Annotated in this window: 47 protein-coding genes and 1 pseudogene (1 of these 48 running past the window's edge); 34 read left to right on the forward strand and 14 right to left on the reverse strand. The window is 56.4% G+C overall.

All coding sequences use genetic code 11. The features are described from left to right. A partial coding sequence (locus GIW69_RS06565; RefSeq protein ID WP_236481325.1) for an NERD domain-containing protein/DEAD/DEAH box helicase occupies window positions 1–1381 on the reverse strand: 1381 nt, incomplete at its 3' end. Between the two features lie 339 nt (window positions 1382–1720). Here GIW69_RS06565 and GIW69_RS06570 point away from each other — a divergent pair. After that, a complete protein-coding gene (locus GIW69_RS06570; protein WP_236481326.1) occupies window positions 1721–2023 on the forward strand; it encodes a hypothetical protein in 303 nt (100 codons plus the stop codon). An 81-nt stretch (window positions 2024–2104) separates the two neighbouring features. On the opposite strand, the gene GIW69_RS06575 is transcribed toward GIW69_RS06570, so the two are convergent. From GIW69_RS06575 to dnaA, 10 genes are all read right to left on the reverse strand, one after another. Next, complete coding sequence (locus GIW69_RS06575) at window positions 2105–4945, reverse strand: DUF499 family protein (protein WP_236481327.1); 2841 nt, start codon at window positions 4943–4945, stop codon at window positions 2105–2107. After that, on the reverse strand, window positions 4942–6660 hold the full coding sequence (locus GIW69_RS06580) for a GmrSD restriction endonuclease domain-containing protein (RefSeq protein ID WP_236481328.1): 1719 nt from the start codon (window positions 6658–6660) through the stop codon (window positions 4942–4944). Before GIW69_RS06580 ends, GIW69_RS06575 begins: the two co-directional genes overlap by 4 nt. Window positions 6661–6675: 15 nt before the next feature. Continuing rightward, entirely contained in the window at window positions 6676–9585 is a 2910-nt protein-coding gene (locus GIW69_RS06585; RefSeq protein ID WP_236481329.1) for a DUF8807 domain-containing protein, read from the reverse strand. Between the two features lie 19 nt (window positions 9586–9604). Beyond that, on the reverse strand, window positions 9605–10243 hold the full coding sequence (gene ptuB, locus GIW69_RS06590) for a retron Ec78 anti-phage system effector HNH endonuclease PtuB (RefSeq protein WP_236481330.1): 639 nt from the start codon (window positions 10241–10243) through the stop codon (window positions 9605–9607). A 4-nt stretch (window positions 10244–10247) separates the two neighbouring features. Continuing rightward, on the reverse strand, window positions 10248–11678 hold the full coding sequence (locus GIW69_RS06595; protein ID WP_236481331.1) for an AAA family ATPase: 1431 nt from the start codon (window positions 11676–11678) through the stop codon (window positions 10248–10250). Further along, window positions 11675–15211, reverse strand: coding sequence for a helicase-related protein (locus GIW69_RS06600; protein WP_236481332.1), 3537 nt, complete (start codon window positions 15209–15211; stop codon window positions 11675–11677). The genes GIW69_RS06595 and GIW69_RS06600 overlap by 4 nt, the downstream gene beginning before the upstream one ends. 273 nt (window positions 15212–15484) lie before the next feature. Next, entirely contained in the window at window positions 15485–17902 is a 2418-nt protein-coding gene (gene gyrB, locus GIW69_RS06605) for a DNA topoisomerase (ATP-hydrolyzing) subunit B (RefSeq protein ID WP_236481333.1), read from the reverse strand. Window positions 17903–17907: 5 nt separating this feature from the next. Continuing rightward, a complete protein-coding gene (gene recF / locus GIW69_RS06610; protein WP_236481334.1) occupies window positions 17908–19011 on the reverse strand; it encodes a DNA replication/repair protein RecF in 1104 nt (367 codons plus the stop codon). A 14-nt stretch (window positions 19012–19025) separates the two neighbouring features. Beyond that, the gene (gene dnaN / locus GIW69_RS06615) at window positions 19026–20129 is read right to left on the reverse strand and encodes a DNA polymerase III subunit beta (protein WP_236481335.1); all 1104 of its coding nucleotides are present in this window, start codon (window positions 20127–20129) and stop codon (window positions 19026–19028) included. Between the two features lie 39 nt (window positions 20130–20168). Continuing rightward, window positions 20169–21692, reverse strand: coding sequence for a chromosomal replication initiator protein DnaA (gene dnaA / locus GIW69_RS06620; protein ID WP_236481336.1), 1524 nt, complete (start codon window positions 21690–21692; stop codon window positions 20169–20171). Between the two features lie 568 nt (window positions 21693–22260). On the opposite strand from dnaA, the gene rpmH reads away from it, so the two are divergent. The 21 genes from rpmH (at window position 22261) to glmS (ending at window position 42496) form a co-directional block, all read left to right on the forward strand. After that, window positions 22261–22395: a 50S ribosomal protein L34 gene (gene rpmH / locus GIW69_RS06625; protein ID WP_003213577.1), complete on the forward strand. Its 135-nt coding sequence runs from the start codon at window positions 22261–22263 to the stop codon at window positions 22393–22395. Window positions 22396–22411: 16 nt separating this feature from the next. Continuing rightward, window positions 22412–22813 (forward strand): ribonuclease P protein component, encoded by a 402-nt coding sequence (rnpA, locus tag GIW69_RS06630; RefSeq protein ID WP_236481472.1) that lies wholly within the window; start codon window positions 22412–22414, stop codon window positions 22811–22813. Next, window positions 22806–23051: a membrane protein insertion efficiency factor YidD gene (gene yidD / locus GIW69_RS06635; protein ID WP_010465488.1), complete on the forward strand. Its 246-nt coding sequence runs from the start codon at window positions 22806–22808 to the stop codon at window positions 23049–23051. The genes rnpA and yidD overlap by 8 nt, the downstream gene beginning before the upstream one ends. 2 nt (window positions 23052–23053) lie before the next feature. After that, on the forward strand, window positions 23054–24736 hold the full coding sequence (gene yidC, locus GIW69_RS06640; RefSeq protein WP_236481337.1) for a membrane protein insertase YidC: 1683 nt from the start codon (window positions 23054–23056) through the stop codon (window positions 24734–24736). A gap of 80 nt (window positions 24737–24816) precedes the next feature. Next, window positions 24817–26187, forward strand: coding sequence for a tRNA uridine-5-carboxymethylaminomethyl(34) synthesis GTPase MnmE (gene mnmE, locus GIW69_RS06645; RefSeq protein WP_236481338.1), 1371 nt, complete (start codon window positions 24817–24819; stop codon window positions 26185–26187). 551 nt (window positions 26188–26738) lie between these two features. After that, window positions 26739–28637: a tRNA uridine-5-carboxymethylaminomethyl(34) synthesis enzyme MnmG gene (mnmG, locus tag GIW69_RS06650; RefSeq protein WP_236481339.1), complete on the forward strand. Its 1899-nt coding sequence runs from the start codon at window positions 26739–26741 to the stop codon at window positions 28635–28637. Then, complete coding sequence (gene rsmG / locus GIW69_RS06655) at window positions 28634–29278, forward strand: 16S rRNA (guanine(527)-N(7))-methyltransferase RsmG (RefSeq protein WP_236481340.1); 645 nt, start codon at window positions 28634–28636, stop codon at window positions 29276–29278. Before mnmG ends, rsmG begins: the two co-directional genes overlap by 4 nt. Before the next feature lie 18 nt (window positions 29279–29296). Continuing rightward, the gene (locus tag GIW69_RS06660) at window positions 29297–30094 is read left to right on the forward strand and encodes a ParA family protein (protein WP_236481341.1); all 798 of its coding nucleotides are present in this window, start codon (window positions 29297–29299) and stop codon (window positions 30092–30094) included. Window positions 30095–30103: 9 nt separating this feature from the next. Beyond that, window positions 30104–30976: a ParB/RepB/Spo0J family partition protein gene (locus GIW69_RS06665; RefSeq protein WP_236481342.1), complete on the forward strand. Its 873-nt coding sequence runs from the start codon at window positions 30104–30106 to the stop codon at window positions 30974–30976. Between the two features lie 148 nt (window positions 30977–31124). After that, entirely contained in the window at window positions 31125–31532 is a 408-nt protein-coding gene (locus GIW69_RS06670; protein ID WP_236481343.1) for a F0F1 ATP synthase subunit I, read from the forward strand. A gap of 16 nt (window positions 31533–31548) precedes the next feature. Further along, window positions 31549–32418: a F0F1 ATP synthase subunit A gene (atpB, locus tag GIW69_RS06675; RefSeq protein ID WP_236481344.1), complete on the forward strand. Its 870-nt coding sequence runs from the start codon at window positions 31549–31551 to the stop codon at window positions 32416–32418. 133 nt (window positions 32419–32551) lie between these two features. Next, window positions 32552–32809, forward strand: coding sequence for a F0F1 ATP synthase subunit C (gene atpE / locus GIW69_RS06680; RefSeq protein WP_003097235.1), 258 nt, complete (start codon window positions 32552–32554; stop codon window positions 32807–32809). A 57-nt stretch (window positions 32810–32866) separates the two neighbouring features. Next, a complete protein-coding gene (locus tag GIW69_RS06685) occupies window positions 32867–33337 on the forward strand; it encodes a F0F1 ATP synthase subunit B (protein WP_007954149.1) in 471 nt (156 codons plus the stop codon). Between the two features lie 12 nt (window positions 33338–33349). After that, window positions 33350–33886, forward strand: coding sequence for a F0F1 ATP synthase subunit delta (locus GIW69_RS06690; RefSeq protein WP_236481345.1), 537 nt, complete (start codon window positions 33350–33352; stop codon window positions 33884–33886). A 21-nt stretch (window positions 33887–33907) separates the two neighbouring features. Beyond that, window positions 33908–35452 (forward strand): F0F1 ATP synthase subunit alpha, encoded by a 1545-nt coding sequence (gene atpA, locus GIW69_RS06695; RefSeq protein WP_236481346.1) that lies wholly within the window; start codon window positions 33908–33910, stop codon window positions 35450–35452. Between the two features lie 50 nt (window positions 35453–35502). Then, window positions 35503–36363: a F0F1 ATP synthase subunit gamma gene (gene atpG / locus GIW69_RS06700; protein WP_207260047.1), complete on the forward strand. Its 861-nt coding sequence runs from the start codon at window positions 35503–35505 to the stop codon at window positions 36361–36363. Between the two features lie 27 nt (window positions 36364–36390). Then, entirely contained in the window at window positions 36391–37770 is a 1380-nt protein-coding gene (gene atpD, locus GIW69_RS06705) for a F0F1 ATP synthase subunit beta (RefSeq protein ID WP_236481347.1), read from the forward strand. A 46-nt stretch (window positions 37771–37816) separates the two neighbouring features. After that, on the forward strand, window positions 37817–38242 hold the full coding sequence (locus GIW69_RS06710) for a F0F1 ATP synthase subunit epsilon (protein ID WP_236481348.1): 426 nt from the start codon (window positions 37817–37819) through the stop codon (window positions 38240–38242). A 117-nt stretch (window positions 38243–38359) separates the two neighbouring features. Further along, window positions 38360–39727 (forward strand): bifunctional UDP-N-acetylglucosamine diphosphorylase/glucosamine-1-phosphate N-acetyltransferase GlmU, encoded by a 1368-nt coding sequence (gene glmU / locus GIW69_RS06715; RefSeq protein WP_236481349.1) that lies wholly within the window; start codon window positions 38360–38362, stop codon window positions 39725–39727. Between the two features lie 157 nt (window positions 39728–39884). Continuing rightward, window positions 39885–40661, forward strand: a complete 777-nt coding sequence (locus tag GIW69_RS06720; RefSeq protein WP_236481350.1) for a DeoR family transcriptional regulator — start codon at window positions 39885–39887, stop codon at window positions 40659–40661. Between the two features lie 2 nt (window positions 40662–40663). Then, window positions 40664–42496 carry a glutamine--fructose-6-phosphate transaminase (isomerizing) gene (gene glmS, locus GIW69_RS06725; protein WP_236481351.1) on the forward strand — a complete coding sequence of 611 codons (1833 nt, stop codon included), beginning with the start codon at window positions 40664–40666 and terminating at the stop codon, window positions 42494–42496. Window positions 42497–42559: 63 nt separating this feature from the next. Here the strand turns inward: glmS and GIW69_RS06730 are convergent, their stop codons facing one another. Next, window positions 42560–43462: a LysR substrate-binding domain-containing protein gene (locus GIW69_RS06730; RefSeq protein ID WP_236481352.1), complete on the reverse strand. Its 903-nt coding sequence runs from the start codon at window positions 43460–43462 to the stop codon at window positions 42560–42562. Window positions 43463–43660: 198 nt separating this feature from the next. Between GIW69_RS06730 and GIW69_RS06735 the strand changes: the two genes are divergently transcribed. From GIW69_RS06735 to GIW69_RS06785, 12 genes and pseudogenes are all read left to right on the forward strand, one after another. Continuing rightward, entirely contained in the window at window positions 43661–44506 is an 846-nt protein-coding gene (locus tag GIW69_RS06735; RefSeq protein ID WP_236481353.1) for a transporter substrate-binding domain-containing protein, read from the forward strand. 11 nt (window positions 44507–44517) lie between these two features. After that, the gene (locus tag GIW69_RS06740) at window positions 44518–45180 is read left to right on the forward strand and encodes an amino acid ABC transporter permease (RefSeq protein ID WP_236481354.1); all 663 of its coding nucleotides are present in this window, start codon (window positions 44518–44520) and stop codon (window positions 45178–45180) included. Window positions 45181–45187: 7 nt separating this feature from the next. Next, a complete protein-coding gene (locus GIW69_RS06745; protein ID WP_236481355.1) occupies window positions 45188–45865 on the forward strand; it encodes an amino acid ABC transporter permease in 678 nt (225 codons plus the stop codon). A 12-nt stretch (window positions 45866–45877) separates the two neighbouring features. Further along, the gene (gene argH, locus GIW69_RS06750) at window positions 45878–47380 is read left to right on the forward strand and encodes an argininosuccinate lyase (protein ID WP_236481356.1); all 1503 of its coding nucleotides are present in this window, start codon (window positions 45878–45880) and stop codon (window positions 47378–47380) included. After that, window positions 47377–48117: an amino acid ABC transporter ATP-binding protein gene (locus tag GIW69_RS06755; protein ID WP_496570901.1), complete on the forward strand. Its 741-nt coding sequence runs from the start codon at window positions 47377–47379 to the stop codon at window positions 48115–48117. The genes argH and GIW69_RS06755 overlap by 4 nt, the downstream gene beginning before the upstream one ends. Before the next feature lie 24 nt (window positions 48118–48141). Then, window positions 48142–48906, forward strand: coding sequence for an amino acid ABC transporter ATP-binding protein (locus GIW69_RS06760; protein WP_236481357.1), 765 nt, complete (start codon window positions 48142–48144; stop codon window positions 48904–48906). 121 nt (window positions 48907–49027) lie between these two features. Continuing rightward, on the forward strand, window positions 49028–50374 hold the full coding sequence (locus GIW69_RS06765; RefSeq protein ID WP_236481358.1) for an OprD family porin: 1347 nt from the start codon (window positions 49028–49030) through the stop codon (window positions 50372–50374). Between the two features lie 164 nt (window positions 50375–50538). Next, window positions 50539–51576, forward strand: a pseudogene (locus tag GIW69_RS26355) (HAMP domain-containing protein); the annotation flags it as partial. 90 nt (window positions 51577–51666) lie between these two features. Then, entirely contained in the window at window positions 51667–52431 is a 765-nt protein-coding gene (locus GIW69_RS26360) for a methyl-accepting chemotaxis protein (RefSeq protein ID WP_496570902.1), read from the forward strand. A gap of 101 nt (window positions 52432–52532) precedes the next feature. Further along, window positions 52533–53444, forward strand: coding sequence for a LysR family transcriptional regulator (locus tag GIW69_RS06775; RefSeq protein WP_236481360.1), 912 nt, complete (start codon window positions 52533–52535; stop codon window positions 53442–53444). Between the two features lie 104 nt (window positions 53445–53548). Next, window positions 53549–54175, forward strand: coding sequence for a glutathione S-transferase (locus GIW69_RS06780; RefSeq protein WP_236481361.1), 627 nt, complete (start codon window positions 53549–53551; stop codon window positions 54173–54175). Window positions 54176–54228: 53 nt separating this feature from the next. Then, window positions 54229–56259 (forward strand): pyridoxamine 5'-phosphate oxidase family protein, encoded by a 2031-nt coding sequence (locus tag GIW69_RS06785; protein WP_236481362.1) that lies wholly within the window; start codon window positions 54229–54231, stop codon window positions 56257–56259. A 47-nt stretch (window positions 56260–56306) separates the two neighbouring features. Here GIW69_RS06785 and GIW69_RS06790 read toward each other — a convergent pair whose 3' ends face one another. Both GIW69_RS06790 and GIW69_RS06795 read right to left on the reverse strand, forming a co-directional pair. Then, window positions 56307–57437, reverse strand: coding sequence for a glycosyltransferase family 4 protein (locus tag GIW69_RS06790; RefSeq protein ID WP_236481363.1), 1131 nt, complete (start codon window positions 57435–57437; stop codon window positions 56307–56309). After that, window positions 57438–57671: the 3' portion of a glycosyltransferase family 4 protein gene (locus GIW69_RS06795; protein ID WP_236481364.1), read on the reverse strand. The gene runs 897 nt beyond the window's last position; the window shows 234 of its 1131 coding nt (coding positions 898–1131); its start codon lies beyond the right edge, outside the window; the stop codon is at window positions 57438–57440.

Raw genomic sequence — 57671 nt, forward strand, 5'->3', positions numbered from 1 at the left:
GATCAATGTCATACTTTATTAAAAGATATTGTTCCTGAAATTTTTTTGAAACAAGCGTCAATTTCGAGTCAGCAGAGGATCTAAAAGACCTAGTAAGCCTCTCCCAACGACCAAACCCCTGAACCAGGGCCGGATTTTTACTACTTAAGTCACGACCATATATATTCTGGCTATCATCACCAAATAAAACCATTTCGCCATCTTCATCTAAAAAATACCTCCGAATTATTTTAATCCACTGCTGCTCGTAGTCTTGCACCTCATCGATCAATATAGTTTTGTACTTATAGATCCTCTCATCATGATTTTGAAATAAATCCTCATTTGAAAACAGATCATCGAAGTACTTCGACCACAGCTCTTTTCCCTGTGGCGGCTGTATCAAAAGCCCACACTTATTCATCTCCAAGGCAATCAGAGAATGATAATTGGAGATGTTAAATGCCCCCCATGAGAACCCCTCCCTGACATTACTTATCTTATCGCGAATATAGCTCTTTAATGTCTTGTTGAACGTTAAAATAAGTACATTCTCATCGTGTCTCTTGTGCGCGTTTACTGCTCTTTTCGCCAGTATGGTTGTTTTTCCAGAGCCAGCCACTCCTTTCATCTTTTGAAAGCCTGGCTGGCTGATTGAGAGCCTGGACTGCAGGGAACTGTAAGCTATGTCAATTCCTTGCTCCATAACATGATAGGGCGGTTTGAGGTAGCGCTTCAGTTCATCATAGGCTTCGTCTAAAAACAGCAGATTTTCAGTTTTTATTTCATTAAGTAACTTTGAAAGGCTGTCCCTATTAATGAACATCCCTCTGTCTCGACTGATCTGCCTTGACTTATTTGTCAGATAGTCCATTTTTTTGTCGTACTGCACATCTTGAACCTCATTGTTTTTATATTGGTAGTTCAAGGCTTTCTTTTTTTCGGCCAACTCAACTTCGGCAGAAGCATATATATTTGATATTTCTTTTTTGGTGGCATTGTGAAAGTAAACAAATGTTTTTATTGTACTGTAAAATCTTTTATCGAGTGCGTACCTTTCGGCTAAGCTACTCACATGCAGGTTAAATATATTGTTTTTGTAGCCAAATGCTTGTTGCGCAGGGGATCTGATGAATTGATTACTGCTGTTCACTCTCCACTTATTATCCGCATCTACATGGTACGCAGACAAGTTCCAATCTTTCACCTCGATGATTAAAGCCCCACACTTTTTTCTCATTACGATAATATCAGGCATATCACCGTTCAAAAAAGGCTGGAAGTAAACTTCATATTCAAACCCGAGATTTGCAGACAAATACTCTAGAATATGCAACTCTCCCTCTGTGGGCTTGACCTTTAATCGATGTATATTTTCAAAATCAGGGTAGACCTCGGCCATTTTTGTGTTCGCCATTCCATTTTTTCGGTTAAGAGGCTGAGTTTGCAGCTCATCTTCCTCGGTTTTACATTTAACTAATCTATACAATCCACTGGCGTGAACAGTGTGTGGTACGCAGGGGCTCTTTATGCAGGCGCGACCTCGAGATTACGTCAATTGCAAACAAGGCGTCTGCCTTACCGGGGTCGAAGACCTCTCCCGCACCCTGCGCTATACCAAAACCCTGGGTTCTGGTTGAACGAGCGGGAGGGTTGGGGGGATGCACTGATCCATCCAGCTATAGGCATGGAAAACAAAAATAGGCAAAATCTCCGCCCACCCAATCACTGCAAACCTCCTATGAAACTCCTCAACACCTACGAAGAACGCGATGAAGCCGAAGATGCTGAGCAGAAGCTGACCGGAGATCGCCGCTTGGCTAGCGAGCGCGACGCCACCGTGGTCATCTACAATCTGTTCGGAATCCCTAGCTGGGGTAATTTCCATCGCCTGGGCATGTATAATCTGAGTGAGTTGAAAGCCCTGCTTGATCGCCGCACAGGTTGGCTGCCTGCGGATCAGGCACGTCATGCTGAGATGCTCGCCACACTGCAAACAGTAGCCAAAAATTACTCTATCGCAGTGCCTGCACACTGGCTGTAACCACAAGGCAACAGCACGGGTAGAAAGAAGCCCTGAAGCTTTTAGCAATCAGGGCTTCCATACAGCGAGCTAAATGCTTACCTACTCAAACTCCGCCGACTTGAACTTCAGTACGCTGCAATTCTCTTTGATGGCGCGTTGAAGCCCATCATCGAAGCCGGCCTTGCTAGTGGCTTGGATCTCGATAGAAATCTTCACGTCCACTCCAAGCTTGGCAGTGAACTGCTGAATAACCTCATCCACAAGCACGGCAAACTCCATTTTCGCCTTCACAGGATCTAGGTCAGCTGAGGCATAAAACTGCGTCACCAAGGCCTTCTGAATCTCAGCTATTGGGTCTGCCCGACCGCCACCTGAGCTTTTAGTTTCTTCTGTGACTCCGCCACTCCCACCAGATCCTGAGGTGTCAGGCGTCACATTCACAACTTGCTCACGCTTAGCCCGTTCGGCGTCTTCCTTAGCTCGCAACGCATCGGCGTAAGCGCTGGCAGTTGCAGGTTCAATCAGCAGATGCGAGGCATCCAAGAACACTGACGATGTCCTGCCGAAGACAAAGCCCAAGTAACGCTCACCATCCTTGCCCTGAGCAATGGCAAAGAAATCAAGGCTTTCCACACCCGTGCTGAGCGTGCGGATAAACACAGTGTCATCACGCAAGCGCGGTAGATACAGATAGCAGCAGGTCTTCTGGAAGACATCCAACGCCCCGACGTCCTTGGCATCCTCCTTCCAGAACCAGCTCTTCAGCATGTTCGCGAGATGGTAGGGCGCCCATTCGGTAATCAGCAGCTCGTTGTCCTTGAGCAGTCGCTCGATTTCCGTGGACAGGTTGGCTGCCCCAGCATTAATCGGGAAGTGTTCCCACTGCACATCCGACAAACCCTTACCAGGCAAGGGTGTCTGCATGGGCGCCAGCAACCACTTGTAGGTTTCCCGGATCATCCGCTTCAGGCCATCGCGCGCCTGCTCGGAATTGGCTGTGGCATTCTTCGCCATGAGGTTGTCGAGGGTGATGCGGTTTTCTTTGTAATCGTTGACGATGGATTCCCACGCCAGCAGCGAGCGCACCTGATCCTTCAGGCGACTGACGCTATCGCTATCGGCGGCAAGGAACACCAACCGATTCTGTTTCTGACGGGGCTGCTCGCCACGACTCTTCAGAATTTCAGCGGCCTTGCCAATAGCCTGACTCGGCCCGCTCTTGCTGTAACCGTAATCGGGTGCCAGCACCACTAACCGCAGTTGATAGTCATCTGGCACGTCCACACTGTCAGTGAACACATGGACGCCACCAAACACGCCACTGGCAAAGCTCTCCTGCACACGCTTACGGATAGCAGGAAAAACATCTTCCTTATCCTTGAAGCGTTTTTTGCGATCTTCCATTTCGCGACGCAGATTAGGTCGAGTATCGAACCAGTAACGGTTATTGGCGTTGTTCAGGTAGTGAAGTTTGTCTATCAGGCTGCGTAACGCATCCTTGAACAACCCCACCTGCTGACCAGGCTGCGCTGTGCCAAGCAGAATTCGCTCCAGCTCAATACCCCGCACCATCTGATTGGCAGTGGTCGGTGCGCTACCCAGGAATATCGTGCGCGCAGCGCGACGGCATGCCTGCACTCCGCCAAGTCGAGCATTGTGGTTTTCAATCGTTGTAGTTTCTGCGCGAGGGCCATCGATGTCGCGCTCGACCACTGGATCCCAGCCGGCAGGCAGATAATAGGTGATCTCGTTGCGCGAATCCGTATCGGCCAATGGCAAGCTACCGGGCATGATCAATGGATCATTGTTGCCGTCCTTCCACAGGCTGAAGATTACTTTGGCCATCAACTTCAGCACGCCACGGGTGCGCTGGAAGTTCTCCAATGACGACCAGTCCTCATACAGACGGTCGAAGACCTCGGGGTGGATCGGGTAAGCATGCAGCAAGCGCTCGTAGTAGCGACCTTCTTGGGTTTCCGCCGGGAAATCATTACCATTGGCGATGTAATAATCGGCAAAGCTGCGGCACACAGCCTCAGCCGCCAACTTGTCGCTGATATTACTGAACAAGCGGCGTCTAACGATCTCGAAAGCCTCCTCGGTGCCCACCGGCTTCCACAGGGCCTGTACGCGGCCAAAGTAGTGCGACAGCGCTTCCAGCGCGCGCACGCCACGCTGGCTACCGGCTTCTTTTTCCGACTCAGGTAGCGAGGCTAGCATCACCGCTGTTGGCACGGCCTTCAGCGCCTCGGTCAGCGCTTGGATGAAACTCAAGTTGCTGTCGAAACTACCGCCCGTCAGAGTTTTACCTTCCTCAAACTGGCGAACGTAGGCCACCAATTCGTCGATCAAAATCACGCAAGGGGCATAACGCTCCAGCAAGTTCTCCAGCACCGTTTTGCCCGGCGAAGTGCCCGACAGGTCAGCCTCAGCCACCAGTGCATAACCCTCTTCACCGCCCAACTGCCAGGCCAGATTGCCCCACAACGTGTGAACGCTGATTGAGCCATGCTTAACCGGCTGGTTGGGTGATGCCTGGATACCATCGAGTACAGCAATACGTGCAGGTGCCAGCTCAGTGACCCCGGCGCGATTAAGAATATCGCCAATACCCTGCATCTCACTGGCGGGCACCTTGCCGCTGGCCAAGTGATAGACCGCCAGCATGGTATGAGTCTTACCGCCACCGAAAGCGGTTTGCAGCTGAATGACTGGATCGCCGCCCTTGCCGGAAAGACGCTTGACCACCGAGTCCAGCAACAGCTTCATGCCTTCAGTGATAAAGGTGCGCTCGAAGAACAGCGTTGGGTTCTGATATTCGGCTGTCGCAGTACCGGTATGCACGCGAGTGATGTCGGCGGCAAATTCAGCTTGAATAAAGGTGCCGCTACGCACGTCTTCATGAGGTTCGGCGATCACGCGCCAAGGTTTGAGGCTCATACATGGGCTCCCTGAGCTGTACGCAGCATATAGCTGAACTTGTCCTGAATGAGTTGCTTGCGAGCCTGGATAAAAGCCTCGTAATTGTCGAGTTGCCAGAGAGCTTCATCTGTGGGTATCAAGTGCATATCTAAATACTGCGCATGCTCTTCGTCGCTGTTGAACCGGCCTCGTTCAAACCATTCATGTGGAGGAATTGCACACTTGCCGTTAAAACCGTTTTCATCGGCTGTTAGCAACATACAGTTGGCGATCTGATCCCGCTGCTCTGCGCGGTAATGCAGAATATTGCGATTACCGCTATCTGGATTGATGTCCTTGACTGACTTCAACAAGCTTTGCGGAAAGATATGATCGACTTGAGGGCCATTGGCCCCTAACGCGGGTGTGTAGTTGAAGTCGCGATACCACAGGTTGAAAAACAGGTGCAATGAACGCGACCCGTAATACTGTTTGAAGATAACTTCAGGGGTGATTTCTAAACTGCGGCCATCTGCTCGAATCACACCAAATACTTCACTGGTGATGAAGTCATTCTGCTCTTGGATGTTACGTACCAGCTTATCGATGAGCTGGTCAGGGTTACCGCCAAAGGCACCACTAACAAGCGAACGCAGTAAGTATTCTGCAAGCCCAGACTTAGCCTTGAATTTTTCAGGGTACTGATAGCGGAAATAGATAAGCGGAATTAGTGCTAGATAAGAGGGCAGGGCCTTGTCGCTGCGGATATAGGTCTTGGTAACCACCAGGTCACGAACATCCTTGATCGCATCAGCGATCACCTGCCACTGGACAATTATCTCATCTTTGGTTTTGCCATCGCGGAACTTCTCTACCTCATAGCGTGCGCCCTTGTTCAAAACAGTCAGACAGCACTTGAGTACAAAGTCACGATCAAAATCGAACCCACCTTGATTAAGATCTTCCAGTAGGGACTCGATCTCGCCATCAGCCTCATCCCAACTAGAGGTCAACAGCGAAAACAGCAAATCCGACTTGCCCAGCTTGGTGCCGCCAGAGTTAGCACGAATGAAAATCTCGACGATGTCATCCACCCGATAGGCATCTGGGTTATCGATCCCATCCAGCTCTTGGAAAGTGATGTTGTCATCATTAACGAACTCTTTGCGTACCCGCCCAACATTAAGCTGCAAAGTGATTTGCTCATCCGTCGTCAGCTCGCTAGGAGCTAGTTTGGCCAGTTCCTGCACGATCTGAAGGTCGAGTTTGTTGTTGATAAACACCATTTCCTTAAAGCGTACCCAAGGCCAGATAGCACTGCCTTTTTCCTTAAAGGCAAAACGAAAACGAATATCTTCGGGCGCCGCCATATCACCGCCACTGAGCACGTCGAAATACAGCTCTCGACCACTGTAGCTGCCTTTTAGACCGATGAACAAGCTTTGCAGGCGCTGCTGGCCATCCAGCACCATCAGCTTCGAGCGGGTGTTATCGGGCACCCGATAATCAGTCAATTTGATATCGCGATGATAGTTGTCAATGAACTTGCGGTGCTTGACCTCTTCACGGGTTTTCCACACTAGCAGGGTACTGATGGGGTACTCACGCATGATGGAGTCGAACAGACGGCTGAGCTGCTCCTCACCCCAGACGAAGGGCCGCTGGATATTGGGCAACCAAAATCCCCCGCCCTCGGACTCTGAGTCATTGAGGTAAGAAACGATTTTTCGGATCGACAGCTTCTTGTTTTGCATAATCTAATTCCTTGATCAGATATCCATCTGGCCTTGAGCACCGACGTGGCCGGTTTCATGGGAGGCTTGTTCGATGCCGATCCATGCGCCTTGCAGTTCGTTGTAGGCACGGGCTTCTTCGGCCCAGCCTTGGCGTTCGCACAAAGTGTAAAGACGATAGGTGAGGGCAATAAGACCAGCCGTTTTGTCGGGCATACGTGCCAACAAGGCTCCGGCAGCGGATTCACCGTCCTGATTGAGTGCTCGAATAAGCTGATGCAACGCTTCCCAAACCGGCACACGGTTGTCGTTTTCCGGTGACCATTCACTTGGCATTTCGACCCACTTGAGCAGACGCAGATCGCCACCGCCGCTTTCCACTACACCAGCCCCAACCAGGCCTCCAACGCTAGTACCCTTGGCACGGGCTAGTACATCTCCGTCGCCGTATTTGCCTTCAGCCCAGCCATGCTGTTCAAACCAAGCGAGACAGAACTGAGTATCGTGGTCGAAGTCATCCTCGCCCAAGAAGCGGTTAATTAATTGCAAGGCACTACGCACGCTCATCACCGAACCATCGGCTTCGAGTACTGCACTGTATTTGCTGAATACTTCCATGCCTGGGCCGATGATGGCTTGCGACAAGTCCACAGGGGCTACCGGCGAATTGACGCCACCACGGGTCATATCTAGCAAAGCCTCAGGAAGTTTTGTGTTGAGTTCGCGAATAAACTCGCGGCGAGAAATAGTCGGCGCATCAATTTCACGCTTACGGCAAACTAAGACGATGCTGGAAGCCAAGGCGTTTGAGCCGGAGCCGATCATGCGATTACTTAACTCCGTTCGCATCGGCCAAGTTCCAGTCAGGGCGAAACCTGCCTTAAGTACCGCAGCCAAGAAAGTTTCCCAGCCTGTGCTGTGAGTTCCTGCATCGCCTTTGGTTTCTGCCTGTTTGAAGGCGTAATAAATGGTCACCGGAAAAGCGGGGTGGGCTTGTAAAGCTAGGTTATGCATGGCTGCTGTCATGCCACCGAGAAAAAACGCCTCCGCCTTTTCCTTACTGCCATGGCGATACGTTGTGGCTACCAACTCTTCAGCCTTAGGCACTGCCAAGGTGCTATAGAGATCAGGAAAAATAGACCTGAGCGAGCGTCGTAGCCAGACGTAGAAGAAATCAGATAAATCTGCATAACCTATATTGTCGTAATAGGGTGGATCAGTAGAAATAACCTTGTGTAAGCTTATTTTTTGAGTTTGTGCGTCTGCTTGAGAAGCTACGGGTCGTCCTTGAGCGCCCAGGACGGCAATTCCCTCGATACTTTCTGCTGTCCAACTGACTGCACCACTAAAACTACCAGTACCAGTTAACAGCGTATTCAACTCGGCAAAATCCCAAGTCATTGGAATTGACTGTCGAGCGAATGTATTTCTAGTTGAGTCGCGCTCGGTGAACCATGTGCAAATAGTTGAGCCTCTATCTGCCAATTTATTTAATGCAAACGCCAAATAAACCCCAACGGCCTCGGCATATGCCTTAGCACCACTCCCGCCTTGCCCCAGCTCCAACCCATCATCGGCCATCCCAGCTTTAAGCGCATCTTCGTGAACGCGACCAATAGCTTGTTGCATCAAGTCGGAGAAGGTGGTTAACGCAACTAGCTGCCGTGACGTAAAAAGATCGCCATATACATCTAGTCCATAATTGGAGACATTAACTCGGCACTTGCCATGTAACGGTGTTTCAGGCCTCCAATCAGGCCGTGCTTCGCGAGCGCTAGCTTCCTGATGAGCTGTCGGAGAAAGGTAGATACGCCCACGACTACCTTCCGCAACAATAGCCATCAATTGCTGCCCCATACGACCAGCGGTACCTTCGGTGCGGATATATTTGTAATCTATCGGCACACCAGAAAGTAGGCAGTAGAAGCCCCCGCGCTTGCCAGCCGCCGTGCCACTTTTCGCAGATTCTGGCGGTGTTCCCACCTTGACGCTAAAGCGATAACTATCGCCCTCTATGATCGGAGCGACATACGACTCCTTGCCCGCCTTGCTAGAAACAATAAAAACTGAGGCCAGAGGTACTTCTCGATGGCTAAACGCCGGATTGGGGCTACGTACGGTTCGCGCCCATAGCCAAGCAACCACTGTAAGCTTTTCGCCCAAGTAGGACTTAAGGTCAGGACGCTCGGCGACCATATCAGCCGTCACTTCAATCGGTGGATATAGATGACTAATCCTCTGCTGTGCTTGCTCACGCATCCAAGCACCGTAGCGCCGTACATCCTCAGCCAGCCCCCTTGCCCCCGACCAGTCCTCGAAAGCGTCTTTGGTAGCTTTCTTCTTGCTGCCGTTGTTGGCGGCAATTTCCGGCCCAACCGGTTCACGTCCGGAAAACTTGGGCGGAATCTCGATCATCGCCTTGTTGATCGTTACCGCCACAGGATTTAGATCAGAAGCGTAACTCTCCAAACCGAGGCGTTGCGCCTCCAGCGGTATTGCGCCACCACCAGCAAAGGGATCATGGAAGCCCGGTAGCTGTTCCGGATTGAACAGCTCTGCCGCCTGCGGATGGCTCTTGTTCAGCTCACAGGTTTCACGCCAGCTTTTTCTAATTTCCGCCCGAGCCCGCTCAAGCACCTCTTCGTTGTTTGTATTTTCCCAAATCACCAGATCTTCAATGATTGTGAACAGCCGCTCGCGCTCAGCCGCAGCCTTCTCTTTATTCACGCCACGTCGAAAACCATCACGTTGTTCATAACCTGGATCGTTGACCATCTGCGCAAAAATAACGGCCCGCGCTGCCGCCAAAGGCCGACGCGCCCACCATAAATGCAGGGTGCTAGGGTGGCCATGACGAATCGACTTTTCTCGAGCGCAAGCTGCGTTAATAGCATCAAGCGGCAGAGCGACTTCGATGAGCTTTTTCGGGGATTTGATCGGGTACATGGAAACTTCCTGAGTGCCATTAGCCGACAAGGGCATGGCGAATGGCAGTAGCGAAAGGTAGATGGGCAGTAGCTTGCAGTTCGCGTTCCAACCACTGCTGCCATTGGGTTTCGTTGTGAGGGTCGAGTTCGGCCAACTCACTTATATCTTCAACAGTTTTCAGGTGGCCGAGGACAGCGGCACGACGTCTTTGACGCAAAGCGCCATGCTGGGCTGCGAGGTTTAAAATACGCAGCGTTTCCTCGGCACGCTGTTTGCGCGCAGCATCCAAATCGGCTCGCGGGGTTATGCTGCCGTCGCTGACGAAAATGAAATAGTCATCCGCATCATCCACGTCTGGCTTGAGAAGATTGCCTAGGTTATAGGCTCCACAGCTGTCCTTGTGCTTGCCGCAGGAGTCCTCGCGATTGCAGGAACCAAATAGATTCGACCAGAGAAACGTGACTGCGGCGTCGCGGCCTTTTTGTCGAAAGTGCTCGATGTGCCGGTTGCCATCGCCAATTTCACCTTCGCAATAGGCACAGCGCCCACCTTGCATGACTTCCAGCTCACGCCAAATTCCTAGTTTATCGTCATGAGTCACTGCACTCCAATTATCGCGACCGTGCCGGTAGTGAACCAGACAAACCGGTGCGGCACCGCGTTGCAGTTTATGCACGGAGCTATTCCTTATGCCCAGAGTCGCTGACTGGACGCTGCGGCAGCTTACGCTTGAACGCTTGTAGGCGAATCAACCGCTGGCATTCGAGCATAAGTGGGTGTTGCGCCCCAAAATGCAGGTCGAGCTGCGCTCTAAGCGCTAAACCTTGCTCGCTATCATGCAGGTCTTGCTGGATTAGCGCCTTATACCCACTTAGCTGATGGGCCTGCTCGATATCGGGCACGGGGTCGATGCCCATGACTTCGGCAAGTACATCGGAGCTGGCGACGCCCAGAGTCTGCTGGGTAACCGGCTTGATTGCGATTCGGCTCTGTCCAGTTTCTTCATCCTGCTCCGTGGCCAACACCCGGATACATTCGGCAGGCACACTGGTCAGCACTTGAGGGCTATGAGTGGTGACGATGAACTGTACCCGAGGGAATGCCTCTTGCAACTGCCCTAATATCAGCTGCTGCCAACGGGGGTGCAGGTGCATATCTACTTCATCGATCAGCACGACCCCGGTGGTTTCCTGGGCTGCTTTAAGCCCTAGATGGGGATTAAGCTTGATGCAGCGGTAAGCGATATCGCCAATCATAGCCAGTACGCTGCGGACGCCGTCGCTAAGCAGATCAACCTTCAGGACGCCGTTCTGATCATGATGCAGAATCAGCGACTTCTCTTGGCTAACGCTGTGCTCGAGTGTGTGCCAGCCAGTGGTTGGCTGTAAAAAGCTATCTATGGCTTGTTGCACAACCTGAATGCGCTCATGTGCGACTCCCAAGTCATCCTGTAATACACGGCTTTCAAGTTGCTTTATTTGCTGCTCACGATAGCTCTGAAAGGCCCAGGTAAACCACTCCTTGAAATGTTTGAAGGAAGACGCTGGATCTAGGCAATTAAGGTAGGCAAAGGTTCGTACATAGAAGTCAATAGCCTTTGTGTCATCCTTACCTTTCAGTTGTTTTTGCGACCACAAGCGACCCGTGCCGTAATAGCCAAACACAGGTAAGTCGAGAGTAGGCCTCGCAGGATCTCGAATCTGCTCCTGAATAGCACCGGCGAACTGTTTCATAAAGCTAGTTGCACCGTCGTCCTTGGTCTTAGTGGCTCTAGCTTCGCTTTCCCGAAAACGGATCCATGTTTTCTCTTGGCCAGCGCCAAAGTCTCCGGTCATCGACACGCGAGCGGGCAGCTGGCGCGCCATGTCATCGGCGCTCAGCCTCAGCAGACGTACATCGTTAATGGCAATAGCGTTGCTAGGATCGTTGAAGGCGCTGTGTGCAAGGTCGAAGCGACTGACGTAGGGCCACAATGCAATACGAATTGCATCAAGCAGAGTTGATTTACCTTGACCATTTTCTGCCACCAACACTGTGAGTTTAGGGTGTAGCTCTAACTCCAACTCGGCGAAGCAGCGAAAGTTCTCCAAACGCAACTTGCTCAGTTTCACAGACTCGCCTCCGGTTTGATCGCACGGGCCAGCAGCTCTTGCAGGTCGTAATTGACGCTGGCCACGCCGAACTCAGGTTCGGTTTTGAAGGGGTGCTTGATGTAGTGGGGGCCGTCTACCTGATCACCATCGACAAGAACAATTGCCAAGATGTATTTTTCGCCTTGGTTGAAGCTGGAGAATATTTCGTTCTTGGTAACGGTAACCGTGGTCGAGCCTTTGACCCGACCCTTTACCTCGATATGGCGATCATCTTTGATGCTGCCGTCGCCCAACACTGCGGGGCGAGCAGTAATGTCCCAGCCACACTTATCCGCAGATACATCCTTGATCGTGTGACCCAACGCTTGCTCGGCGGCAATGACTGCATGCATGGCGGCCCATTCAATACGCGAGCGGGCTTCAGCGTCGGCGCAGAACGCGCTGTCGCCTTTACGTTGAGCCAGCAAGCCCGCAGGAATGATTAAAGCGCCACCCAAAACAACCGGGGTGCTGGATACCACGTTTTTCATGGCCTCCAGTTCATGCTTACGCTGGCTGAGGCGAGCGGTGAGTTCATCAACCCGGCGACGGGCATTTTCCGGCTGCATGCGCGGCTGCTTGCCCGCACTGACATCGTCACTCAGTTTGATGAAGCGATCCGACCAGTAGTTGATTTCTTTAACCAGTCGCTCATTAACCGCCGACAGGATCTTGTCCGCCTGACGCTCAAGGCGAAATTTAACCTCTTGATAGTGCTCTGGAACCAGATGCTCTGAAGCATGGTTGAGAGCCATGGCTTCGAGGTTCTGAGTAATCCAGGGAGCATTCAGCACATCACCGACTAGCTGCAAATCTCCTTCATCTATCGGCTGTAGATCGAGGTGCGGAGCCCAACCTGCATGAGTTGCATTACCGTGTTGATCAATTTCGACGAATTGCAGGCGGCGAGATACAACTTTGCTTTGTGCGCCGCCTTGTGGCGGGTTTTCTCGCACGCTGTGATCAACCATGAACAAGACTTTAGGGCTGGTGCTGTCGTCATTCGGATCAACCATCACCGCGCCCTGTTTGAGCTTGGTGCGATGGGCCGAAAGAATCAGATCGGTGCTCGCCATCATCAACGGGTGGCCAGGATGAATCAGGTCGGCCATGGCCTTGCCGTGCAGACGAACATGCTGCTTTTCAAAGCAGATGCGTTCGTACTGTTTGAGCACTGGAGTACGTGTCTCACCAATAACTCTGTCACGCTCGCGCAGGGCCGCTGGCACATGACGAATTTCATAGCGACCGGTTTCCCGTGGGCGCATTTCACCACCCAACGTGGTGAAAGCCTCGGTGAAAAAGGCGCGGATGAAGTAAGGCTGAAGCTTGCGTGCTTCGGCCTTTTCCATCTCTTCTTTGACCGCATAGAGGTCGGTCAGGCTCATGTGCTGCTCGACCAAGGCGTTGCGACTGAGAATTTCTTTTAGATGCTCAGTATCCAGCGCACCCTCAATCACTTGGGTAAGCTTGGCGCGCACTTCAGGCGAATCACCATAGCGAATGGCTTGAATCAGCAGCTCTTTGAGCGAGACGTTATCAAAAGCCTCGCCAAGCACATCAAACACTTTACCGCCGAGGGCTTTCTTTTCGATTTCGAGTTTGTCGAATAGCTTCTGGAAAACTTCGCCTTCACGGGTTTCATTGGCGACGATATTCCATAGATGACAAACCTCGGTCTGACCGATGCGGTGAATACGACCAAAGCGCTGTTCGAGGCGGTTGGGGTTCCACGGCAGGTCATAGTTGACCATAAGGTTAGCGTTCTGCAAGTTAACGCCTTCGCCGGCTGCGTCCGTGGCAATCAACACCTGTACGTTGGGATTATTGCGGAACTCTTCCTGCACTTGGCGCCTAGCATCACGATTAGTGCCGCCGTGAATGGTGACCACCGCCTCGGGCTGGCCAAGCATGGAACCGATGCGCTCGATCAAATAATTCAGTGTGTCGCGATGCTCGGTAAAGATGATCAGCTTGCGCCGCGTACGATTGCTGGTGAACATCTCAGGGGCGTCTTGCAGTAAGCAGGAAAGCTCTTCCCACTTTTTGTCACTGCGCGACTCAACCAGTAACTGCGCCTGACGAGCGAGGTGAGCCAAGATACAAATCTCAGCTTCTAGTTCGGGAATAGTCTCGGCAGCTGTGGCCTGATCGACCAGCTGCTCAGCGTAAATCTCGTACTCTTCAGCGCTAAGCTCATCTTCGAGATCGTCGATGTTGTCAGGGACGTCGATCTGTTTTTTGACCAGGGACTCGCCCATCGGCGAGTTAATACTCTGCCCACGAGCCATAAGCTTGGCTTCGTCTAGACGCGCTTCAAGCCGCTTGCGCCGGCGATGCAGCGACTGGTAAATGGCTGCAGGGCTAGACGCTAGGCGGCGTTGCAATTGAGTAAGTGCGAAGCCAACGTTGTTTTTGTGCTTACCGTCGAGACGATCTGCACGGTTCATTTCGTTGCGAACATAGTCAGTAACGTCGTGATACAGCGCAGCTTCAAGGTCTGATAGTTGGTAGTTTGCGGTATAGGCAAAGCGTTCAGGGAATAGCTTAGTGCCGTCAAACTTGTACAAGTCCTCCTTAACCATGCGGCGCATCATGTCGGAAACATCGACCTTGTGTGCGCCCTCGCGGAACTTGCCGTAAAAACGGTCGCCATCGAGAAGCGACAGCCAGATCTGAAAATCTTCTTCTTTGCCGTTATGCGGCGTGGCCGTCATCAACAAAAAATGACGCGTGATGGAGCCCAGAAGCTCGCCAAGTTCGAAGCGCTTGGTCTTGTTGACTTTGTTGCCGAAGTAATTGGCAGAAAGCTTATGTGCCTCATCGACGATGATTAGATCCCACTCCGTATTCTTGAGCTTCTGCTGATAGTCCTCATTGCGAGACAGTTGGTCGAGGCGGGCAATTAGTAAATTACTTTCTTCGAAGTAATTACCAGAGGCGCATTGTTCCTGCTTCTCACGGCTGAACACCTCAAACTTAACGCCGAACTTCTCTAGCAGTTCATCCTGCCATTGTTCAGTTAGCGAGCCAGGCGAAACCACAAGAATACGTCGAGCATCCGCACGCATCAGTAGCTCGCGAATCAACAGACCAGCCATGATGGTCTTACCAGCACCAGGATCATCTGCCAGAACGAAACGTAGCGGTTGGCGAGGGAGCATGGACTCGTAAACAGCAGATATCTGGTGCGGTAGCGGATCGACGTTAGAAGTATGAACCGCCATCATCGGATCGAATAAATACGCCAACTGGATGCGCCAGGCTTCGAGAGCGAGTTTGAAGTCAGCACCCGGTGCATCAAACGCCCAAGGTTTGCCTGCCTGCGCAAGCTCAAGACGCAGCTCATCCGAACGAAACAACATCTGCTCGCCTAGGCGGCCCTGACTATCCTTGAAATAGACGGTGATGGCGTTGTCGCCAACAGGCTCAATGGTGACGATACGCACGATTTCGTTGGTCTGAATACCACTTACTTGTGCGTCTTTTTTGATGTCTTCGAGCTTTAGCATCGGCAATCCTTTCAACGTCCATGCATTCAGGGCCAGGCTGTTCGTCCCCGCAAGTTCTGGAATTTTAACAGTTGTCCGCTAACCGTATGTTTTTTCTCATCGGGGAGTATTTCTAAACAGGTTATTTGCCAAGCATCGGCTCATAAAAAGCAAAACCCCCGGCAGATCCGCGTCTGCCGGGGGTTTTGCTTTTAACCTAGGTGTCGATTAACTTTGGCCGAACCGCTTAACTTTGACCGAAGTGGCGATTTACTTTGCCCACCTACACCGGGATCAGAAATCCAGGTTAGACACCGCCAGTGCATTGCTCTCAATAAAGTCACGACGTGGTTCAACCGCATCACCCATCAGGGTGTTGAAGATCTGATCCGCGCCAATGGCGTCTTCGATGGTTACTTTCAGCATGCGGCGCTGAGCCGGATCCATCGTGGTCTCCCACAGTTGATCCGGGTTCATTTCGCCCAGACCTTTGTATCGCTGGATCGTGTGACGCTTGGTGCTTTCAGCCATCAGCCATTCAAGGGCTTCCTTGAACTCGGTGACCGCTTTCTTGCGTTCGCCACGCTGGATGTACGCGCCGTCGTCGAGCAGGGTGCTCAGTTGCGCGCCCAGTGAAACAACGGTTTTGTAATCGTTGCTGCCGAAGAAGTCACGGTTGAAGGTGATGTAATTCGACAGGCCGTGGGAGATCAGTTCGACCTCCGGCAGCCATACGCCACGTTCACGGTCTTCGCGCAGGCTGGCCTTGTAGACCAGGCCGGATTTCTCGACGGTGCGCAGACGGGTTTCGTACTTGGCCAGCCAGTCTTGCATTGCGGCGTGGTCGCCGAGCATTTCCAGGCTCACGGCCGGCAGGTAGATGAAGTGCTCGGTCAATTCCTGCGGATACAGGCGGGACAGTCGTTTGAGGGTCTTCATGACCATGCGGAAGTCATTCACCAGACGTTCCAGCGCTTCACCTGAAATGCCCGGGGCTTCTTCGTTCAAGTGCAGGCTCGCGTCTTCCAGGGCCGACTGCGTCATGTACTCTTCCATGGCGTCGTCGTCTTTGATGTATTGCTCTTGCTTGCCTTTCTTGACCTTGTACAGCGGCGGTTGGGCGATGTAGATGTAACCGCGCTCGATCAGCTCCGGCAACTGACGGAAGAAGAACGTCAGCAGCAGGGTGCGGATGTGCGAACCGTCGACGTCAGCGTCGGTCATGATGATGATGTTGTGATAACGCAGCTTGTCGATGTTGTACTCGTCACGGCCGATGCCGCAGCCGAGCGCAGTGATCAAGGTGCCCACTTCCTGGGAAGAGATCATCTTGTCGAACCGCGCCTTCTCGACGTTCAGAATCTTGCCTTTGAGCGGCAGGATGGCCTGGGTGCGGCGGTTACGACCCTGCTTGGCGGAGCCGCCAGCGGAGTCACCTTCCACGAGGTACAGTTCAGACAGTGCCGGGTCTTTTTCCTGGCAGTCGGCGAGTTTGCCCGGCAGGCCTGCGATGTCCAGCGCGCCTTTGCGGCGGGTCATCTCTCGGGCCTTGCGCGCGGCTTCACGGGCGCGGGCAGCGTCGATCATCTTGCCGACGACCAGTTTGGCTTCGTTCGGGTTTTCCAGCAGGAAGTCGGAGAAGAACTTGCCCATTTCCTGTTCGACTGCGGTCTTCACTTCGGAAGAGACCAGCTTGTCTTTAGTCTGGGAGCTGAACTTCGGATCCGGCACTTTCACCGAAATGATCGCGGTCAGGCCTTCACGGGCATCGTCACCGGTAGTGGCGACTTTGTGCTTCTTCGCCAGACCTTCCTGCTCGATGTAGTTGTTCAGGTTACGCGTCAGCGCGGAACGGAAGCCCACCAGGTGAGTGCCGCCGTCGCGCTGCGGAATGTTGTTGGTGAAGCACAACAGGTTCTCGTTGAAGCTGTCGTTCCACTGCAGGGCGATTTCCACGCCGATGCCATCTTCACGCTGGATGTTGAAGTGGAATACCTGGTTGACCGGAGTCTTGTTGGTGTTCAGGTATTCAACGAACGCACGCAAGCCACCTTCGTACTTGAACAGCTCCTCCTTGCCGCTGCGCTCATCCTTCAGGACGATGCCGACACCGGAGTTGAGGAAGGACAGTTCACGAATGCGCTTGGCCAGGATATCCCAGCTGAAGTGAATATTCTTGAAGGTCTCGCTGGACGCCTTGAAGTGAATCTGGGTACCGGTGGTTTCGCTGTCGCCAACGATTGCCATTGGCGCCTGAGGTACACCGTGGACGTAGGTCTGTTCCCAGATCTTGCCGCTGCGGCGCACAGTCAGGATCAATTCCTCGGACAGCGCGTTCACTACCGAAACACCTACGCCGTGCAGACCGCCGGATACCTTGTAGGAGTTGTCGTCGAACTTACCGCCTGCGTGGAGGACGGTCATGATGACCTCGGCGGCGGAAACGCCTTCCTCTTTGTGCACGTCTACCGGAATGCCACGGCCGTTGTCTTTAACGGTGATGGATTCATCCGGGTGAATGATGATGCTGATGTCGTCGCAGTGACCAGCCAGGGCTTCGTCGATCGAGTTGTCGACCACTTCGAACACCATGTGGTGCAGACCGCTGCCATCGTCAGTGTCACCAATGTACATACCGGGACGTTTGCGTACGGCATCCAGGCCTTTCAGCACTTTAATGCTCGTTGAGTCGTACGTATTTTCTTCGCTCAATGCCTTCACTCCCGATGGTCGTGGGTCTGGGTGATACGGCCCTGTTCCACGTGGAACAGAGCGACTGGCGTTTCCGTCTGCCAGCCTTCCCTCAATAATTCGTGATCTACACAGGTGATAAAGACCTGGCAGCGTAAGTCTTCCAGCAAGCGGCATAGCGCGCGACGGTGGTGCTCGTCCAGCTCGGACGGCAAGTCATCCACCAGATAAATACATTGCCCGCGTCGGGCCTGGCTCACCAGATGCCCCTGGGCAATCCGCAATGCACAGACCACCAGCTTCTGCTGACCCCGGGACAAAATGTCCGCAGCGTTATGTGCGCCCAATCGGAGACGCAAGTCAGCGCGTTGCGGTCCGGCCTGGGTGTGGCCCATCTGCTGATCCCGTTGCACAGATCCAGCCAATACGGCACTCAACTCCCGGTCTTTGTCCCAGCCTCGGTAATAGCTGAGCGTCAAACCTTCAAGCTCAACCAGTTCGCTCAAGGTTTGTTCAAAGACTGGTTTCAAGGCTTTGATGTAGGCGCGGCGGTATTCATCGATTTCGGCGCTGGCCTGACACAGTTCCCTGTCCCAAACCGCTTGCGAAACGGCGTCAAGTGTACCATGCCGCAGCCAAGAGTTTCTCTGGCGCAAGGCCTTCTGCAAGCGCTGCCAGGTCGCCATGAAACGCGGTTCGACGTGGAACACACCCCAATCAAGAAACTGCCGGCGAATCTTCGGCGCACCCTCCAACAGACGGAAGCTGTCGGGGTTGATCAACTGCAAGGGCAACAACTCGGCAAGTTGCGCCGCGCTGCGGGCATTCTGGCCATCGATGCGAATCTGGAATTCGCCTTTGCGATCCCGAGAGATGCCCAGCGCGCTCTGACCACCCTCGGCCAGTTCGGCCTGACCGAACACGGTGCAGGCCTCCTGCTCGTACTGGATGACCGGCAACAGACGCGCACTACGAAACGAACGGGCAAGCCCCAGCAGGTGGATGGCTTCCAGAACGCTGGTTTTGCCGCTGCCGTTGGCGCCGTAAAGAATGTTGATGCGGGGGGAGGGGGAGAAGGTCACCGGGTGCAGATTGCGCACCGCGGTGACCGAAACACGACTTAAGGACATCGAGCGTCAGCTGATTACAGACGCATCGGCATGACAACGTAAGCCGAATCGTCGTTGTCGGACTCTTGCACCAGCGCACTGCTGTTGGAGTCGGACAAAATCAGGCGGACCTGCTCGGTGGTCATCACGCCCAGCACATCGAGCAGATAGCTCACGTTGAAGCCGATCTCCAGATTGCCGCCGTTGTATTCGACGCCGACTTCTTCTTCCGCTTCTTCCTGTTCCGGGTTGTTAGCCTGGATTTTCAGTTGACCGTTGGCCAGTTGCAGACGGATGCCACGGTACTTCTCGTTGGACAGAATCGCGGTACGGCTGAACGCTTCGCGCAGGGCCTGGCGATCACCGAGTACCAGTTTGTCACCGCCCTTTGGCAGAACGCGCTCGTAGTCAGGGAATTTGCCGTCGACCAGTTTCGAGGTGAAGGTGAACTCGCCGGTGGTCGCACGGATGTGGTGCTGGCCCAATACGATGCTGACGTTGCCGTCCGGCTCGGTGAGCAGACGCGCCAGTTCGAGGATACCTTTGCGCGGCACGATCACCTGATGGCGATCCGGCTGACCGATATCGGCCTGCATCGAGCACATGGCCAGACGGTGTCCGTCAGTGGCCACGGCGCGGATCACGCCGGCGGACACTTCCAGCAGCATGCCGTTGAGGTAGTAACGCACATCCTGCTGGGCCATGGCGAAGCTGGTGCGTTCGATCAAACGACGCAGCTTGCTTTGCTCCAGGCTGCAGGTCAGCGAACCCGGGCCTTCTTCCACGGTGGGGAAGTCATTGGCCGGCAAGGTCGACAGAGTGAAACGGCTACGGCCAGCCTTCACCACGAGCTTCTGCTCATCGACCTTGATGTCGATCAGCGCGTCGTTCGGCAGGCTTTTGCAGATGTCCATGAGCTTGCGCGCAGGCACGGTGATGGAGCCGGTTTCGGCGGGCTCTTCCAGCTGGACGCGACCAACCAGCTCGACTTCAAGGTCGGTACCGGTCAGCGACAACTGCTGGCCTTCGACGACCAACAGCACATTGGAGAGTACCGGCAAGGTCTGTCGGCGCTCGACGACGCCTGCGACCAGTTGCAGGGGTTTCAACAGGGCTTCGCGTTGAATGGTGAAATGCATGGTCTAGTCCCTTGCCTTAATAAGCTGCGCTGGTGTTCATCAAGTAGTCAGTGTGCGCAGCAGGTTCTTGTAGTCCTCGCGGATGTCCGCGTCGGATTCCTTAAGTTCGTTGATCTTGCGGCAGGCGTGCAAAACGGTCGTGTGATCGCGGCCGCCAAACACATCGCCGATTTCCGGCAGGCTGTGGTTGGTCAGTTCTTTGGACAACGCCATCGCCACCTGACGCGGACGTGCCACCGAGCGCGAACGGCGCTTGGACAGCAAGTCGGAAATCTTGATCTTGTAGTACTCAGCGACCGTGCGCTGAATGTTATCCACAGAGACCAGTTTGTCCTGCAACGCCAGCAAGTCCTTCAGGGATTCGCGAATCAACTCGATGGTGATATCGCGCCCCATAAAGTGGGAGTGGGCGATCACGCGTTTCAGCGCACCTTCCAGCTCACGGACGTTGGAACGAATTCGTTGGGCAATGAAGAACGCCGCGTCGTGTGGCAACTCGACTTTGGCCTGGTCGGCCTTCTTCATCAAGATCGCGACGCGGGTCTCCAGTTCCGGAGGCTCGACGGCAACCGTCAGGCCCCAGCCGAAGCGGGATTTCAGGCGCTCTTCAAGGCCTTCGATTTCTTTCGGGTAGCGGTCACTGGTGAGAATGACCTGCTGGCCACCTTCAAGCAGGGCGTTGAAGGTATGGAAAAACTCTTCCTGAGAACGCTCTTTGCGGGCGAAGAACTGGATGTCGTCGATCAGCAAGGCGTCCACCGAACGATAAAAACGCTTGAACTCGTTGATCGCGTTCAGCTGCAGCGCCTTGACCATGTCGGCCACGAAACGCTCGGAATGCAGGTACACGACCTTGGCATTCGGGTTCTTCTTTAATAGATGGTTACCCACCGCATGCATCAAGTGGGTTTTACCCAGGCCGACGCCGCCATAAAGGAACAAGGGGTTGTAGCCATGCTTGGGGTTATCCGCCACCTGCCAGGCTGCCGCGCGGGCGAGCTGGTTGGATTTACCTTCGACAAAGTTTTCAAAGGTAAAAGTGCGGTTCAGGTAACTGGTGTGCTTGAGCGCACCTTCGACCTGCACCGTGCGTTGTTCAGCGCGAACGGGTGCCTGTTGCGATGCAGCGCCGGCCATCGGATCGAAGCTGTCGCGAGACGGCTCTTCGTTCACTTCGGCATTTTTTTGCGTGGCGCGCTTGGCCGGTGTCGCGACTGGCGCAGGCGCTGGAGCGCTGACCTGCGCCGACGTCGCCTGCATCTGCGAAGCGGCAGCCGCGGCCAACGGTGCATTCGGTGCGGCACGTGGGGCGGAACTGCGTTTGCTGCCTATTAATAAGGAAAGCGCCGGCGCCATGCCATTGCCATGCTCATCCAGCAGCTCGAGGACGCGTCCCAGGTACTTTTCGTTGACCCAGTCCAGAACAAAACGGTTCGGTGCGTAAACGCGCAACTCGTCGCCTTCGGCTTCGACCTGTAGCGGACGGATCCAAGTGTTGAATTGCTGGGCAGGCAGCTCTTCGCGCAAAAGCTCCACGCACTGCTGCCAAAGTTCCACTGACACGGATATCCCCTAAGTTTGAAAGCCGGTGAGGCAAAAACAAGCGGACATTGTAGCGGCGAGCCGCTCACTTATCCACATGCAGGTTGTCCCCTGCACATGATTTATCAATGCCTTGAATGGAAAAAAGGCGACCGACGGCGTGTGAATAAGCTCTGTGGATAACCCCACATGAGGGCACTGGACAACTAGGGGTTGAACTCGGTGGATAACTCGCCTGTGGATAACGTGCCATTTCACACACAGGTTTTCCGAGGGTATGACACAGGCTGAACACGGCTTTCCACGGCAGTTGTCATTCTCTGTACATCACGTCAAATAAGGGCTAATGGTACTTATCCACAGCGGGTGCCGTGCTTAGCTTTTATAAGCTTTACAGAAAAGCTTTAAATAATTCCCCTCTTTATTTTTATATCTATCGAACACGTTTCAACGCCAAGAGGCTCGCCAGATCTATTTATAAGGAAACGCTGGTTGGAAATTGACCTGAACGCTTGCTTTCTCTAGAATCCCCGGTCTCTTAAAACGGGGGCCATTCCGGCCCGTTGTGGACGAACCAGGTAACACGACAATGAAACGTACTTTCCAACCAAGCACCATCAAACGCGCCCGTACTCACGGTTTCCGTGCTCGCATGGCTACCAAGAACGGCCGTGCAGTCCTGTCGCGTCGTCGCGCCAAAGGTCGTGCGCGTCTGGCAGTTTGATAATCCGGTACTGGAGGTGAGTCAGGACTTCAGTCGGGAAAAGCGTCTGCTTACCCCCCGGCATTTCAAGGCAGTCTTTGACTCCCCTACCGGCAAGGTTCCGGGGAAAAATCTCCTGCTCCTTGCGCGCAACAACGATCTCGATCACCCCCGGCTCGGGCTGGTTATCGGGAAAAAGAGCGTGAAGCTCTCCGTCGAGCGCAATCGCCTCAAACGTGTGATGCGCGAATCGTTTCGCCTGCACCAGGATTCACTGGTCGGCTGGGACATCGTCATCGTCGCGCGCAAAGGTTTGGGCGACGTAGAAAACCCCGAATTGATTCAGCATTTCGGCAAACTCTGGAAGCGTCTGGCACGCAACAAGCCAGTACCAGCAGTCAAAACCGAAACTGTAGGGGTAGACAGTAGCGATGCGTAAACTGGCGCTCGTTCCGATCCAGTTTTATCGCTATGCCATTAGTCCCCTGATGGCCAGTCACTGTCGTTTCTACCCCAGTTGTTCCTGCTACGCGTATGAAGCCATCGAAAATCATGGCCTTCTGCGCGGTGGCTGGCTGACCTTTCGTCGTTTAGGTCGCTGTCATCCGTGGAATCCCGGTGGTTATGACCCGGTTCCACCTATCCCTACCTCCCGTTCTTCTTCGATGGCCGAGTAATCATGGATATCAAACGCACGATCCTGATCGTCGCCCTGGCAATCGTCGCCTATGTGATGGTTCTTAAATGGAACCAGGACTATGGCCAGGCTGCCTTGCCGACTCAGAATGTTGCTTCCAGTACGACCACTCCCGGTCTGCCGGACTCCGTTCCTGGCAATAACACTGTCGCCAGTGACGATATTCCGCGCGCCGCAAGCGATACCAGCGCACCTGCCGAAACGCCCGTGGCTGTCAGCAAGGATCTGATCCATATCAAAACCGACGTGCTCGATCTTGCGGTCGATCCACAAGGTGGTGATGTTGCTCAACTGACCTTGCCTTTGTATCCACGTCGTCAGGATCGTCCAGACGTTCCGTTCCAGCTGTTCGATAACGGTGGCGAGCGCATCTATCTGGCCCAAAGCGGTCTGATCGGCACCAACGGCCCGGATGCAAATCCTGCCGGTCGTCCGGTTTACGCCTCGGAGAAGAAGGTTTATCAACTGGCTGACGGTCAAGACCAACTGGTTGTCGACCTGAAGTTCAGCAAGGATGGCGTCAATTACATCAAACGTTTCACTCTGAAACGTGGCCTGTATGACGTAACCGTGTCTTACCTTGTGGATAACCAGAGCGCTCAGCCGTGGAACGGGGCGATGTTCGCTCAGTTGAAGCGTGACGCCAGCGCGGATCCATCGTCCACAACGGCGACCGGCACTGCGACTTATCTGGGCGCTGCCCTGTGGACAAGTTCCGAGCCGTACAAGAAAGTGTCCATGAAGGACATGGACAAGGGCCAAGTCAAAGAAACCGTTACTGGTGGTTGGGTAGCCTGGCTACAACACTACTTTGTGACCGCATGGATTCCGGCGAAGGGCGAAAACAACGTCGTCCAGACCCGTAAAGACAGCAAAGGCAACTACATCATCGGTTACACCGGTCCGACACTGACCGCTGCACCGGGTGCCAAAGTTGAAACCAGCGCTGTTCTGTACGCGGGTCCAAAAAGCCAGGCTGTACTGAAAGAGCTGTCCCCAGGTCTGGAACTGACCGTCGACTACGGCATACTGTGGTTTATCGCTCAACCGATCTTCTGGTTGCTGCAGCATATCCACGCCATTGTCGGTAACTGGGGCTGGTCGATCATCTTCCTGACCATGCTGATCAAAGGGATTTTCTTCCCGCTGTCGGCAGCCAGCTACAAATCCATGGCCCGCATGCGTGCCGTGGCACCGAAACTGGCTGCACTGAAAGAGCAACATGGCGATGACCGGCAGAAAATGTCGCAAGCCATGATGGAGCTGTACAAGAAAGAGAAGATCAATCCACTGGGCGGCTGCTTGCCGATCCTCGTGCAAATGCCGGTTTTCCTTTCGTTGTACTGGGTGCTGCTGGAAAGCGTGGAAATGCGCCAGGCGCCTTTCATGCTGTGGATCACCGACCTGTCGATCAAGGATCCGTTCTTCATCCTGCCGATCATCATGGGCGCGACCATGTTCATTCAGCAGCAGCTCAACCCGACTCCGCCGGATCCGATGCAGGCGAAGGTCATGAAAATGATGCCAATCATTTTCACCTTCTTCTTCCTGTGGTTCCCTGCTGGTCTGGTGCTGTACTGGGTTGTGAACAACTGCCTGTCGATTGCACAGCAGTGGTACATCACGCGTAAGATCGAAGCGGCGACGAAAAAAGCCGAGGCGTAACTTACTCTGTGGATAACACCACTCAAAACGCCCCCTAGTGGGGCGTTTTGCTATCTGCCATTTTGTCTGGATACCGGTTTATGAGCGTACCTCGTGAAACCATTGCTGCCGTCGCAACCGCACAGGGCCGTGGCGGCGTCGGCATCGTGCGCATTTCCGGGCCATTGGCCGGTGTTGCCGCCAAGGCCATCAGCGGTCGAGAACTGAAACCGCGATATGCCCATTACGGTCCATTCTTCAGTGACGAACAGCAGGTGCTTGATGAAGGCCTGGCGCTGTATTTTCCCGGCCCAAACTCTTTCACCGGTGAAGACGTGCTGGAACTGCAAGGCCACGGCGGCCCGATCGTTCTCGATATGTTGCTCAAACGCTGCCTGGAACTTGGTTGCCGTTTGGCCCGGCCGGGAGAGTTCAGCGAGCGCGCGTTCCTCAACGACAAACTCGACCTGGCCCAGGCCGAAGCCATCGCCGACCTGATCGAAGCGAGTTCTGCACAGGCCGCACGCAATGCCCTACGTTCATTGCAGGGTGCGTTTTCCCAACGTGTGCATAACCTCACGGAACAGTTGATTGGCCTGCGCATCTACGTCGAAGCCGCCATTGACTTTCCCGAGGAAGAAATCGACTTCCTCGCCGATGGTCACGTGCTGAGCATGCTGGATAAGGTTCGCGACGAGTTATCCACTGTTCTGCGCGAAGCCGGGCAGGGTGCATTGCTGCGTGATGGGATGACCGTAGTCATTGCGGGTCGTCCGAATGCCGGAAAATCCAGCTTGTTGAATGCATTGGCGGGTCGTGAAGCCGCGATCGTTACCGAAATTGCCGGCACCACCCGGGACATTCTTCGTGAACATATCCACATCGACGGAATGCCCCTCCATGTGGTGGACACCGCGGGCCTACGCGATACCGACGACCAAGTTGAAAAAATCGGCGTTGAGCGGGCTTTGAGAGCCATCAGCGAAGCGGATCGTGTGCTGTTGGTGGTTGATGCGACGGCTCCGGAAGCGGCTGATCCTTTTGCGCTATGGCCGGAATTCCTCGAAACCCGGCCCGATCCAGCCAAGGTCACGCTGATTCGCAATAAAGCCGATCTCACCGGTGAAGCCATGGAAATGGAGGTCAGCGACGATGGCCACGTCACCATCAGTCTCAGTGCAAAGTCCGCCGGTGAAGGCCTGGAGCTGTTGCGCGATCACCTCAAGGCCTGCATGGGCTATGAGCAGACGTCGGAAAGCAGCTTCAGTGCGCGCCGCCGGCATTTGGAAGCGCTGCGTCACGCCAGCTCGGCGCTTGAGCACGGTCGCGCGCAATTGACCCTGGCGGGTGCCGGCGAACTGTTGGCCGAAGATTTACGTCAGGCACAGCATTCACTGGGTGAGATTACCGGTGCATTCAGTTCCGATGATCTGCTGGGACGAATTTTTTCCAGCTTCTGTATCGGAAAGTGACCTGACCGCTGTACTCAAACGGGCCCATTCGTGGCCCGTTTTTGTTTCCCATATTTGAAAATCCCTTTTCATTTGCTCGACTGAGGCATCAGTACGAGCGGTTTTGGCTGCCCGAAAATTCTGGAACCAACCATTTTCTATGGATTAAGCCCTGTGAATAACTGGCTCTGAGATCAGTTGATAACCGGGCCTTAAAACTGGATATAACTGGCTCTGTGGATAACCACCCCTTTCATCCACAGGCTTAGACTGGTTATCCAAAGGCCTCAGCGGTACATGGCCACAGGGTTTTGAATCTCTGTACACATTGAAAAACAAGGCTTACAGCGTTCTATCCACAGATCGTTGCCTCTGTAAAAATAAACATAAAAACAAAGATTTTATAAATTTCTTTCTTTTTTATTTTTTTAACCGCAAGTTCTCCACAGCTGGTTAAATTTTGTGCAAAGGGTTCTTTAGGAAGGGCGAAGTCCCTATACTTGCCGACCAGGTTCAGAACCTGATCTCAAATTTTCCTGAATTGACCTACTTAAGCAGGCACGAGGTGCGTGGTGGATTTCCCTTCCCGTTTTGAAGTGATCGTCATCGGCGGCGGTCATGCCGGTACCGAGGCAGCACTGGCCTCAGCACGCATGGGTGCAAAAACCCTGTTGCTGACGCATAACGTGGAAACCCTCGGTGCCATGAGTTGCAACCCGGCTATCGGTGGCATCGGCAAAAGCCATCTGGTCAAGGAAATCGATGCCCTCGGCGGCGCGATGGCAACGGCTACCGATATGGGCGGCATTCAGTTTCGCGTATTGAACAGCCGTAAAGGCCCGGCGGTGCGGGCGACTCGTGCGCAAGCTGACCGTATTCTCTACAAGGCCGCCGTCCGCGAAATCCTCGAAAATCAGCCGAACCTGTGGATATTTCAACAGGCTGCGGATGATTTGATCGTCGAGCAGGAACAAGTACGCGGTGTTGTCACGCAAATGGGTCTGCGGTTCTTCGCCGATTCCGTGGTATTGACCACCGGTACGTTCCTCGGTGGACTTATCCACATCGGTTTGCAGAATTTTTCCGGCGGCCGCGCCGGTGACCCACCATCGATTGCCCTTGCACACCGTCTTCGTGAGTTGCCATTGCGTGTGGGTCGCCTGAAAACCGGTACGCCGCCGCGTATTGATGGCCGCTCGGTGGATTTCTCGGTGATGTCCGAGCAACCGGGTGATACGCCGATCCCGGTGATGTCGTTCATGGGCAACAAGGAACAGCATCCACGGCAAGTCAGTTGCTGGATTACCCACACGAACGCGCGCACCCACGAAATCATTGCCGCGAACCTCGACCGTTCGCCGATGTATTCGGCTGCCGGCGAGATCGAGGGCATCGGTCCGCGCTATTGCCCGTCGATTGAAGACAAAATCCACCGCTTTGCCGACAAGGAAAGCCATCAGGTCTTCATCGAACCGGAAGGTTTGACCACTCACGAGCTGTACCCGAACGGGATATCCACAAGCTTGCCGTTCGACGTGCAATTGCAGATCGTGCAATCGATCCGAGGCATGGAAAACGCGCACATCGTGCGTCCGGGTTATGCGATCGAGTACGACTACTTCGATCCGCGCGACCTGAAGTACAGCCTCGAAACCAAAGTCATCGGCGGTCTGTTCTTTGCCGGGCAAATCAACGGCACCACCGGTTACGAAGAAGCCGGCGCTCAAGGTTTGCTCGCCGGCGCTAACGCTGCATTACGCGCCAAAGGCAAAGAAGCCTGGTGCCCGCGTCGCGATGAGGCGTACATCGGGGTGTTGGTTGACGATCTGATCACCCTTGGTACCCAAGAGCCTTACCGGATGTTCACGTCTCGCGCCGAGTACCGCCTGATTCTGCGAGAGGACAACGCCGATCTGCGTCTGACCGAAAAAGGTCGTGAGCTCGGTCTGGTCGATGACGCGCGTTGGGCGGCCTTCTGCAAGAAACGCGAGAGCATCGAGCTGGAAGAACAGCGCCTGAAAAGCACCTGGGTTCGTCCGAATACGCAACAGGGCAATGCCATTGCCGAGAAATTCGGCACGCCGCTGACCCACGAGTACAACTTGCTCAACCTCTTGAGCCGTCCGGAAATCGACTACGCTGGCCTGGTCGAGGTGACTGGCAATGGCGCAGAAGATCCACAGGTCGCCGAGCAGGTCGAGATCAAAACCAAATATGCCGGTTACATCGACCGTCAACAGGACGAAATCGCCCGTCTGCGCGCCAGTGAAGACACGAAGCTGCCTGTGGATATCGATTACTCCAATATTTCCGGTCTCTCCAAGGAGATCCAGAGCAAGCTCGGCTCAACTCGTCCGGAGACGCTCGGTCAGGCTTCGCGGATTCCAGGCGTGACCCCGGCAGCGATTTCACTTTTGATGATTCATTTGAAAAAACGCGGCGCGGGCCGTCAGTTGGAGCAAAGCGCTTGAGTGCTAAGGTCACTTCGCAACACGCCGAAGAGTTATCCACAGGAGCCGGCGCGCTCGGTATAAACCTCAGCGAAACCCAGCATGCATTGCTGTTGGGTTATCTGGCCCTGTTGATCAAGTGGAATCAGGCCTACAACCTGACGGCCGTGCGCGATCCAGACGAAATGGTCTCGCGGCATTTGCTCGACAGTCTGAGCGTGATGTCGTTTATCGAGAACGGTCGCTGGCTCGACGTTGGCAGCGGCGGCGGCATGCCGGGGATTCCATTGGCGATCCTGTTTCCGGACTCGCGCGTGACCTGCCTGGACAGCAACGGCAAGAAGACCCGCTTCCTCACGCAGGTAAAACTCGAACTCAAGCTCGATAACCTGCAAGTTATCCACAGTCGCGTCGAAGCTTTTCAGCCTGCTCAACCATTCAACGGGATTATTTCCCGGGCGTTCAGCAGCATGGAGAACTTTTCGAACTGGACTCGCCACCTCGGCGATGCCGATACGCGCTGGTTGGCAATGAAGGGCGTTCATCCGACCGATGAGCTGGTAGCATTGCCGGCAGACTTCCACCTCGATAGCGAACATGCCTTGGCCGTACCCGGTTGCCAAGGCCAACGCCATCTGCTGATACTGCGCCGCACGGCATGATTGGGAACACAAGCAAGAATGGCTAAGGTATTCGCGATAGCGAACCAAAAGGGCGGTGTGGGCAAGACCACCACCTGCATCAACCTCGCAGCATCCCTGGTCGCGACCAAGCGTAGGGTGCTGTTGATCGATCTCGATCCACAGGGCAACGCCACCATGGGTAGCGGTGTGGATAAACATGGCCTGGAAAACTCGGTTTACGATCTGCTGATCGGTGAATGCGATTTGATGCAGGCCATGCAGTATTCCGAGCACGGCGGCTATCAATTGCTGCCGGCCAACCGTGACCTGACGGCGGCCGAAGTCGTTCTGCTGGAAATGCAGATGAAAGAGAGCCGCTTGCGCAGCGCGCTGGCGCCGGTTCGGGAGAACTACGATTACATCCTGATCGACTGCCCACCGTCGCTGTCGATGCTCACGCTGAACGCCTTGGTCGCCGCCGATGGGGTGATTATCCCCATGCAATGCGAGTACTTTGCGCTCGAAGGCCTGAGCGACCTTGTGGATAACATCAAGCGCATCGCTGAATTGCTAAACCCGAACCTCAAGGTTGAAGGTCTGCTGCGCACCATGTACGACCCGCGCTTGAGCCTGATGAACGATGTCTCGGCCCAGCTCAAGGAACATTTCGGCGATCAGCTGTATGACACGGTGATTCCGCGCAACATCCGCTTGGCCGAAGCACCGAGTTACGGCATGCCGGCGCTGGCTTACGACAAGCAGTCGCGTGGTGCGCTGGCTTATCTGGCCCTGGCCGGCGAAATGGTTCGCCGTCAGCGCAAAAATTCACGCGTCGCCGCCGCTCTGCCAACTTAAGGAATCCCCATGGCCGTCAAGAAACGAGGTCTCGGACGAGGACTGGATGCACTGCTGAGCGGTCCGACCGTCAGTTCGCTGGAAGAGCAGGCGGTGCAGGCTGATCAACGCGAGTTGCAGCACCTGCCTCTGGATCTGATCCAGCGCGGCAAATACCAGCCGCGCCGGGACATGGATCCGCAGGCGCTGGAAGAACTGGCGAATTCAATCAAGGCGCAAGGGATCATGCAGCCGATTGTGGTGCGCCCGATCGGCAATGGCCGCTTTGAAATCATCGCCGGTGAACGGCGCTGGCGCGCGAGCCAGCAGGCTGGCCAGGAAACCATCCCGGCGATGGTGCGCGATGTGCCCGATGAAACCGCGATCGCCATGGCGCTGATCGAGAACATTCAGCGTGAAGACCTCAACCCGATCGAAGAAGCGATCGCATTGCAGCGTCTCCAGCAGGAATTTCAGCTGACTCAGCAGCAGGTTGCCGAGGCTGTGGGTAAATCCCGGGTCACTGTGGCTAACCTGTTGCGGCTTATTGCACTACCCGAAGTTATCAAAACCATGCTGTCCCACGGCGACCTGGAAATGGGTCACGCTCGTGCCTTGCTTGGTTTGCCGGAAAATCAACAGGTTGAAGGGGCGCGACATGTTGTCGCACGCGGGCTGACCGTGCGCCAAACTGAGGCACTGGTTCGTCAGTGGTTGAGCGGCAAACCGGAGCCTGTTGAACCGGCCAAGACCGATCCGGACATCGCCCGCCTCGAACAGCGCCTGGCCGAGCGCCTAGGCTCTGCGGTGCAGATCCGCCACGGGAAGAAGGGCAAGGGGCAATTGGTGATCGGTTACAACTCCCTCGATGAGCTTCAGGGTGTGCTCGCGCACATCCGCTGAAACATTTCCTCATGTAGCGCGCAGTCGGAAATCACTACCTGACAGTTGAATAGGGGCAGAACCGCCCCTATACTCTGCGCGCATTTTGTCGGCACAAATTATGCCAAGTTATTGAATTTCGGCAGCCGACCATTGGAGAGCAACAGTGATGGAAACCCGCACGCCAAACCGCTTGCCCTTCCATCGCATGGCAGTTTTTCCGGTGTTGATGGCTCAATTTGTCGTTTTGCTCATTGCTGCCTTGGCGCTTTGGCAATGGCATGGAGTCGTCGCCGGATACTCGGGACTTTGCGGAGGCCTGATAGCCTTGCTGCCCAATGTGTATTTCGCTCACAAGGCATTTCGGTTTTCCGGCGCCCGAGCAGCCCAGTCCATCGTCCGGTCTTTTTATGCCGGCGAGGCAGGCAAACTGATTTTGACAGCAGTGCTTTTTGCGCTGGTGTTCGCAGGTGTGAAGCCATTGGCGCCGATCGCAGTATTCGGCGTCTTCGTGCTGACTCAGTCAGTCAGCTGGTTCGCTCCCCTGCTGATGAGAACAAGACTTTCGAGACCTTAGGGCGTTTGAGGCAACCATGGCAGAGACAACCGCTTCGGGCTATATCCAGCACCACTTGCAGAACCTGACCTTCGGTCAGCTACCCAACGGCGGCTGGGGCTTTGCCCACACCGCAGCAGAAGCCAAAGAAATGGGTTTCTGGGCTTTCCACGTCGATACCCTCGGCTGGTCGGTCGCATTGGGTCTGATCTTCGTTTTTCTTTTCCGCATGGCGGCAAAGAAGGCGACTTCCGGTCAGCCAGGTGCTTTGCAGAACTTCGTTGAAGTATTGGTCGAATTCGTCGATGGCAGCGTGAAAGACAGCTTCCATGGCCGTAGCCCGGTGATTGCGCCGCTGGCACTGACCATCTTCGTCTGGGTGTTCCTGATGAACGCCGTTGACCTGATTCCGGTCGACTGGATTCCTCAGTTGGCCATCCTGATCTCCGGCGATCAACACATCCCGTTCCGTGCCGTGTCGACCACCGACCCGAACGCGACGCTGGGCATGGCGCTCTCGGTTTTCGCGCTGATCATTTTCTACAGCATCAAGGTCAAGGGCATCGGCGGCTTCATCGGCGAATTGACCCTGCACCCGTTCGGCAGCAAGAACATCTTCGTTCAGGCTCTGCTGATCCCGGTGAACTTCCTGCTGGAATTCGTGACCCTGATCGCCAAGCCGATTTCTCTGGCTCTGCGTCTGTTCGGCAACATGTATGCCGGTGAGCTGGTGTTCATTCTGATCGCCGTGATGTTCGGCAGCGGTCTGCTCTGGCTCAGTGGCCTGGGCGTTGTTCTGCAGTGGGCGTGGGCTGTGTTCCACATCCTGATCATCACGCTGCAGGCGTTCATCTTCATGATGTTGACCATCGTCTATCTGTCGATGGCGCACGAAGAAAACCATTAAGACCGGTTTCGACTAGTCTGATGTGCCTCCCGGTCAAACGGGAGGCGGGCTCTTCGGGGCCTCTGAAACGATTTGTTTTACCGCTTTAAATTAAAAAAACCTAAACCATACGACGTAAAAGTCGGGAGGAAAGATGGAAACTGTAGTTGGTCTAACCGCTATCGCTGTTGCACTGTTGATCGGCCTGGGCGCACTGGGTACCGCAATTGGTTTCGGCCTGCTGGGCGGCAAGTTCCTGGAAGGCGCAGCGCGTCAGCCAGAAATGGTTCCAATGCTGCAAGTTAAAATGTTCATCGTTGCCGGTCTGCTCGACGCCGTAACCATGATCGGTGTTGGTATCGCTCTGTTCTTCACCTTTGCGAACCCGTTCGTTGGTCAGATCGCTGGCTGATCATTCGGATTTCCGAGTGATTTGGTGTGATGGACAACGTAACTGCGAGGTGTTGGCGTGAACATTAATGCGACCCTGATTGGCCAGTCCGTTGCGTTCCTGATTTTTGTACTGTTCTGCATGAAGTTCGTATGGCCTCCGGTCATCGCGGCTCTGCACGAACGTCAAAAGAAGATCGCTGATGGTCTGGACGCTGCCAGCCGTGCAGCTCGCGACCTGGAGTTGGCCCAAGAGAAAGCGGGTCAGCAACTGCGCGAAGCGAAAGCTCAGGCAGCTGAAATCATCGAGCAAGCCAAGAAACGCGGTAACCAGATTGTCGAAGAGGCTGTTGAAAAAGCCCGTGTCGACGCTGACCGTGTGAAGGTTCAGGCTCAAGCCGAGATCGAACAGGAACTGAACAGTGTCAAAGACAAGCTGCGTGCCCAAGTGGGCTTGCTGGCTGTCGGCGGCGCCGAGAAGATCCTGGGTGCCACAATCGATCAAAACGCGCACGCAGAGCTGGTTAACCAACTGGCTGCTGAAATCTAAGCGAGGGCGATCATGGCAGAACTGACCACGTTGGCCCGACCTTACGCTAAGGCGGCCTTCGAGCACGCTCAGGCCCACCAGCAACTGGCCAATTGGTCAGCCATGCTCGGCCTGGCTGCAGCGGTGTCACAAGATGACACCTTGCAGCGCGTGCTCAAGGCCCCGCGACTGACGAGCGCAGAAAAGGCCGCCACGTTCATTGACGTGTGCGGCGACAAGTTTGATGCCAAGGCTCAGAACTTCATTAACGTCGTTGCCGAAAACGACCGTCTCCTGCTTCTGCCGGAGATTGCCGCTCTGTTTGACCTGTACAAGGCCGAACAAGAGAAATCGGTAGACGTTGAAGTGACCAGTGCTTTTGCATTGAACCAAGAACAGCAAGACAAACTCGCCAAGGTTCTCAGTGCACGACTCAACCGGGAAGTGCGCCTGCAAGTTGCGGAGGATGCTGCCCTTATAGGTGGTGTCGTAATCCGCGCCGGCGACCTGGTTATCGATGGCTCGATTCGCGGCAAAATCGCGAAACTTGCCGAAGCATTGAAATCTTGAGTTTGAAGGGGCAGCAGAGCAATGCAGCAACTCAATCCTTCCGAAATAAGTGAAATTATCAAGGGCCGCATCGACAAACTCGATGTGACCTCCCAAGCCCGTAACGAAGGCACTGTCGTCAGCGTATCTGACGGCATCGTGCGGATTCACGGTCTGGCCGACGTCATGTACGGCGAGATGATCGATTTTCCGGGCGGCGTCTACGGTATGGCCCTCAACCTGGAGCAAGACTCCGTAGGTGCCGTTGTATTGGGCGCTTACCAGTCACTGGCTGAAGGCATGAGCGCCAAGTGCACCGGCCGCATCCTCGAAGTTCCTGTTGGTAAGGAACTGCTGGGTCGCGTAGTCGACGCACTGGGTAATCCTGTTGACGGCAAAGGTCCACTGGGCAACACCGAGACCGACGCGGTCGAGAAAGTTGCACCGGGCGTGATCTGGCGTAAGTCGGTAGACCAGCCTGTACAGACTGGCTACAAGGCTGTCGATGCCATGATCCCTGTCGGCCGTGGCCAGCGTGAGCTGATCATCGGTGACCGTCAGATCGGTAAAACCGCTCTGGCGATCGACGCGATCATCAACCAGAAGAACAGCGGCATTTTCTGCGTCTACGTGGCAATCGGTCAGAAGCAATCGACCATCGCCAACGTGGTTCGCAAGCTGGAAGAGAACGGCGCCCTGGCCAACACGATCATCGTGGCTGCCAGTGCTTCGGAATCTCCTGCGCTGCAATTCCTGGCACCGTACTCCGGCTGCACCATGGGTGAATTCTTCCGCGACCGCGGTGAAGACGCGCTGATCGTTTATGACGATCTGTCCAAGCAAGCAGTGGCTTACCGCCAGATTTCCCTGCTGCTGCGCCGTCCACCAGGCCGTGAAGCTTACCCAGGTGACGTGTTCTATCTCCACTCCCGTCTGCTGGAGCGCGCATCCCGCGTTTCGGAAGAATACGTAGAGAAGTTCACCAACGGCGCAGTGACCGGCAAAACCGGTTCCCTGACCGCACTGCCGATCATCGAAACCCAGGCTGGCGACGTTTCCGCGTTCGTTCCGACCAACGTGATTTCCATCACCGACGGTCAGATCTTCCTGGAATCGGCCATGTTCAACTCGGGCATCCGCCCTGCAGTGAACGCCGGTGTTTCGGTATCCCGTGTGGGTGGTGCCGCTCAGACCAAGATCATCAAGAAGCTTTCCGGTGGTATCCGTACCGCTCTGGCTCAGTACCGTGAACTGGCGGCATTCGCCCAGTTCGCTTCTGATCTGGACGAAGCGACCCGTAAGCAACTTGAGCATGGTCAGCGCGTTACCGAGCTGATGAAGCAGAAGCAATATGCCCCAATGTCGATCGCTGACATGGCGCTGTCGCTGTATGCCGCTGAGCGTGGGTTCCTGACTGACGTTGAAATCACCAAGGTTGGCAGCTTCGAACAAGCGCTGATCGCTTTCTTCAACCGCGATCACGCCGATTTGATGGCCAAGATCAACGTGAAAGGTGACTTCAATGACGAAATCGACGCTGGCATGAAAGCCGGTATCGAGAAGTTCAAGGCCACCCAAACCTGGTAAGCCGCAGCGGGAGCCGCGAGGCTCCCGCTTGCTAACCTGATAGGTGTTACATGGCAGGCGCAAAAGAGATTCGCAGTAAGATTGCGAGCATCAAAAGCACGCAAAAGATTACCAGCGCCATGGAAAAAGTGGCGGTCAGCAAAATGCGCAAGGCACAAATGCGCATGGCTGCTAGCCGTCCTTATGCGGAGCGTATCCGCCAGGTTATTGGGCATCTGGCCAACGCCAACCCGGAATACCGCCACCCGTTCATGATCGACCGTGAAGTAAAGCGTGTCGGTTATGTCGTCGTGAGCAGTGACCGTGGTTTGTGCGGCGGCTTGAATACCAACCTGTTCAAGGCCCTGGTCAAGGACATGGCGGTAAACCGCGAAAACGGCGTCGAGATTGATCTGTGTGTGATTGGTAGCAAGGGTGCGGCTTTCTTCCGCAACTTCGGCGGCAACGTCGTAGCAGCTATCAGCCACCTGGGTGAAGAGCCGTCGATCAATGATCTGATCGGTAGCGTCAAAGTGATGCTGGATGCTTACCTGGACGGCCGTATTGACCGCTTGTCCGTGGTGTCCAACAAGTTCATCAACACCATGACGCAACAGCCTACCGTGGAGCAATTGGTTCCGCTGGTGGCAACCCCGGATCAAGAACTCAAGCACCACTGGGACTATCTCTACGAACCGGATGCCAAGGAGCTGCTGGACGGCTTGATGGTCCGTTACGTGGAGTCGCAGGTCTACCAGGCGGTGGTCGAGAACAACGCGGCCGAACAAGCTGCGCGGATGATCGCGATGAAGAACGCTACCGACAACGCCGGTGATTTGATCAGCGATTTGCAGCTGGTCTACAACAAGGCGCGTCAGGCTGCGATCACCCAAGAGATCTCGGAAATCGTCGGCGGCGCTGCCGCGGTTTAACGGTTCAAATATTCAGAGGATCCAGCTATGAGTAGCGGACGTATCGTTCAAATCATCGGCGCCGTTATCGACGTGGAATTTCCACGCGACAGCGTACCGAGCATCTACAACGCTTTGAAAGTCAAAAGCGATGCCGGCACCACTCTGGAAGTTCAGCAGCAGCTGGGCGACGGCGTGGTTCGTACCATTGCGATGGGTTCCACCGAAGGCTTGAAGCGCGGTCTGGAAGTTTCCGACTCCGGCGCTGCCATTTCCGTACCGGTCGGTAAAGCGACCCTGGGCCGGATCATGGACGTCCTCGGCAACCCGATCGACGAAGCAGGTCCAATCGACACCGAAGAGCGTTGGGGCATTCACCGTCCAGCGCCTTCGTTCGCTGAACAGGCAGGCGGCAACGACCTGCTGGAAACCGGCATCAAGGTTATCGACCTGGTTTGCCCGTTTGCCAAGGGCGGTAAAGTCGGTCTGTTCGGTGGTGCCGGTGTAGGCAAAACCGTAAACATGATGGAACTGATCCGTAACATCGCCATCGAGCACAGCGGTTATTCCGTGTTCGCTGGTGTGGGTGAGCGTACTCGTGAGGGTAACGACTTCTACCACGAGATGAAGGACTCCAACGTTCTGGACAAAGTGGCACTGGTTTACGGTCAGATGAACGAGCCGCCGGGTAACCGTCTGCGCGTAGCACTGACCGGCCTGACCATGGCCGAGAAGTTCCGTGACGAAGGTAACGACGTTCTGCTGTTCGTCGACAACATCTACCGTTACACCCTGGCCGGTACTGAAGTATCCGCGCTGCTGGGCCGTATGCCTTCGGCAGTAGGTTACCAGCCGACCCTGGCTGAAGAGATGGGCGTTCTGCAAGAACGTATCACTTCGACCAAGGAAGGTTCGATCACTTCGATCCAGGCGGTATACGTACCGGCGGATGACTTGACCGACCCGTCGCCAGCAACCACCTTCGCCCACTTGGACGCCACCGTCGTTCTGTCCCGTGACATCGCTTCCCTGGGTATCTACCCGGCGGTAGATCCACTGGACTCGACTTCGCGCCAGCTGGATCCGAACGTGATCGGCCAGGAACACTACGACACCGCTCGCGGCGTTCAGTATGTTCTGCAGCGTTACAAAGAACTGAAGGACATCATCGCGATCCTGGGTATGGACGAGCTGTCGGAAGCCGACAAGCAGTTGGTAAACCGTGCTCGTAAGATCCAGCGTTTCTTGTCGCAGCCGTTCTTCGTGGCTGAAGTCTTCACCGGTGCTTCGGGTAAATACGTTTCCCTGAAAGACACCATTGCTGGCTTCAAAGGCATCCTCAACGGTGACTACGACCACCTGCCAGAACAAGCGTTCTACATGGTTGGCGGCATCGAAGAAGCGATCGAGAAAGCCAAGAAACTGTAATCCCGGCGCCCGGAAACGGGCGCTAATTTTAGTTTGAGGCAATCAGATGGCTATGACAGTCCATTGCGATATCGTCAGCGCGGAAGGGGAAATCTTTTCCGGCCTGGTCGAGATGGTGATTGCGCACGGTGCACTGGGTGATCTTGGTATCGCTCTGGGTCACGCGCCGCTGATCACTAATCTGAAGCCAGGTCCGATCCGCCTGATCAAGCAAGGCGGGGAAGCCGAGGTGTTTTACATCTCCGGTGGTTTTCTCGAGGTTCAGCCGAACATGGTCAAGGTGCTTGCCGATACTGTGCAACGTGCTGCCGACCTGGATGAAGCTCAGGCTCAAGCAGCTCTCAAGGCTGCCGAAAATGCCCTGCACGAAAAAGGCGCGGATTTCGATTACGGCGCCGCTGCCGCACGTCTGGCCGAGGCCGCAGCTCAGCTGCGCACCGTTCAGCAGATCCGCAAGAAGTTTGGCGGTTAATCCGTCAGCCGCTTGTTGTGCGATTGATTAAAAAGGGTAGCCTCGGCTACCCTTTTTTCTTTTCCGACTTTCACAACCCGGTCGCAGTCGCTGACCACCCAGGATTGGTAGCCAGTCATGTCTCTTGAAATCGTTATCCTCGCGGCCGGTCAAGGCACTCGCATGCGTTCAGCGCTGCCCAAGGTGCTTCACCCGATTGCCGGCAATTCCATGCTTGGCCATGTTATCCACAGCGCTCGGCAGCTTGAGCCGCAACGCATTCATGTCGTCATCGGTCACGGTGCCGATGCGGTGCGCGAGCGACTGGCGGCTGACGATCTGAACTTCGTCTTGCAGGACAAACAACTCGGAACGGGCCACGCCGTCGCGCAAGCCGTGCCGTTTATCGAGTCCGACACGGTGCTGATTCTCTACGGCGACGTCCCGTTGATCGAAGTCGACACCTTGCAACGCCTGCTCAAACGAGTTGGCCCGGAGCAGTTGGGTCTGCTGACAGTAAAACTTGACGACCCGACGGGTTATGGCCGCATCGTGCGTGACGCCGACGGCAAGGTCACCGCCATCGTCGAACAAAAAGACGCCAACGAAGCCCAGCGCGCGATCACCGAAGGCAACACCGGTATCCTCGCGATGCCATTCCAGCGCATGAGCGACTGGATGAGCCGTCTGTCCAACAACAACGCACAAGGCGAGTATTACCTGACCGACGTGATCGCCATGGCAGTCAATGACGGACTCGTGGTGGCCACCGAGCAACCCGAAGACGCCATGGAAGTGCAGGGCGCCAACGACCGCAAGCAACTTTCCGAGCTGGAGCGTCATTACCAATTGCGCGCGGCCCGTCGTTTGATGGCCCAGGGCGTGACCCTGCGTGACCCGGCGCGCTTCGATGTCCGCGGCGATGTGACCGTCGGTCGCGATGTGCTGATTGATATCAACGTCATTCTGGAAGGCAAGGTCGTCATCGAAGATGACGTGGAAATCGGCCCTAACTGTGTGATCAAGGACAGCACCCTGCGCAAAGGCGTGGTCATCAAAGCCAATAGCCATATCGAAGGCGCGGTGATGGGCGAGGGCAGCGATGCCGGCCCGTTCGCCCGTTTGCGTCCGGGCACGGTGCTCGAAGCTCGCGCCCATGTGGGTAACTTCGTTGAACTGAAAAACGCGCACATGGGCGAAGGCGCCAAGGCTGGGCACCTGACTTACTTGGGTGACGCCGAAGTCGGCGCCCGCACTAACATCGGCGCGGGCACCATCACCTGCAACTATGACGGTGCCAACAAGTGGAAAACCGTGCTGGGTGAAGACGTGTTCATCGGCTCCAACAACTCGTTGGTAGCGCCTGTGGATATCTCGTCCGGTGCGACCACGGCGGCGGGTTCGACCATTACGCAGAATGTTGATATCGCGCAATTGGCTGTTGGCCGGGCGCGGCAGAAGAACATTGATGGCTGGAAGCGGCCGGAGAAGATCAAGAAAACCTGAGTTATCCACAGTCTTTTTCAAGATCAAACGATCGCAGCCTTCGGCAGCTCCTACACGGGGCTGCAGGTTGCGATTTTTTTTGCATGACGTATTGACGATTGGGGGCCGATAGGTTTTGATTGCTTCCGTTATCTTTCGAATCGAAACTTAAGCTGCCATGTCGAAACGCAATACTCCACAGCGTCGCCACAATATCCTTGCCTTGCTGAATGAGCAGGGCGAAGTGAGCGTGGATGAATTGGCCAAGCGCTTCGAAACCTCGGAAGTTACGATCCGCAAGGATCTCGCGGCGCTAGAAAGCCATGGTTTGCTGCTTCGTCGATACGGCGGCGCCATCACCATGCCCCAGGAATTGGTAGCGGAACCCGGCCAGAGCGTCTCGAAATACAAACAGGCCATTGCGCGCGCAGCCGTCAAGCGCATCCGCGAGCACGCCCGCATCATCATCGACAGCGGCAGCACCACCGCCGCGATGATTCCCGAACTGGGCCACCAACCCGGTCTGGTGGTGATGACCAACTCCCTGCACGTTGCCAGTGCTCTCAGCGAGCTCGAACACGAGCCTGTGCTGCTGATGACCGGCGGCACCTGGGATCCGCATTCGGAATCCTTTCAGGGGCAGGTCGCCGAGCAGGTACTACGCTCTTACGACTTTGACCAGCTGTTCATCGGCGCCGATGGCATCGACCTGGTGCGTGGCACCACGACATTCAACGAGTTGCTCGGCCTCAGCCGGGTGATGGCTGACGTGGCGCGAGAAGTGACCGTGATGGTCGAGGCCGACAAGATCGGCCGCAAGATTCCTAACCTGGAGCTGCCCTGGAGCAGCGTCCATACCCTCATTACCGATGATCGCCTGCCTCAGCAGGCCCGCGATCAGATTCAGGCCCGCGGCATCAACTTGATCTGCGCGGCAGTCAATCAGGAGACATAAGCATGTGTGGAATTGTCGGCGCAGTCGCAGAACGTAACATCACCGCTATCTTGCTCGAAGGCCTCAAGCGTCTCGAATACCGCGGCTATGACAGCGCCGGTGTGGCGGTGTATACCAACGAGGAAACGCTCGAGCGCATGCGCCGTCCTGGCAAGGTCAGCGAGCTGGAAGCGGCGCTTGCTGAACACCCACTGGTCGGTCGTCTGGGCATCGCCCACACTCGCTGGGCAACTCACGGCGCGCCTTGCGAACGTAACGCTCACCCGATGTTTTCCGATGATCTGGCCATCGTGCACAACGGCATCATCGAGAACCACGAACCGCTGCGTGAGCAACTGAAAGGCTTGGGCTACGTGTTCACGTCTGACACCGACACCGAAGTCATTGCGCACCTGTTGAGCCACAAGCTCAAAGAGCTTCCCGATTTGACTGCGGCACTCAAAGCCACCGTCCAGGAACTGCACGGCGCTTACGGTCTGGCCGTGATCAGCGCCAAGCAACCGGATCGTCTGGTCGCCGCCCGCAGTGGCAGCCCATTGGTGATTGGTCTGGGTCTGGGCGAGAACTTCCTCGCCTCCGACCAGTTGGCGCTGCGCCAGGTCACCGACCGTTTCATGTACCTGGAAGAGGGCGATATCGCCGAAATCCAGCGTGAGAAGGTACAGATCTGGGATCTGAACGGCGAGGCCGTCGAACGTCAGACCGTTCAGTACACGGATGGCGCCGAAGCCGCCGACAAAGGCGAGTTCCGTCACTACATGCTCAAGGAAATCCACGAACAACCGTCTGTCGTGCAACGCACGCTGGAAGGTCGGCTCAGCCCGAACCAAGTGCTGGTGCAAGCCTTTGGCCCGCAAGCCGCCGAGCTGTTCGCCAAAGTGCGCAACGTGCAGATCGTCGCGTGTGGCACCAGTTATCACGCCGGCATGGTTGCCCGTTACTGGCTCGAAGAACTGGCCGGCATTCCGTGCCAGGTCGAAGTGGCGAGCGAGTTTCGCTACCGCAAAGTCGTGGTGCAGCCAGATACCTTGTTCGTGACCATTTCCCAGTCCGGCGAAACCGCCGACACCCTAGCCGCGCTGCGTAACGCCAAAGAACTCGGCTTCCTCGCGAGCCTGGCGATCTGCAACGTCGGTATCAGTTCGCTGGTGCGCGAATCCGACCTGACCCTGCTGACCCAGGCCGGTCGCGAAATCGGCGTGGCCTCGACCAAAGCGTTCACCACGCAACTGGTCGGCCTGTTGCTGCTGACGCTGTCGCTCGGTCAGGTACGCGGCACATTGGCCGAGGGCATCGAAGCCACCCTCGTCGAAGAACTGCGCCGCCTGCCAACGCGTTTGGGTGAAGCCCTGGCGATGGACAGCACCGTCGAAAAAGTTGCCGAACTGTTCGCGGAAAAGAACCACACTCTATTCCTTGGCCGTGGCGCGCAATTCCCGGTGGCGATGGAAGGTGCCCTCAAGCTCAAAGAGATTTCCTACATCCACGCCGAAGCCTATCCGGCCGGTGAACTGAAACACGGCCCGCTGGCGCTTGTGGATAACGACATGCCGGTAGTGACTGTGGCGCCGAACAATGAATTGCTGGAAAAGCTCAAGTCGAACCTCCAGGAAGTCCGCGCACGTGGCGGCGAATTGGTGGTGTTTGCCGATGAGAAAGCAGGCATGACCAATGGCGAAGGCACTCATGTTGTACAGATGCCGCACATCCACGACATCCTCTCGCCGATTCTCTACACGATTCCGCTGCAGCTGCTGTCGTACTACGTCGCCGTGCTCAAAGGCACAGACGTCGATCAGCCGCGCAATTTGGCGAAGTCGGTGACGGTGGAATAAGTTATCCACAGTACAAAAGGGGAATCAGCCACCGCTGATTCCCCTTTTTTACATCGTCAACCGTCACTGCCAATCCTTCGCCGCCTCGGTGAGCATTTCATGGATCAGGTCACCAAAACGCCTTGTCAGCATGCTTTGCGGCCGATCCGCCGGCAGCAGCAAGTAAGTCGAAAACCGGATCTGTGGATAAAACGGCCGCGTCTCGATACCCGTGTGCAAATACTCCTGCGCAACAATCGGGCTGACGATGCTCACCCCCAACCCCAGCGCCACCAGTGAACAGACCGTAGCTGCGTAAGGCGTTTCCAGATTCAACTTTCGATGGTTGCGATCCTCGGGAAACGCCCGGTCGACACGGGCGCGTGAGCCGTCGCTTTGTGACAGCGAAATAAACTCCTCGCCTTTTAAATCGTCCGGCCCCACCGAGGCTAATGTGCTGAGTCGATGTCCTTTGGGGAACACACAAACCCCCTGCACGTCGCAAATGTCGCGGATGTTCACCCCGGGCATGTCTTCGCCAACGTATGACACCAGCCCAAGGTCGCAGAACTGCGACGCCGCCCAATGGGCGACCATTGGCGAATCGCTGGTGTGCAGCGAAATCGCCACGTCCGGATTTTCCTCGCGGAAGCGTTTGACCACCCGAGGCAATACCGACAATGACAGTGAAGGCACGGCACCGATGCGCAATTGTCCCGTGCCCACTCGACGAATGTTCTCCGCCGAGCGCTGCAAACTCTGCAGGCCGATGAACGCCCGCTCGACGTCAGCGAACAGCGCCGCACCTTCATCTGTGGGTAACAGGCGTCCGCCCATCCGTTCGAACAGCTTGAATCCGCTGCTGCGTTCCAGCTGCGCAATCAACCGACTGATGTTCGGTTGAGAGGTGTGCAGGGATTCGGCAGCTGCCGTCATCGAGCCGCTCAAGATCACGGCGCGGAAGGCTTCGACTTGTTTGAAGTTCATTTAGGGCATATCAATTTGGTATGAAGGCCTAGTGTATTGTCATTGGTTGATATGAGACAGAAGCTTTATAACTGCTTGCGACATCGACGTCATTGCCTGATGTATTCGATGCGAAAGTGAGCACACGACACCTTTTCATTAAGACTCATTGCGTCGCTTAGCGCCTGAGGCCGAGTTGGCGTAGTACCAGGAGGCACCATGTCGTTTTCCCTGAAAATCCTTCGCAGTGCATTGGCAATTTCCGGTTTTTCCCTCATCGGTGTGATGCAAGCACACGCCGCCGAACTTCCCGCCGTACCCGATCAAATCAAAGAAGCCGGCCAGTTGCGAGCAGGCGTTCGTTGCGACCAGCCACCCTACGGTTTTCAGGACGGCAATGGCGAATTCGCCGGGGTCGAAGTGGAAATGTCCCGGCAGATCGCGCTGTGGGCACTGGGCTCGAAAGACAAAGTGACCTTCACTTGCGTGACCGCTGAAAACCGCGTGCCGCAATTGCTCGGCCGCAAAGTCGACTTCCTGATCGCCACATTGGGCGTTACACCCGAGCGGCTGCGCGTGATCGATTTCACTCAGCCCTATCGCTGGGGCGCCAGTGACGTGGTGGTGAAGAAAGACAGCACGATCAACAAAATCGTCGACCTGAAGGGCAAGACCCTCGCCACCCTCAAGGGCTCGGTGCAGGCCAAATGGTTTGAAGACCACATGCCGGACGTGAAGACGCTGCGCATGAACAGCGCCGCCGATGCCTTGCAGACTTTCCGCCAGGGCCGCGCCGACGCCTACACCCACGACGCCGCGACATTGGTGGTGGTGGCCGACAACGACAAGAACGCGCGCCTGCTCAATGAGCCTTTCCTGATCTCCGACGCCGCCATCGGTGTGCGCAAGCACGATGAAAAATGGCGCGACTACCTCAGCGCGGCTGTGGCGCGGATGCACGAAGAGAAGCTGTTTCGCGGTTGGGTGCAGCAGAACGTTCCGCAGAATATCCAGAGCTACTACCTGAGTGTCTTCGAGCAGGCCAAACCTGCTGAAGCGCTCTGACGGTCGGCGTTATGGATTTCGATCTCAATTATCTGCTGGCGCAATGGCCGGCGCTGCTCGACGGCGTGTTGATGACCCTGCGGGTGTCGCTGCTGGCGATCCTGTTTTCGCTGTTGATCGGCATTTCGGGCGGTGCAGCGCGGGTGATGAAAGTGCCCGTGCTGGCGCAGGTTGTCGTGCTTTACGTCGAGCTGATACGCAATACGCCGATTCTGGTGCAGCTGTTTTTCATCTTCTACGGCTTGCCGGCGATTGGCTTCGAGCTGTCGCTGTTCTGGTCCGGCGTGCTGTGCCTGTCGTTGTGGGCCGGGGCGTATCAAGTGGAAAACGTGCGCGGTGGTCTGGCGACGGTCGAGCACGGCATGCGTGAAGCGGCCGCCGCACTCAGCCTCAAGCCTGCACATTACTTCTGCCTGGTGGCGCTGCCGATTGCCTTTCGCACCAGTTTGCCAGCGGCACTGAACACGGCCATTTCGCTGCTGAAAAACTCGTCGTACTTGCAGGCCATCGGTCTGGCCGAGCTGACGTTTGTGGCGGTGGACCGGATTGCCACGGATTTTCGCGCCGTCGAGATGTTCAGTGCGATCTGCGTGATCTACCTGTCACTGGTGGCCATTCTGGCGCTGTTGACCGGACGCTTGTCGGCCTATCTGCAACGACCTTTCCGGCAGTGAGGCCTCGATGAATTTTTTAGTTGAAAACTGGGGCTTCGTTTCCAAAGGCCTGTGGATGACTTTGCGCCTGGCGCTGGTGATCCTGCTGTTCACGACGTTGATTTCGGTGTTTTTCGGCGTGTTGGCGACGATAAAAAACCGGCTGCTGGGCTGGGTCATTCATGGCTACGTGGAGCTGTTTCGCTCGATCCCGTTGATCGTCAACGTGTACCTGATTTTCTTCGGGGTGCCGATGCTGGGCATCGATCTGAGCCCCTTCGCAGCGGTGACCATCGGCTTGACCCTTTGGGGCAGCGCCAATGGCATCGAAATCGTGCGCGGCGGCCTCGAATCGGTGGCGCGCCATCAATGGAAAAGTGCCTGGGCCCTGGGCCTGCGCCCCTGGCAGACCTATCTCCATGTCATCGTGCCGCAGTCGATGAAAGCGATTCTTCCGGCCTACACCGGGCTGTTGACCATGCTGGTACAAGCCACGTCCCTTGGGGCTTTGGTGGGTGTCAGCGAATTTCTCAAGGTCGGTCAGATCATCATCGAACGCGCCACGGTCATGACCGGCGTGAGTCCCGCGTTTGCTGTCTACGGCACGGTGCTGCTGGTGTATTTCGTCCTGTGTTCATTGCTGAGCTGGCTCAGCCGTTATCTCGAACGTCGCTTGGGTCGCCCGGTGACGCGTGGCAATCATTAAGGAGTTTTCGTGATGCAAGAATCCAAAGTCAGTCGGCGCCTCAAGGAAACTACCGCACCGGAAGTCAACGAGTTCATTTACCGCCCGCGTCTGGAAGGCTTTGCCGAGGGTTTCGACAACCTTGGCAACGTCAACAAGGCGCATATCGTGATGCTCGCCGAACAGGGGCTGATTCGCGGTGAACACGCCACGGCGCTGGCCAAAGGCGTGCTCGACATGGAAGCGGCCGGGCCTGGCGTGGTCACGCTCGATCCGTCCCGCGAGGACGCTTACTTCAATTACGAGGCGCATTTGATCGAGCAGATCGGCACCGATGTCGGCGGACGCCTGCATACCGGCCGCAGCCGCAACGACATCCTCGCGACCCTTGATCGCCTGCGTTGCCGCGAGACGCTGATGGATCTGATCGACGCGCTGATCCAGGTGCGCCAGACCGCCATCAACAACGCCGAGGTATACGCCGAAGTGGTGATGCCGGGTTATACCCATCTGCAGCCGGCGCAACCGATTACTTACGGTTATTACCTGTCGGCGGTGGAACAGGCGCTGGAGCGTGACTGCAAACGCCTGACCCAAGTGCTCGACTCAATGAACCAGAGCCCGCTGGGCGCTGCGGCTTTTGCCGGTACGCCGTTCGACATCGACCGGGCGCGCACAGCGGAACTGCTGGGTTTCGACGGTTATCTGGACAATGCCCTGGACGCCGTCGGCTCGCGGGATTTCATTCTGGAAAGCCTGTCGCACCTGAGCCTGCTGTCGGTGTTCTGGAGTCGTGTGGCCCAGGATTATTTCGTCTGGAGCACCCATGAGTTCAGCCTGATCGACTTCCCGGACAGCGTGGCCGCGACGTCGAGCATCATGCCGCAAAAGAAAAACCCGACCGTGCTGGAATACCTCAAGGGTCGCAGCGGCCACATCGTCGGTTTGCTGATGGGCGCGAGCATCACCATCAAAGGCAGTAACTTTTCCCACACCGGCGACGGTAATCGCGAGGGCACCCGTGGGTTTTGGGAAGCCGCCGAGGAATCCCTGCGCTGCCTGAAACTGCTCGATCTGGTGCTGCGCACGGCGACGCCGAATGTCGAACTGGCGGTGAAACGTGCCGGTGAGGACTTCTCCACCGCGACCGGTCTGGCGGACTTGATCGTCAAAGAAGCCGATCTGTCGTTCCGCGAAGCCCATCACGTGGTCGGCGGCGTGGTGCGCATGGCGATGGACGCAGGTTTGCCGGCGCATCGCATCGACACGGCGATGGTCGACGTCTGCGCCCAGGAGCAATTGGGTCACGCGCTGAATATTGCTGCGGAGAAAGTCCGCGACTGCCTCGATCCGACTGCCAACGTGCAGGCGCGTTCTTCGGCTGGCGGCCCATCGATGGCCTCGCTGATACCGAGCCTGCAACGCGCCAACGCGCGTCTCGCCACCGAACGCCAGGCCATTGCGGCCCGTCGCGATCGTCTGGCGGCCGCCCATGATCGTCTGCAAGCGGCGACGCGGGCGCAGGCCGGCCTATGAGCACGATGCTGACAGTCCGTGGGCTGCACAAGCGCTTTGGCGATCACGAAGTGGTCAAGGGTGTGGATCTGGACGTCACCGAAGGCGAAGTGGTGGTGATCATCGGCCCCAGCGGTTCGGGGAAATCCACCTTCATTCGCTGCCTGAACAGCCTGGAGGCACCGTCGGCCGGCAGCGTGGTGATCGGCGACGGCCAGTCGGCCAAGGCTGGGGATCGCAAGGCGTTGGCCCGGTTGCGCGAAGAAGTCGGCATGGTGTTTCAGGATTACACCCTGTTTCCGCACATGTCGGTGATGGCGAACATGACGCTGGCCCCGGTCAAGCTCAAACGCGCTTCCAAGGCTCAAGCGCAAAGCACGGCGCTGACGCTGCTTGATCGCGTCGGACTGCGGCACAAGGCCGAGGGCTATCCGTCGGAGCTGTCGGGGGGGCAGCAACAGCGGGTGGCGATTGTCCGGGCGCTGGCGATGAAACCCAAATTGCTGCTGTTCGACGAGCCGACCTCGGCACTCGACCCGGAAACCGTCGGCGACGTGCTGAACGTGATGAAGGATCTGGCCGCTGAAGGCATGACCATGATCGTCGTGACCCATGAAATGGGCTTCGCCCGGGAAGTGGCGGATCGCGTGGTGTTCTTCGACGGCGGAAAGATTGTCGAGATGGGCCCGCCGTCGCAGATTTTTTCCGCGCCGAAAGAGCTGCGCACTCAGCAGTTCTTGCAGGCGGTCCTTCACTAACACCCCGCGTCGAAGAGGTTGTTCATGACTCAAGTCAGCCGTAAACCGTTGGGCGTTGAAGGCATGGTCCAGATGTCCGGCGTTCACAAATGGTATGGGCAATTCCACGTCCTCAAGGACATCCATCTGAACGTGCGCCAAGGCGAGCGAATTGTGCTGTGCGGCCCGTCGGGGTCGGGCAAGTCGACCACCATTCGTTGCCTCAATCGCCTGGAAGAACACCAGAAGGGCAGCATCATTGTCGATGGCGTGGAGCTGACCGACGACCTTAAGCAGATCGAGAGCATTCGCCGCGAAGTCGGCATGGTCTTCCAGCATTTCAACCTGTTCCCGCACCTGACCATTTTGCAGAACTGCACCCTCGCACCGATGTGGGTGCGCAAGATGCCGCGCAGGCAGGCCGAGGAAATTGCCATGCATTATCTGGAGCGCGTGCGCATTCCGGAGCAGGCGCACAAATACCCGGGCCAGCTCTCGGGCGGTCAACAACAGCGTGTGGCCATTGCCCGCGCCCTGTGCATGAAACCGAAAATCATGCTGTTCGACGAGCCCACTTCAGCGCTCGATCCAGAAATGGTCAAGGAAGTGCTCGACACCATGATCAGCCTGGCCGAAGACCAAATGACCATGCTTTGCGTCACCCATGAAATGGGCTTTGCCCGAACCGTGGCCAACCGCGTGATCTTCATGGATCAGGGCGAAATCGTTGAACAGGCGCCGCCGGACGTGTTCTTCGACAACCCGCAAAACGAGCGCACCCAGCGCTTCCTCAGCCAGATCCTGCATTGATCTGTTGAGACAAAAGTAGACCCGAAACTGCAAGACACCGTGGGGAGTTTCCGACTCAGCCGCTGGGGCGGCTGTTGCTCGGAAACTGACGTTTTCATAAAAAAAGCCAGGAGCACAACACATGTACAAGCAAACGATGACGGCGGTGCTCGCGCTGGCCGGTTTGTCCTCAATCGGCGTTCACGCCGCCGATGCCGCACCGCAAGGTTTCATCGAGGGCAGCAAGGCCAGCGTCAGTTCTCGCACGATGTATTTCAACAACGACAATCGGGTCGGCGGCGCCGATCAGAAAGAGACGGCCGAAGGTCTTTTGTTCAATTACCTGTCCGGCTACACCCAAGGCACAATCGGCTTCGGTGTCGATGCTCAGGCCCTGGTGGGGATTCATCTGGATGGCGGCAAGGGGCATCACCCGGACAGCAATACTTTTTTCCCCAGCGACTCCGACGGTTCGGCTGAAAAGTCATGGAGCCGTGGTGGTGCCAACGTCAAGGCGAAGCTGTCGAAAACCGAGTTGAAGATCGGTAGCGCGCTGCAACCGAGCCTGCCGATTCTGGTCGCCAACGATGGTCGTCTGCTGCCGCAAACCTTCCAGGGCGGCATGCTCTCTTCGAAAGAATTCGATGGCGTGACGGTCAACGCCGGCAAGATCACCCAAGCCGCCGGGCGTGCCTCCAGCAACTGGGCCGGGCTGTCGATTGCCGGGGCGACGCAGGAGTCGAACAACTTCCAGTACGGTGGTGTGGACTGGAAGATCACCAAAGACTTGACCGTCCAGGCCTACCATTCGCAACTGGAGGACTTCTACAAACAGACGTTCCTCGGCCTGGTGCATGTCTATCCGATCAGTGAAGGGCAAACGTTCAAGACTGACCTGCGCTACTTCGACAGCCGTTCCGATGGCAAGAACGGTCAGGCTGGATACGCCTTCAATAACAACAACGGCTACGCCAAGAATGCCAACGAGGTCGATAACAAGACCTGGAGCGCGATGTTCACCTATGCCTTGGGTGGTCACGCGTTGACACTCGGCCATCAGCGTGTGAACGACGATGGCGGCTTCGTGTACATGAGCAACGGCAACATCACCGACAGCCGTGGGCGCAATGAAGGCGAGGGTGGTTCGAGTTTCTATCTGTTCACCGACAGCATGATCAACCAGTTCGTCCGCGCCGGTGAAAACACCACGTTCGGCCAGTACACCTATGACTTCACTGGCCTCGGTGTGCCGGGTCTGAAGGCCGGCATCGCTTATCTGCACGGCGATAACATCAAGGACATCGGTAACGGTGGCGATCACTCCGAGTGGGAGCGCGACATGCGCATCGACTACGTCGTGCAGACCGGCCCGCTGAAGAACTTCGGCGCGACCCTGCGTCATGGTGTCTATCGCGGCGACGATTCGGGCTCGGTGCGTGATACCGATCAAACCCGTTTGATCTTCAACTACACCTACAACTTTCTGTAAGTCAGCTGCGCCAAGCCCTGCCCCTTTTCGGGATAACTCTGCATCGAGTTTCTCGAAGGCTTAACGCTGAGTTGAACAATCAAACGTAATTTGCAAGTGGTCGATAAGGGTCAATAAGAACTTGTGAGTCGGCCACGCTCTTTGTGCCAGGACGAGCCGACACGATGACGATCTCTTTGAACTTCAGCCAGAAAATCCTTTTGGCTGCGGGCCTGGTGGTGGCCCTGACTTTTTCCGGTTTTACCGTCTTCAATGATTACCAACAGCGCGAAGGGATTCGCACCCAGACCGCCGCGACGCTCGACGACGTCGGCGCGCTGATCGCCAGCAATTTGCAGACGTGGCTCAACAGCCGCATGCAGCTGGTTGAATCAATGTCCCAGCAAATCGCGCGTAGCGGGGCCGACGCCGAATCGCTCACCGGCACCTTCAGTCTGCCGGTCTACACCGGCAACTTTCAGTCCAGTTACTTCGGCAGTCTGGAAGGCAAGATGTTCTCCGTACCGGCCCGCGAACGCCCGAAGGATTTCGATCCGCGCAGCCGTGCCTGGTACAAGTCCGCCGCCTCGGCAAACAGCACGGTCGTCACCGAACCCTATGTCGCCGTCTCCTCCGGCAAAACCGTGATCACGGTGGCCTCGCCGGTACGGCGCAACGGCACGATGTTGGGTGTGATGGGCGCCGACTATGATCTGGCGCAGGTCAGCGGGATCATCAACGCACTGGATTTCAATGGCCATGGCCGCGCTTTTCTGGTGAGTGGCGAGGGCAAGATCCTGATTCACCCGGATGCGAAGCGGGTACTCAAGAGCCTTGGCGATGTTTATCCTCTAGGCGCTCCTGCGCTTCGCGAAGGCCTTCAGCAAGTCCATGACGACGGCAAGGCGCAGTTTCTTCTGTTCACGCATCTGGACGGTGTGCCGTCCGCCAACTGGTATGTGGCCGTGGTTCTTGATGAGGACGCCGCGTTTGCCATGCTCAATGAAACCCGCTCTTCGGCGCTGGTGGCGATGGTCATTGCGGTGGTGGTGATCATTGCCTTGCTGGGATTGTTGATCCGCGTCCTGATGATCCCGTTGCACACCATGGGCCGCGCCATGCAGGACATCGCCGACGGTGAAGGCGACCTGACCCTGCGCCTCGCCGTACATGGTCGGGACGAATTCGGCGCCCTCGCGGCGTCATTCAACAAATTCGTCGAACGCATCCACGAGTCGATCCGCGAAGTGTCGTCTGCCACGGCCCATGTCAGCGAAGTCACGCTGAGCGTCGTCGATGCTTCGAATGCCTCGATGCGCAACACCGATCAACAGGCCAGCCGCACCAGCAGCGTGGCGGCCGCGATCAACGAACTGGGCGCGGCAGCCCAGGAAATCGCACAAAATGCAGCGCTTGCCTCGCAACATTCGAGCGCCGCACGGGGCCTTGCCGTCGAAGGCCAGCAAGTGGTCGAAGAGACGATTGGCAGCCTGCAACGTCTCACGGCGAAGATCAGCGATTCCAGCACCAACATTGAGGCGCTGAACGTCAACACGGTGAACATCGGGCAGATCCTCGAGGTAATCACCAGCATTTCCCAGCAAACCAACCTGCTGGCGCTCAACGCCGCCATCGAAGCCGCACGCGCCGGTGAAGCAGGGCGCGGCTTCGCGGTGGTTGCTGACGAAGTACGCAACCTGGCCCACCGCACCCAGGAATCGGCGCAGCAAGTGCAGACACTTATCGAAGAACTGCAACACGGCGCACGCCAGGCCGTTTCGATGATGCACGAGAGCCAGAGCCAGAGCGAAACCAGCGCTGGCATCGCCGACCAGGCCGGCAGTCGGCTCGGCAGCGTGACCCAGCGCATCGGTGAAATCGACGGCATGAACCAGTCGGTGGCAACGGCCACGGAAGAACAGACCGCGGTCGTCGAATCGATCAATCAAGACATCACCGACATCAACACCCTGAATCAGCAAGGCGTGGAAAACCTGCAAACCACGTTGCAGGCCTGCACGGATCTGGAGCGGCAGGTGGGTCGGCTAAAGCATTTGGTGGGGAGTTTTCGGATTTGAGTGCTCAATATCAGCTGCTGCGTTGCAGGTTGGCGAAGGAGGCTGTAATAAACAGCCTTTGTCCCACTCGCCAATGACCATTGCCCCACAGGAGTTGATGGATGGACCGCTTCCAGGAAATGCAGGTCTTCACCACCGTCGCCCAGGAGCAGGGCTTTTCGGCGGCGGCGCGGCGCTTGGGGTTGTCAGCGGCCAGCGTCACCCGGGCGGTGGCGGCGCTCGAGTTGCGGATCGGCACGCAGTTGCTGATTCGCACCACGCGCAGCGTGCATGTCAGCGAGGCCGGTCAGCGTTATCTGGAGGATTGTCGCAGGATCCTCGCCGAGGTGCAGGAAGCCGAGGATTCGGCGGCGGGCAGTCACGCCCAGCCTCGTGGGCAACTGACGGTGACGGCGCCGGTGCTGTTCGGCGAAATGTTTGTCACGCCGATAATGGCCAGTTTCTTGACCCAGTATCCCGACGTGACGATCAACGCGCTGTTGCTTGACCGGATCGTGAACATGGTCGATGAAGGCATCGATGTGGCGGTGCGTATTGGCGACCTGCCAGACAGTAACCAGCACGCTGTTCGGGTCGGTGAAGTACGACGGGTGGTCTGCGGTTCGCCGGATTGTTTTGCCCGCCACGGTCGGCCGACCCATCCGCAGGATCTGGCGCGGATGCCGATGGTGGCGACGTCGGCCATCGGGCAGATGCGCAACTGGCCATTTATTGAAAACGGTGAAGTCATCAGTGTCCGCCCAGAGCCGAGACTGGTGGTGACCGCCAATCAAGCGGCCATCAACGCCGCCAGCCTGGGCCTTGGGCTGACTCGAATCCTTTCTTACCAAGTGGCGAGCAAAGTCGCGAGCGGTGAACTGGAAATTGTCCTCGCCGACTTCGAGCTGCCGCCGCTGCCGATTCATGTGGTGTACCAGGGGGGACGCAAGGCGCCAACGCGAGTACGCAGCTTTGTCGACTTCACGGCGAAAGCCCTGCGTGAACACATGGCATTATTTCCTGCGCTGAAATAATCGATTGCGTTTGCTGGTAATTCTCTTGATTCGTCGCTGGGTAGATGATCGCTGCCATCGGTGCCGTCACTCCTGAACGGCCCCCACACCCAGCGGAGCCGACCATGCAAGCGATCAAACTGTACAACTTTCCACGTTCCGGCCACGCCCATCGCGTGGAGTTGATGCTGTCGTTACTGCAATTGCCGACCGAGCTGATTTTTGTCGACCTGGCCAAGGGCGAACACAAGCAGCCCGCCTACCTCGCGATCAATGCTTTCGGCCAAGTGCCGGCCATCGATGACGGTGGTGTGGTGCTGGCTGACTCCAACGCGATCCTGGTGTATCTGGCGCAAAAGTATGGCAATGGCCGTTGGCTGCCGGCCGATCCGGTTGGCGCAGCGCGTGTGCAGCGCTGGTTGTCGGCAGCGGCGGGGCCGATTGCCTTTGGTCCGGCGGCGGCGCGATTGATCACTGTGTTCGGCGCCAAGCTCAACGCTGAAGAAGTCATCGCCCGTGCGCACACCCTGCTCAACGTGATGGAACAGGAACTGGCAAAAACCCCTTATCTGGCCGGCGACGAGCCAACCATCGCCGACGTTTCGGCCTACAGTTACATCGCTCACGCACCGGAAGGCAACGTGTCGCTGGACGATTACGCCAACGTCCGCGCCTGGCTGGCGCGAGTAGAAGCCTTGCCCGGTTTTGTCGGCATGCCGCGCACGGTAGTCGGTCTGCAAACCACTGCCTGAAAAACCTCCGCCCGGCGTGTCCGGGCGTTTCACTTTGGCTGGGGAGAACCGTTATGGAACGTTCACCATGGCATGCCGGCGAACAGCAGTTGCAGACCCGCGTCGGCGTTGCCGAACGCATGGAGAGTTTCGGGCGCAAGGTCATTCGCACCTGGATGCCGGATCAGCACCGTGAGTTTTATCGGCAACTGCCGTTCATGCTGTACGGCGCCGTGGATGCCGACGGTTTTCCCTGGGCCAGCGTGCTCGAAGGCGCGCCCGGTTTTGCCCATTCATCAGACCCGCAACACATGCAGTTCAACAGCCTTCCGGCCACTGACGACCCGGCGCAGATCCGGGCCGACGCGGCAATCGGTCTGCTTGGCATCGAATTGCACAGCCGGCGGCGCAATCGACTGAATGGCCATGTCGGCAACCTGAATGCACAGGGTTTCGACTTGAAGGTTGACCAAGCCTTCGGCAATTGCCCGCAGTACATTCAGCTTCGCCAGTTCGAGCGCGTCCCGTTGAGCGACCCGGCAACACGCCCGGCCCGGCACCTGGATGCACTGGACGACCAAGCACGCCAGATGATTGCCGACGCCGACACGTTTTTTGTCGCCAGTTATGTAGATGTCGACGGCGAGCGTTCGGTGGACGTGTCCCATCGCGGTGGCCAGATCGGTTTTGTCCGGGTGCAGGGCAATCGCCTGACCATCCCGGATTTCGCCGGCAACCTGCATTTCAACACCCTCGGCAATCTGCTGCTCAACCCTCGGGCAGGCTTGCTGTTCATCGACTTTTCCACAGGCGATGTGCTGCAACTGAGCGGCCGTACCGAGATTATTCTCGACGGCCCGGAAATTGAAGCTTTCCAGGGCGCCGAACGGTTGTGGACATTCGAAGTGGAGAAACTGGTGCGGCGCCCGGCGGCACTGGCGTTGCGCTGGCGCTTTGACGGAATGTCGCCGACCAGTCTGCTGACCGGCACCTGGCCTCAGGCCGAAGCGCGTTTGCAGGCCAAGGCATTGGGCGACAGGTGGCGGCCATTGCGGGTGACGCGCATCGAAGCGGAAAGCCGCAGCATTCGTTCGATTTATCTGGAGCCTGCCGATGAGGCGGGCGCGCCGATGTTCCAGGCCGGTCAGCATCTACCGCTGCGCTTCACGATCAATGGCGAGGTACACATCCGCACCTACAGTTTGTCGAGCGCACCGTCGGATGAGTTTTTGCGCATCAGCGTAAAACGCGAAGGCGTGGTGTCGACGCACTTGCATGAAAACCTGCAAGTCGGCGATGTCCTGGAGGCGCGGGCGCCGCAAGGGCATTTCACGGTGCAAGCCCTTGAGCGGCGGCCGCTGGTGCTGTTGGCAGCCGGGGTCGGCATCACGCCGTTGCTGTCGATGCTGCGCGAGGTGGTTTATCAAGGGCTGCGCACCCGAAGCATACGTCCCACCTGGCTGTTGCAAGGATCACGAACCCTGGCCGACCAGCCATTTCGCGCCGAGCTGGATCGTCTGCTGGAAACTGCCGGTGATGCGGTGCGCGTGCTGCGGGTGCTCAGCCAGCCTGAGCCCGATGTGCTGGAAGGCGAAGATTTCGATTTCATGGGCCGCGTGGATGCGGCGTTGCTGCAAAACCTGCTGAACGTCGAAGACTACGATCAGGTGGATTTCGTCGTGTGCGGGCCGGGTGCCTTTACCCAGGGACTGTACGACGGCCTGCGCGAACTCAACGTCGCCGATGCTCGGATTCACGCGGAAACGTTTGGTCCTTCGACCTTGCGGCGTCAGGCGGATCCGGATGCGATCGTCATCGAGCAACCGCCCGCCGCCACCGTTTCAGTCCCCGTCATGTTCGAGCGCTCAGCGAAAGAAGCGCGCTGGCAACCAGACGGCGGCAGTTTGCTTGAACTGGCGGAAAGCCGTGGTTTACGTCCGGAATACAGCTGCCGGGGCGGATCGTGCGGCACCTGCCGGACGCGACTGGTCAGCGGCGCGGTGAATTATCCACAGCCTCCGGCCGAAATCCCGGAAGAAGGACACGTGCTGATCTGCTGCGCGATCCCGGCACAAAGCGAACAGCCGCTGATCCTGGATCTCTAACAACGCCGAACCCCCTGTAGGAGCAGCCTGCGGCAGCTCCTACAAGGTTATGCGTAAGACAGGGATTTTTCTTCCAGCAGTTCCTGATACAACTCAGTCCATTTGCGGCCCATTTCGTCCGCTGTGAATAACTGATGGTAACGGGCTTGTGCCTTCGTCCCCATTTCTGCTGCACGCGTCGGGTTTTCCCACAACTCACGCATCGCTTCGCGAAAAGCCTGTGGATTACTCGGTGGGACGACCAAGCCGGTTTCATTGTGGATATTGATGTAACTGGTGCCGGTGCCGATTTCACTGGAGATCATCGGCTTGCCGTACATCGCGCCCTCCAGCAGTGAAATGCCGAAGGCCTCGGAGCGCAAATGCGACGGGAAGACGATGGCGTAGCTCAGTTGCAGCAGCGCAACTTTGTCTTCATCGTCCAGGCGCCCAAGAAAATGCAGGTTGCGCAAGCCGAGTCTGGCAGCCTGGGCGTGCAGCTCCTTTTCCAAAGGTCCCGCGCCGACGATGACCACCGGGTAATTCACGTCTTTCAAGGCGTCGAGAAGAATGTGCAGACCCTTGTAATAACGCATGACGCCGACGAACAGAAAAAACTTATCCCCAAGCTTCCGGCGCCAGCGATCGGTGCGTTCCGGTTCAGGTTGTGGATAACCTGCCTTGTCTAACCCGTAGGTGATGACGCGGGTCTTGTTCTGAAACTTTTGCAGCACGTCACTGGTGTGCAGGTAGTTGGGCGAGGCAGCGACGATCCGGTCGGCACTTGCGAGGAAACGGTTCATCAAGGGCCGATAGAGCCTGAGCAGGTTCTTCTGGCGAATGATGTCCGAGTGATAGGTCACCACGCTCGGCTTATTGGTGAAGCTGGCAAAGTGCACCAGATCCATAAACGGCCACGGGAAGTGGTAGTTGACCACATCAGCCTCGGCGGCCAGTTCGCGAAACTTTTTGAAGACCTGCAAGGAGAAACCGGTCGAGGCGAACTGGATATCGAGTTTTGCACGATGCACTTCGTGCTGGCCGATCTGCATGACGGCGGGGACAGGCTCGGTACTGAGGCTCAGCACCTGGCCGTCAACCCCATGCCTTGCACCGCTTTCGCACAACTGGAAAATGACCTGTTCAATGCCGCCCATCGAGTCCGGCAGATAGGTTTTGTAGAAATGAAGTACTCGCATTCAACCTCCCATGGCCTGGCGGTAGGCACCGGCCGTGGCCTGTGCACAACGCTCCCAGGAAAAAAGCCGCGCTTGTTGCAATCCGGCTTCCCGGCATGCCTGCCAATGCGCTTGATCGTCAATCAGGCGGCTCATCGCGTCGCGCAAGCCGTGCGCATCGTCAGGTTCGATGTAATTGCCGGCGTCACCCGCGACCTCCGGCATTGCCGAAGAGCGTGTGAGAATCACCGGCGT

It is taken from the genome of Pseudomonas syringae (assembly GCF_021605415.1).
GTDB lineage: Bacteria > Pseudomonadota > Gammaproteobacteria > Pseudomonadales > Pseudomonadaceae > Aquipseudomonas > Aquipseudomonas syringae_S.

Bases quoted from the DNA above. Each gene is read 5' to 3' on its own strand.
- GIW69_RS06745 (WP_236481355.1), top strand. From the start codon at position 45,188: ATGAATTTTTTAGTTGAAAACTGGGGCTTCGTTTCCAAAGGCCTGTGG.
- GIW69_RS06735 (WP_236481353.1), top strand. From the start codon at position 43,661: ATGTCGTTTTCCCTGAAAATCCTTCGCAGTGCATTGGCAATTTCCGGT.
- GIW69_RS06585 (WP_236481329.1), bottom strand. From the start codon at position 9,585: ATGTACCCGATCAAATCCCCGAAAAAGCTCATCGAAGTCGCTCTGCCG.
- GIW69_RS06765 (WP_236481358.1), top strand. From the start codon at position 49,028: ATGTACAAGCAAACGATGACGGCGGTGCTCGCGCTGGCCGGTTTGTCC.
- GIW69_RS06755 (WP_496570901.1), top strand. From the start codon at position 47,377: ATGAGCACGATGCTGACAGTCCGTGGGCTGCACAAGCGCTTTGGCGAT.
- GIW69_RS06580 (WP_236481328.1), bottom strand. From the start codon at position 6,660: ATGCAAAACAAGAAGCTGTCGATCCGAAAAATCGTTTCTTACCTCAAT.
- GIW69_RS06720 (WP_236481350.1), top strand. From the start codon at position 39,885: ATGTCGAAACGCAATACTCCACAGCGTCGCCACAATATCCTTGCCTTG.
- GIW69_RS06660 (WP_236481341.1), top strand. From the start codon at position 29,297: ATGGCTAAGGTATTCGCGATAGCGAACCAAAAGGGCGGTGTGGGCAAG.
- atpE (WP_003097235.1), top strand. From the start codon at position 32,552: ATGGAAACTGTAGTTGGTCTAACCGCTATCGCTGTTGCACTGTTGATC.
- argH (WP_236481356.1), top strand. From the start codon at position 45,878: ATGCAAGAATCCAAAGTCAGTCGGCGCCTCAAGGAAACTACCGCACCG.
- GIW69_RS06775 (WP_236481360.1), top strand. From the start codon at position 52,533: ATGGACCGCTTCCAGGAAATGCAGGTCTTCACCACCGTCGCCCAGGAG.
- GIW69_RS06670 (WP_236481343.1), top strand. From the start codon at position 31,125: ATGGAAACCCGCACGCCAAACCGCTTGCCCTTCCATCGCATGGCAGTT.
- GIW69_RS06760 (WP_236481357.1), top strand. From the start codon at position 48,142: ATGACTCAAGTCAGCCGTAAACCGTTGGGCGTTGAAGGCATGGTCCAG.
- glmS (WP_236481351.1), top strand. From the start codon at position 40,664: ATGTGTGGAATTGTCGGCGCAGTCGCAGAACGTAACATCACCGCTATC.
- GIW69_RS06785 (WP_236481362.1), top strand. From the start codon at position 54,229: ATGGAACGTTCACCATGGCATGCCGGCGAACAGCAGTTGCAGACCCGC.
- GIW69_RS06690 (WP_236481345.1), top strand. From the start codon at position 33,350: ATGGCAGAACTGACCACGTTGGCCCGACCTTACGCTAAGGCGGCCTTC.
- recF (WP_236481334.1), bottom strand. From the start codon at position 19,011: ATGTCCTTAAGTCGTGTTTCGGTCACCGCGGTGCGCAATCTGCACCCG.
- GIW69_RS06570 (WP_236481326.1), top strand. From the start codon at position 1,721: ATGAAACTCCTCAACACCTACGAAGAACGCGATGAAGCCGAAGATGCT.
- GIW69_RS06780 (WP_236481361.1), top strand. From the start codon at position 53,549: ATGCAAGCGATCAAACTGTACAACTTTCCACGTTCCGGCCACGCCCAT.
- GIW69_RS26360 (WP_496570902.1), top strand. From the start codon at position 51,667: ATGCGCAACACCGATCAACAGGCCAGCCGCACCAGCAGCGTGGCGGCC.
- yidD (WP_010465488.1), top strand. From the start codon at position 22,806: ATGCGTAAACTGGCGCTCGTTCCGATCCAGTTTTATCGCTATGCCATT.
- GIW69_RS06575 (WP_236481327.1), bottom strand. From the start codon at position 4,945: ATGAGCCTCAAACCTTGGCGCGTGATCGCCGAACCTCATGAAGACGTG.
- glmU (WP_236481349.1), top strand. From the start codon at position 38,360: ATGTCTCTTGAAATCGTTATCCTCGCGGCCGGTCAAGGCACTCGCATG.
- rpmH (WP_003213577.1), top strand. From the start codon at position 22,261: ATGAAACGTACTTTCCAACCAAGCACCATCAAACGCGCCCGTACTCAC.
- atpD (WP_236481347.1), top strand. From the start codon at position 36,391: ATGAGTAGCGGACGTATCGTTCAAATCATCGGCGCCGTTATCGACGTG.
- atpB (WP_236481344.1), top strand. From the start codon at position 31,549: ATGGCAGAGACAACCGCTTCGGGCTATATCCAGCACCACTTGCAGAAC.
- atpA (WP_236481346.1), top strand. From the start codon at position 33,908: ATGCAGCAACTCAATCCTTCCGAAATAAGTGAAATTATCAAGGGCCGC.
- GIW69_RS06730 (WP_236481352.1), bottom strand. From the start codon at position 43,462: ATGAACTTCAAACAAGTCGAAGCCTTCCGCGCCGTGATCTTGAGCGGC.
- GIW69_RS06665 (WP_236481342.1), top strand. From the start codon at position 30,104: ATGGCCGTCAAGAAACGAGGTCTCGGACGAGGACTGGATGCACTGCTG.
- GIW69_RS06600 (WP_236481332.1), bottom strand. From the start codon at position 15,211: ATGCTAAAGCTCGAAGACATCAAAAAAGACGCACAAGTAAGTGGTATT.
- mnmE (WP_236481338.1), top strand. From the start codon at position 24,817: ATGAGCGTACCTCGTGAAACCATTGCTGCCGTCGCAACCGCACAGGGC.
- GIW69_RS06740 (WP_236481354.1), top strand. From the start codon at position 44,518: ATGGATTTCGATCTCAATTATCTGCTGGCGCAATGGCCGGCGCTGCTC.
- yidC (WP_236481337.1), top strand. From the start codon at position 23,054: ATGGATATCAAACGCACGATCCTGATCGTCGCCCTGGCAATCGTCGCC.
- dnaN (WP_236481335.1), bottom strand. From the start codon at position 20,129: ATGCATTTCACCATTCAACGCGAAGCCCTGTTGAAACCCCTGCAACTG.
- GIW69_RS06790 (WP_236481363.1), bottom strand. From the start codon at position 57,437: ATGCGAGTACTTCATTTCTACAAAACCTATCTGCCGGACTCGATGGGC.
- atpG (WP_207260047.1), top strand. From the start codon at position 35,503: ATGGCAGGCGCAAAAGAGATTCGCAGTAAGATTGCGAGCATCAAAAGC.
- GIW69_RS06710 (WP_236481348.1), top strand. From the start codon at position 37,817: ATGGCTATGACAGTCCATTGCGATATCGTCAGCGCGGAAGGGGAAATC.